General features: G+C 60.7%; 57 protein-coding genes, 3 tRNA genes and 1 pseudogene (2 of these 61 only partly in view). 34 read left to right on the forward strand and 27 right to left on the reverse strand.

All coding sequences use genetic code 11. The features are described 5' to 3' along the window. The 4 genes from VXM67_RS17695 to VXM67_RS17710 all read left to right on the forward strand — a co-directional run. Nucleotides 1-2,271: the 3' portion of a DUF6543 domain-containing protein gene (locus tag VXM67_RS17695; protein ID WP_367237249.1), read on the forward strand. It extends 1,470 nt beyond the left edge of the window; the window shows 2,271 of its 3,741 coding nt (coding positions 1,471-3,741); the start codon falls outside the window, past its left edge; its stop codon occupies nt 2,269-2,271. 9 nt (nt 2,272-2,280) lie between these two features. Continuing rightward, nucleotides 2,281-2,733 (forward strand): NEL-type E3 ubiquitin ligase domain-containing protein, encoded by a 453-nt coding sequence (locus tag VXM67_RS17700; protein WP_367237250.1) that lies wholly within the window; start codon nt 2,281-2,283, stop codon nt 2,731-2,733. Then, entirely contained in the window at nt 2,649-3,065 is a 417-nt protein-coding gene (locus VXM67_RS17705; RefSeq protein WP_367237715.1) for an NEL-type E3 ubiquitin ligase domain-containing protein, read from the forward strand. Before VXM67_RS17700 ends, VXM67_RS17705 begins: the two co-directional genes overlap by 85 nt. A gap of 908 nt (nt 3,066-3,973) precedes the next feature. Next, complete coding sequence (locus VXM67_RS17710; RefSeq protein ID WP_027908177.1) at nt 3,974-4,753, forward strand: IS5 family transposase; 780 nt, start codon at nt 3,974-3,976, stop codon at nt 4,751-4,753. 197 nt (nt 4,754-4,950) lie between these two features. Here VXM67_RS17710 and ahpF read toward each other — a convergent pair whose 3' ends face one another. From ahpF to VXM67_RS17750, 8 genes are all read right to left on the reverse strand, one after another. Continuing rightward, nucleotides 4,951-6,513 (reverse strand): alkyl hydroperoxide reductase subunit F, encoded by a 1,563-nt coding sequence (gene ahpF, locus VXM67_RS17715; protein ID WP_202675458.1) that lies wholly within the window; start codon nt 6,511-6,513, stop codon nt 4,951-4,953. A 199-nt stretch (nt 6,514-6,712) separates the two neighbouring features. Then, on the reverse strand, nt 6,713-7,276 hold the full coding sequence (gene ahpC, locus VXM67_RS17720; RefSeq protein WP_023381267.1) for an alkyl hydroperoxide reductase subunit C: 564 nt from the start codon (nt 7,274-7,276) through the stop codon (nt 6,713-6,715). Between the two features lie 257 nt (nt 7,277-7,533). Then, the gene (gorA, locus tag VXM67_RS17725) at nt 7,534-8,889 is read right to left on the reverse strand and encodes a glutathione-disulfide reductase (RefSeq protein ID WP_027908178.1); all 1,356 of its coding nucleotides are present in this window, start codon (nt 8,887-8,889) and stop codon (nt 7,534-7,536) included. Between the two features lie 97 nt (nt 8,890-8,986). Further along, nucleotides 8,987-9,826, reverse strand: coding sequence for a UTP--glucose-1-phosphate uridylyltransferase GalU (galU, locus tag VXM67_RS17730; RefSeq protein ID WP_023381269.1), 840 nt, complete (start codon nt 9,824-9,826; stop codon nt 8,987-8,989). A gap of 49 nt (nt 9,827-9,875) precedes the next feature. After that, nucleotides 9,876-11,237, reverse strand: a complete 1,362-nt coding sequence (locus VXM67_RS17735; RefSeq protein WP_023381270.1) for a UDP-glucose/GDP-mannose dehydrogenase family protein — start codon at nt 11,235-11,237, stop codon at nt 9,876-9,878. Between the two features lie 89 nt (nt 11,238-11,326). After that, the gene (locus VXM67_RS17740; protein WP_023381271.1) at nt 11,327-12,241 is read right to left on the reverse strand and encodes a c-type cytochrome; all 915 of its coding nucleotides are present in this window, start codon (nt 12,239-12,241) and stop codon (nt 11,327-11,329) included. Then, nucleotides 12,238-12,888 (reverse strand): c-type cytochrome, encoded by a 651-nt coding sequence (locus tag VXM67_RS17745; RefSeq protein WP_023381272.1) that lies wholly within the window; start codon nt 12,886-12,888, stop codon nt 12,238-12,240. The genes VXM67_RS17740 and VXM67_RS17745 overlap by 4 nt, the downstream gene beginning before the upstream one ends. Nucleotides 12,889-13,033: 145 nt before the next feature. Beyond that, nucleotides 13,034-13,393 carry a hypothetical protein gene (locus VXM67_RS17750; protein WP_023381273.1) on the reverse strand — a complete coding sequence of 120 codons (360 nt, stop codon included), beginning with the start codon at nt 13,391-13,393 and terminating at the stop codon, nt 13,034-13,036. 161 nt (nt 13,394-13,554) lie between these two features. Between VXM67_RS17750 and VXM67_RS17755 the strand changes: the two genes are divergently transcribed. The 8 genes from VXM67_RS17755 (at nt 13,555) to csrA (ending at nt 19,301) form a co-directional block, all read left to right on the forward strand. Next, nucleotides 13,555-13,857 carry a DUF1883 domain-containing protein gene (locus VXM67_RS17755; RefSeq protein ID WP_023381274.1) on the forward strand — a complete coding sequence of 101 codons (303 nt, stop codon included), beginning with the start codon at nt 13,555-13,557 and terminating at the stop codon, nt 13,855-13,857. A 7-nt stretch (nt 13,858-13,864) separates the two neighbouring features. Next, complete coding sequence (locus VXM67_RS17760; RefSeq protein WP_023381275.1) at nt 13,865-14,035, forward strand: hypothetical protein; 171 nt, start codon at nt 13,865-13,867, stop codon at nt 14,033-14,035. 43 nt (nt 14,036-14,078) lie between these two features. Continuing rightward, a complete protein-coding gene (locus tag VXM67_RS17765; protein WP_023381276.1) occupies nt 14,079-15,152 on the forward strand; it encodes a nitronate monooxygenase family protein in 1,074 nt (357 codons plus the stop codon). Nucleotides 15,153-15,238: 86 nt separating this feature from the next. After that, the gene (gene modA / locus VXM67_RS17770; RefSeq protein WP_023381277.1) at nt 15,239-15,997 is read left to right on the forward strand and encodes a molybdate ABC transporter substrate-binding protein; all 759 of its coding nucleotides are present in this window, start codon (nt 15,239-15,241) and stop codon (nt 15,995-15,997) included. Beyond that, on the forward strand, nt 15,997-16,677 hold the full coding sequence (modB, locus tag VXM67_RS17775; protein WP_023381278.1) for a molybdate ABC transporter permease subunit: 681 nt from the start codon (nt 15,997-15,999) through the stop codon (nt 16,675-16,677). The genes modA and modB overlap by 1 nt, the downstream gene beginning before the upstream one ends. 1 nt (nt 16,678) lies before the next feature. Then, nucleotides 16,679-17,770 carry a molybdenum ABC transporter ATP-binding protein gene (gene modC, locus VXM67_RS17780; RefSeq protein WP_202675460.1) on the forward strand — a complete coding sequence of 364 codons (1,092 nt, stop codon included), beginning with the start codon at nt 16,679-16,681 and terminating at the stop codon, nt 17,768-17,770. A 57-nt stretch (nt 17,771-17,827) separates the two neighbouring features. Then, nucleotides 17,828-18,850: a DNA topoisomerase IB gene (locus tag VXM67_RS17785; RefSeq protein ID WP_104883476.1), complete on the forward strand. Its 1,023-nt coding sequence runs from the start codon at nt 17,828-17,830 to the stop codon at nt 18,848-18,850. 253 nt (nt 18,851-19,103) lie between these two features. Continuing rightward, the gene (gene csrA, locus VXM67_RS17790) at nt 19,104-19,301 is read left to right on the forward strand and encodes a carbon storage regulator CsrA (protein WP_023381281.1); all 198 of its coding nucleotides are present in this window, start codon (nt 19,104-19,106) and stop codon (nt 19,299-19,301) included. Between the two features lie 54 nt (nt 19,302-19,355). On the opposite strand, the gene VXM67_RS17795 is transcribed toward csrA, so the two are convergent. From VXM67_RS17795 to VXM67_RS17810, 4 genes are all read right to left on the reverse strand, one after another. Beyond that, a complete protein-coding gene (locus tag VXM67_RS17795; RefSeq protein ID WP_023381282.1) occupies nt 19,356-19,709 on the reverse strand; it encodes a response regulator in 354 nt (117 codons plus the stop codon). Nucleotides 19,710-19,712: 3 nt separating this feature from the next. Continuing rightward, nucleotides 19,713-21,158 (reverse strand): ATPase domain-containing protein, encoded by a 1,446-nt coding sequence (locus VXM67_RS17800; RefSeq protein ID WP_367237251.1) that lies wholly within the window; start codon nt 21,156-21,158, stop codon nt 19,713-19,715. Between the two features lie 5 nt (nt 21,159-21,163). Beyond that, entirely contained in the window at nt 21,164-22,324 is a 1,161-nt protein-coding gene (locus VXM67_RS17805; protein ID WP_023381284.1) for a nitrogen regulation protein NR(II), read from the reverse strand. A gap of 80 nt (nt 22,325-22,404) precedes the next feature. Further along, nucleotides 22,405-22,695 carry a hypothetical protein gene (locus tag VXM67_RS17810; protein ID WP_023381285.1) on the reverse strand — a complete coding sequence of 97 codons (291 nt, stop codon included), beginning with the start codon at nt 22,693-22,695 and terminating at the stop codon, nt 22,405-22,407. 201 nt (nt 22,696-22,896) lie between these two features. Here VXM67_RS17810 and VXM67_RS17815 point away from each other — a divergent pair. Next, a tRNA-Leu gene (locus VXM67_RS17815) sits at nt 22,897-22,981 on the forward strand. Nucleotides 22,982-23,083: 102 nt separating this feature from the next. Then, nucleotides 23,084-23,497, forward strand: a complete 414-nt coding sequence (locus tag VXM67_RS17820; protein ID WP_023381286.1) for a DoxX family protein — start codon at nt 23,084-23,086, stop codon at nt 23,495-23,497. A gap of 1 nt (nt 23,498) precedes the next feature. Here the strand turns inward: VXM67_RS17820 and VXM67_RS17825 are convergent, their stop codons facing one another. The 3 genes from VXM67_RS17825 to sohB form a co-directional block, all read right to left on the reverse strand. Further along, entirely contained in the window at nt 23,499-23,693 is a 195-nt protein-coding gene (locus VXM67_RS17825; RefSeq protein WP_023381287.1) for a hypothetical protein, read from the reverse strand. Nucleotides 23,694-23,972: 279 nt separating this feature from the next. Further along, nucleotides 23,973-24,046, reverse strand: a tRNA-Cys gene (locus VXM67_RS17830). A 154-nt stretch (nt 24,047-24,200) separates the two neighbouring features. After that, entirely contained in the window at nt 24,201-25,220 is a 1,020-nt protein-coding gene (sohB, locus tag VXM67_RS17835; protein ID WP_367237252.1) for a protease SohB, read from the reverse strand. Nucleotides 25,221-25,418: 198 nt separating this feature from the next. Here sohB and VXM67_RS17840 point away from each other — a divergent pair, with 198 nt between their 5' ends. The 4 genes from VXM67_RS17840 (at nt 25,419) to VXM67_RS17855 (ending at nt 28,568) form a co-directional block, all read left to right on the forward strand. After that, entirely contained in the window at nt 25,419-26,129 is a 711-nt protein-coding gene (locus tag VXM67_RS17840) for a histidine phosphatase family protein (protein ID WP_023381289.1), read from the forward strand. A 52-nt stretch (nt 26,130-26,181) separates the two neighbouring features. Continuing rightward, complete coding sequence (locus tag VXM67_RS17845) at nt 26,182-26,499, forward strand: SCP2 sterol-binding domain-containing protein (protein ID WP_023381290.1); 318 nt, start codon at nt 26,182-26,184, stop codon at nt 26,497-26,499. A 210-nt stretch (nt 26,500-26,709) separates the two neighbouring features. After that, nucleotides 26,710-27,777 carry a phosphotransferase family protein gene (locus tag VXM67_RS17850; protein WP_027908181.1) on the forward strand — a complete coding sequence of 356 codons (1,068 nt, stop codon included), beginning with the start codon at nt 26,710-26,712 and terminating at the stop codon, nt 27,775-27,777. A 23-nt stretch (nt 27,778-27,800) separates the two neighbouring features. Then, the gene (locus VXM67_RS17855; protein ID WP_023381292.1) at nt 27,801-28,568 is read left to right on the forward strand and encodes an SDR family oxidoreductase; all 768 of its coding nucleotides are present in this window, start codon (nt 27,801-27,803) and stop codon (nt 28,566-28,568) included. Here the strand turns inward: VXM67_RS17855 and VXM67_RS17860 are convergent, their stop codons facing one another. The 3 genes from VXM67_RS17860 to VXM67_RS17870 all read right to left on the reverse strand — a co-directional run bounded on the left by VXM67_RS17860 (nt 28,569) and on the right by VXM67_RS17870 (nt 31,005). Continuing rightward, nucleotides 28,569-29,390, reverse strand: coding sequence for a bifunctional 2-polyprenyl-6-hydroxyphenol methylase/3-demethylubiquinol 3-O-methyltransferase UbiG (locus VXM67_RS17860; protein ID WP_023381293.1), 822 nt, complete (start codon nt 29,388-29,390; stop codon nt 28,569-28,571). A gap of 35 nt (nt 29,391-29,425) precedes the next feature. After that, nucleotides 29,426-29,776, reverse strand: a complete 351-nt coding sequence (locus VXM67_RS17865) for a hypothetical protein (protein WP_027908182.1) — start codon at nt 29,774-29,776, stop codon at nt 29,426-29,428. Between the two features lie 68 nt (nt 29,777-29,844). Further along, nucleotides 29,845-31,005: a GGDEF domain-containing protein gene (locus VXM67_RS17870; RefSeq protein ID WP_023381295.1), complete on the reverse strand. Its 1,161-nt coding sequence runs from the start codon at nt 31,003-31,005 to the stop codon at nt 29,845-29,847. Nucleotides 31,006-31,231: 226 nt separating this feature from the next. Here VXM67_RS17870 and VXM67_RS17875 point away from each other — a divergent pair, with 226 nt between their 5' ends. The 4 genes from VXM67_RS17875 to VXM67_RS17890 all read left to right on the forward strand — a co-directional run bounded on the left by VXM67_RS17875 (nt 31,232) and on the right by VXM67_RS17890 (nt 35,399). Beyond that, complete coding sequence (locus tag VXM67_RS17875; protein ID WP_023381296.1) at nt 31,232-31,411, forward strand: hypothetical protein; 180 nt, start codon at nt 31,232-31,234, stop codon at nt 31,409-31,411. Nucleotides 31,412-31,483: 72 nt separating this feature from the next. Further along, complete coding sequence (locus VXM67_RS17880; protein ID WP_023381297.1) at nt 31,484-31,867, forward strand: glycine zipper domain-containing protein; 384 nt, start codon at nt 31,484-31,486, stop codon at nt 31,865-31,867. A gap of 138 nt (nt 31,868-32,005) precedes the next feature. Beyond that, nucleotides 32,006-33,835, forward strand: a complete 1,830-nt coding sequence (locus tag VXM67_RS17885) for an SLC13 family permease (RefSeq protein ID WP_104883475.1) — start codon at nt 32,006-32,008, stop codon at nt 33,833-33,835. A 139-nt stretch (nt 33,836-33,974) separates the two neighbouring features. Beyond that, nucleotides 33,975-35,399 carry a GGDEF domain-containing protein gene (locus tag VXM67_RS17890; protein ID WP_023381299.1) on the forward strand — a complete coding sequence of 475 codons (1,425 nt, stop codon included), beginning with the start codon at nt 33,975-33,977 and terminating at the stop codon, nt 35,397-35,399. A gap of 1 nt (nt 35,400) precedes the next feature. Here the strand turns inward: VXM67_RS17890 and VXM67_RS17895 are convergent. Continuing rightward, a pseudogene (locus tag VXM67_RS17895) lies at nt 35,401-36,160 on the reverse strand (sulfite exporter TauE/SafE family protein). 99 nt (nt 36,161-36,259) lie between these two features. Between VXM67_RS17895 and VXM67_RS17900 the strand changes: the two are divergent. Both VXM67_RS17900 and VXM67_RS17905 read left to right on the forward strand, forming a co-directional pair. After that, a complete protein-coding gene (locus tag VXM67_RS17900) occupies nt 36,260-37,180 on the forward strand; it encodes a LysR substrate-binding domain-containing protein (protein WP_023381301.1) in 921 nt (306 codons plus the stop codon). Between the two features lie 723 nt (nt 37,181-37,903). Next, entirely contained in the window at nt 37,904-38,089 is a 186-nt protein-coding gene (locus VXM67_RS17905; RefSeq protein ID WP_023381302.1) for a hypothetical protein, read from the forward strand. A gap of 90 nt (nt 38,090-38,179) precedes the next feature. Here the strand turns inward: VXM67_RS17905 and VXM67_RS17910 are convergent, their stop codons facing one another. After that, a complete protein-coding gene (locus VXM67_RS17910; RefSeq protein ID WP_027908187.1) occupies nt 38,180-40,342 on the reverse strand; it encodes a methyl-accepting chemotaxis protein in 2,163 nt (720 codons plus the stop codon). Here VXM67_RS17910 and VXM67_RS17915 point away from each other — a divergent pair. Then, nucleotides 40,320-40,514 carry a hypothetical protein gene (locus tag VXM67_RS17915; RefSeq protein WP_148299920.1) on the forward strand — a complete coding sequence of 65 codons (195 nt, stop codon included), beginning with the start codon at nt 40,320-40,322 and terminating at the stop codon, nt 40,512-40,514. The genes VXM67_RS17910 and VXM67_RS17915 overlap by 23 nt on opposite strands. A gap of 151 nt (nt 40,515-40,665) precedes the next feature. Beyond that, nucleotides 40,666-41,976: a chromate efflux transporter gene (gene chrA, locus VXM67_RS17920; protein WP_244880986.1), complete on the forward strand. Its 1,311-nt coding sequence runs from the start codon at nt 40,666-40,668 to the stop codon at nt 41,974-41,976. A gap of 419 nt (nt 41,977-42,395) precedes the next feature. Here chrA and VXM67_RS17925 read toward each other — a convergent pair whose 3' ends face one another. Together VXM67_RS17925 and VXM67_RS17930 are read right to left on the reverse strand one after the other, a co-directional pair. Then, nucleotides 42,396-43,850, reverse strand: coding sequence for a TrkH family potassium uptake protein (locus VXM67_RS17925; protein ID WP_023381306.1), 1,455 nt, complete (start codon nt 43,848-43,850; stop codon nt 42,396-42,398). 183 nt (nt 43,851-44,033) lie between these two features. Then, entirely contained in the window at nt 44,034-44,450 is a 417-nt protein-coding gene (locus VXM67_RS17930) for a RidA family protein (RefSeq protein ID WP_023381307.1), read from the reverse strand. Nucleotides 44,451-44,600: 150 nt separating this feature from the next. On the opposite strand from VXM67_RS17930, the gene VXM67_RS17935 reads away from it, so the two are divergent. Next, on the forward strand, nt 44,601-45,146 hold the full coding sequence (locus tag VXM67_RS17935; RefSeq protein WP_023381308.1) for a hypothetical protein: 546 nt from the start codon (nt 44,601-44,603) through the stop codon (nt 45,144-45,146). 42 nt (nt 45,147-45,188) lie between these two features. Here the strand turns inward: VXM67_RS17935 and VXM67_RS17940 are convergent, their stop codons facing one another. Further along, a complete protein-coding gene (locus VXM67_RS17940; RefSeq protein ID WP_023381309.1) occupies nt 45,189-45,824 on the reverse strand; it encodes a hypothetical protein in 636 nt (211 codons plus the stop codon). Between the two features lie 296 nt (nt 45,825-46,120). Between VXM67_RS17940 and VXM67_RS17945 the strand changes: the two genes are divergently transcribed. Together VXM67_RS17945 and VXM67_RS17950 are read left to right on the forward strand one after the other, a co-directional pair. Beyond that, entirely contained in the window at nt 46,121-46,660 is a 540-nt protein-coding gene (locus VXM67_RS17945) for a TetR/AcrR family transcriptional regulator (protein WP_023381310.1), read from the forward strand. A gap of 47 nt (nt 46,661-46,707) precedes the next feature. Continuing rightward, on the forward strand, nt 46,708-47,691 hold the full coding sequence (locus tag VXM67_RS17950) for an MDR family oxidoreductase (RefSeq protein WP_027908191.1): 984 nt from the start codon (nt 46,708-46,710) through the stop codon (nt 47,689-47,691). Nucleotides 47,692-47,977: 286 nt separating this feature from the next. Here VXM67_RS17950 and VXM67_RS17955 read toward each other — a convergent pair. After that, nucleotides 47,978-48,065: transfer RNA gene (locus tag VXM67_RS17955), tRNA-Ser, on the reverse strand. Between the two features lie 134 nt (nt 48,066-48,199). Between VXM67_RS17955 and VXM67_RS17960 the strand changes: the two genes are divergently transcribed. The 4 genes from VXM67_RS17960 to VXM67_RS17975 all read left to right on the forward strand — a co-directional run bounded on the left by VXM67_RS17960 (nt 48,200) and on the right by VXM67_RS17975 (nt 52,619). Further along, nucleotides 48,200-48,871 carry a Bax inhibitor-1/YccA family protein gene (locus tag VXM67_RS17960; RefSeq protein WP_023381312.1) on the forward strand — a complete coding sequence of 224 codons (672 nt, stop codon included), beginning with the start codon at nt 48,200-48,202 and terminating at the stop codon, nt 48,869-48,871. Between the two features lie 115 nt (nt 48,872-48,986). Continuing rightward, on the forward strand, nt 48,987-50,366 hold the full coding sequence (locus VXM67_RS17965) for a nucleobase:cation symporter-2 family protein (protein ID WP_023381313.1): 1,380 nt from the start codon (nt 48,987-48,989) through the stop codon (nt 50,364-50,366). Nucleotides 50,367-50,571: 205 nt separating this feature from the next. After that, entirely contained in the window at nt 50,572-51,807 is a 1,236-nt protein-coding gene (locus VXM67_RS17970; RefSeq protein ID WP_023381314.1) for an MFS transporter, read from the forward strand. A gap of 38 nt (nt 51,808-51,845) precedes the next feature. Further along, nucleotides 51,846-52,619: a helix-turn-helix transcriptional regulator gene (locus tag VXM67_RS17975; RefSeq protein WP_027908192.1), complete on the forward strand. Its 774-nt coding sequence runs from the start codon at nt 51,846-51,848 to the stop codon at nt 52,617-52,619. Here the strand turns inward: VXM67_RS17975 and VXM67_RS17980 are convergent. The 3 genes from VXM67_RS17980 to VXM67_RS17990 form a co-directional block, all read right to left on the reverse strand. Next, entirely contained in the window at nt 52,604-53,575 is a 972-nt protein-coding gene (locus VXM67_RS17980; protein WP_023381316.1) for an aliphatic sulfonate ABC transporter substrate-binding protein, read from the reverse strand. The two genes, VXM67_RS17975 and VXM67_RS17980, sit on opposite strands and share 16 nt — an antisense overlap. Before the next feature lie 15 nt (nt 53,576-53,590). Next, nucleotides 53,591-54,556: an ABC transporter substrate-binding protein gene (locus VXM67_RS17985; RefSeq protein ID WP_367237253.1), complete on the reverse strand. Its 966-nt coding sequence runs from the start codon at nt 54,554-54,556 to the stop codon at nt 53,591-53,593. A 127-nt stretch (nt 54,557-54,683) separates the two neighbouring features. Continuing rightward, nucleotides 54,684-55,334: a TetR/AcrR family transcriptional regulator gene (locus VXM67_RS17990; RefSeq protein ID WP_023381318.1), complete on the reverse strand. Its 651-nt coding sequence runs from the start codon at nt 55,332-55,334 to the stop codon at nt 54,684-54,686. 94 nt (nt 55,335-55,428) lie between these two features. Between VXM67_RS17990 and VXM67_RS17995 the strand changes: the two genes are divergently transcribed. Next, nucleotides 55,429-55,564: the 5' portion of an efflux RND transporter periplasmic adaptor subunit gene (locus VXM67_RS17995; protein ID WP_023381319.1), read on the forward strand. Its footprint extends 887 nt past the window's final position; only the first 136 of its 1,023 coding nucleotides appear in the window; its start codon is at nt 55,429-55,431; its stop codon lies off the right edge, out of view.

Consider the following 55,564-nt stretch of genomic DNA (forward strand, 5'->3'; position numbering starts at 1 on the left):
GATGGTACCGTTAAACTCTGGAACCAGGACTTGGTGCCGCTGCGTAGCGACAGTGTTCTTAACGGTGCAGAACGGGACGCACAAGGTATCTACCGACTAGGAGGTCAATGCTGGGTTGAGATGGATGGCCATTACTATCCGGTAGTGCAACATATCACTGACGGTGAGTGGCGGATACAGCCGAAAGAAGGGCACGGCCCGATGCTGAGCCACAACGGTGCTGGTGCCTGGCGACTATGGTGCGAGCAACCTGATGAGTGGGATAATGTTCATGGGATGTTTCGGCGGTTTGGCGGTGAATGTCGAGCGCTTGACGATGAACAAATTGATCACGTACTCAATGCTCACACATTGAACGCTGATAATCTTCGGGCCATGCACATGCATGGTTTAGCTCCCGATGCGGCACTGTTGGACAGCGTTATGCGTCTACGGCTGGACCAGCGTATTCGTGACGTAGTTCGTTGTTTACGCTCGGGCGAAGATGTAATCGACTTGCCTCTGTTGAAGTTTGCTCAACGCTTACCCGGTGCAGGCGGTTTGAATGGCAGCGCATTGGCGGATGCTGCCTGGACACAACGTCGGCAATGGTTCCAGGCCGCATATACCAGCTTCCAGGACACCGCGCAAAGTGGAGCGGAAGCGCTGCGTCGACTGTTTACGAGCCTGCACGGTCCTGCTGCAAATGAACTGATACGCGCGGCGACCATCGCCGATCGCCAGCAATTGCAGTCAACGGGTAAGGCTTCTCTGTCCCTTGCTGAAGCAGCGAGGGCCAGTGTGGTCCGAATTCGAACTGCTCGGGCTTATGAAGCACTGGTTGCCGACACTCCTCAGAATGCGGACGTGGCAAGGGTTGTTCTTTCCATGCTTAAACACTTGCCTGGTGCTGCTACTGGCGTGCGTTGGCGCCTAATCGAGGGCGCTGTCGATGGCCCAGAATTACTGCAGACTGAAGTAGGTATGCAGGCTTTTGGACTCATTCATCAGCAGGGGATGTTTCAACTGGTTGATACCCATGGGACATTGTTAGGTGAGCCAGGAGAACTTTTCGATGTCATGACTGCGGCTTACAGTGAGCGTCAGCGTGCAGCGATGGGCCTTTCGGATCCGATCACTCAGAACCTGAGGGTATCTGTCGGGAGGCAGATGATTCGCCGTCGCCAAGAGGTCGAAGTGCTGTTCGGAAAACAACAGCGCATTGGCTGGTTCAAGTTACCCCAGCGGCTGACGGATGGGCGTATGGGCTATTTGTTGAGTGGTCGAGGCCTGGCAGGTAGAGCGCGTGGTCGCAGGCCACGTTCGTTGTTCGTGATGGTCCGTGACCTGTATCCAACCTTTAGCGATGAGCAGGTGAATACCTGGATCAACAACACGCGCGGTGCTGGGCTACAGGTAGAGGCTGAGTTGGCCAGGCTGAGGCATGAACTTGGCATCCTGAATAGCCATCTGCATCATTGGCAGAACCGTGCTAGTACAACCACGTCACAAACGAGCCGACGTTACATTCGAGAGTCACTGCTTAACTGTTGGCGCCGCCGGGTAAACACCGGAGTCAATATCAGTGAGCAAGCCGTCAACTATCGCTATGGCCTGCATGGCTTGGGGCTGGAAGCACTACCGGATCTTCCAGCGGGAGTGAGCTTTGCTCATGTATCAGAGCTGGCATTGTTAGGTATGGCATTGACATCGCTGCCTGACAGCTTCTTGAGTGCCTTCAGGAACCTCAGGACTCTGGAGCTTTCTGGTAATCGATTGACGCGCTTGCCACAGGCCTTGATCCAGATGACGCATCTTAGAGAGTTGGAACTGGTTAACAATCAGATCGTGCTGGATCCAGGGCAGTCCACGATTCTAGCAAGCTGCGAATCACTCGAGTATCTCAACTTATCATACAACCCACTTGGGCGCTCGTTCTCCGTGAGTGGGATGCGTCGGTTGCGTATCCTGTATTTAACCCACACTGGCATCACCGATATACCGAATGCACTTGTGACTCGGCCAGATCTCACTCTTGCGGATTTACGAGGGAACCAGATTACTCAATTGCCGGCGCCGTTCTATGCTGCTCCAGGCTGGGTCCGGCGGGTCATACTGCTGGCGAACAACCCTCTTTCTGCTTCAGAAGCCGTACGCTTGCGAGCCTCACAGATAGGGTTGCGTGCAGTTTCCGAAGAGGAAGCTGTTATTCAGACTCCAAGGTCGGTTCGACAGAGTTGGCTCGATGTAGCGCAATCTCCCATGCGAGGCGACATGTCTGTGTACTGGTAATATTTGCAGATGGAGCCAGGGTCAGGTGACTTTTTCGGCTTGCTAGAGCGCCTACGTGAGACAGCGGATTTCCGACAGAATGGTCACGCACTGGCGAACCGGGTCTTCACCATGATCAGACTTATGTACGGCTATACCAGTCTGCGTGAAGATCTGCTGACTCATGCCACTGAAACATTGACCTGTCAGGATAGTGTGGCCCTATGTTTCAGCAATTTGGAGTTGCGGATGCTGGTGTGGCAGGCACAGTACGCCGTTGAGGGCCAGCAGCGTGCACTACTCTCACTTGGCCGGCAGCTTTGGCGGTTGGATGAGGTTGATAGGATTGCACTGGAGGATATTCGCGCACGAAAGGCGGCTGGGGGGAGCCGGATGAGATCGAAGTTGCTCTGGCATATCGCGTTGCCTTGCGTGATGAGCTTGATCTACCTGCACAACCTAACGATATGCTCTTCGGTTTAGATGCTGAACTGGAAATGGATCGAATTTTCGAAGTACGTAATCAAGTGATGGAAAGAGAGACGGATAGTGCTGTAGCTAGTTCCATGGTTGCACGGGATTTTTGGCAGGAGTATTTGTTGCGTACTCAAAGTGCTAGATTCGATGCGGTTGATGCACCGTTTCACGCCAGGCTGGCTGCTGTGATGGATGATACGGCGATTCAAGACGGTGGGCGTGTGATGCAAATGAACAACATTAGGGATGAGCGGCTGGCAGCACAGCGCACGTTGATGCACGAAATTACATTAGCTGCGCTGCAAGAAAATCGCAGATCGACAAGCGTCGACACTTGATGAGTGATGGGGCAGGGTAAAACCTGCCCTTCATTCAATGAATGCGATCAAGCCACTGCGATTCTCTTTTTAGAATTCCATTGCAATCGATCCGGGGGTGGTGGCGAATACCGCTTGACATTACCTTGCGAACGAAGTTCCGCAAGGCTCGTGAGTGTGCATGAGTGTCATATCGCTTTGGTTTGCCGCTAGGTGCAGGCGCTCACTCAGCCACATCACTTGCGCGGCCTTTTGGTACAACTCTGGAGTCGACACGCTGACATGTGGCCGCAGAAGCGCCAGGCTGCTTTGGCGCATACCATCGCGCAAGGGCTGGACCCAACCGTGGCGCAAGCCAAGTACCTGTGCGACTTTCCACCAGCGTGGGCTTTTCAAGAAAGCATCTTTCGTCCAAAGTACGGGAGCATGCGACCATTGGCGATCATGAGGTCTGAAGTCCAGTGCTGCCTGGACCAGCCTCAGACCACCCGGTAGTAGGTTACCCACGTAGACCTCGTGGCTTGCGCAGCTGTAGCTGAAGCTATAGAAGTGAAATCCCAGTTCATCGGCGAGCGCAGGGATCTCCTCAAGCAAGGCGGATGGCTCTCGCAAACGCTCCCAGTCTAGTGCGGTTCTGTTGAGCATCGAGCCTCCATGTACGAATGTTAATTGCCTCGAGTGCAGGAAGCACCAGGCCGAAAACTGCCGAAAACCCACCCGGCCGGTCAACTATAGTGGTGTTGTCATCTCAGTTGATATAAACAAAGTGTTTAAATGGGTGCGGAGGTGATGAATGATTGTTCATTTTTTAGAGCACGTAGGGTTTCGATGCATTGCTTGACCTTTCTGCAGCTATGCCCTAAGGAAATTCTGAAAAGACTTCCTGATTTGGCAAAATCTCCGGATACCCGTTGCCGAGCTATTCGATGATGAAACAGGTGTCCTTCGCCGACGCCGAGTACGCCGGCAAGCGCAAGCAGACCCGCAAGGCATCGTTCCTGATCGAGATGGATCAGGTGGTGCCCTGGAAGGGTTTGATTGCGCTGATCGAGCCCCATTATCCAAAGGGTGAAGGTGGTCGTCCGGCCTACCCATCGATGGCGATGCTGCGCGTACATCTGATGCAGAACTGGTTCGGCTACAGCGATCCGGCGATGGAAGAGGCGTTGTATGAAACCACCATTCTGCGCCAGTTTTCTGGTCTGAGTCTTAAGCGAATCCCGGACGAAACCACCATTCTCAATTTCCGACGCTTGCTGGAAAAGCACGACCTGGCGGCCGGGATTCTCGGTGTAATCAATGGCTATCTGGGCGACCGGGGCCTGTCGTTGCGCCAGGGCACCATCGTCGATGCCACCCTGATTCATGCCCCCAGTACGACCAAGAACAAGGACGGCAAGCGCGATCCCGCGATGCACCAGACGAAGAATCAGTATTACTTCGGTGCCAAAGCCCATATCGGTGTCGATGACGAGTCGGGGCTGGTGCACAGCGTGGTTGTCACGGCAGCCAATGTTGCGGACGTCACGCAAGTCGGCAAACTGCTGCACGGTGAGGAAACCGTGGTCTGCGCTGATGCGGGTTACACTGGGGCCGAGAAGCGCGAAGAGCACGCGGGACGCGAGGTCATTTGGCAAATTGCAGCGCTGTCGAACCTGTGGATGGCACGCCGACATTTGTTGGCGAACGCAGGAGAGGTGCGCGTGTAATACAGGAATGGCGGCTGCACAGTGGCTTGCTGAGGCCGGTGGGCCTGAAAAATCAAAGAGGACTGATCAAATCCTGACGTGCGTCGCTTTTTGACGTGCTGACCGCTCGATAGCCGGAAAATATCCGGCTATTTCAGACCCTTCATAGGGCTTACGCAAACCTGTAGTCGGCTTGCCGGCGATGGGTCGTTACAGGCTTACGCCGGCGCAGACGTACGGATCAAGTGATCGAAAGCCGCCAGTGAGGCCTTGGCGCCCTCACCTACTGCGATGACGATCTGCTTGTACGGCACTGTGGTCACGTCACCGGCAGCGAAGACGCCGGGGATGTTGGTCGCGCCCTTGGCATCGACGATGATCTCGCCACGCGGCGACAGCTCGACGGTACCCTTGAGCCAGTCAGTGTTCGGCAGCAGGCCGATCTGCACGAAGATGCCTTCCAGCGCCAGCTCGTGCGACTCATCGGTTGTGCGGTCCTTGTAACGCAGGCCGGTGACCTTCTCGCCATTGCCCAGCACCTCGGTGGTCAGGGCACTGGTGATGACCTTGACGTTCGGCAGGCTGTGCAGCTTGCGCTGCAGCACGGCGTCGGCACGCAGCTGGCTGTCGAATTCGATCAGCGTTACCTGGGCAACGATCCCCGCAAGGTCGATGGCCGCTTCAACACCCGAGTTGCCGCCACCGATCACCGCCACACGCTTACCCTTGAACAGCGGGCCGTCGCAGTGCGGGCAGTAGGCCACGCCACGGGCGCGGTACTCCTGCTCGCCCGGCACATTCATTTCGCGCCAGCGGGCGCCGGTGGCCAGGATCACGGTCTTGGCCTTGAGCGAGGCACCGCCTGCCAGGCGTACTTCGTGCAAACCGCCGTCGGTGGCCGGAATCAACGCTTCACCGCGCTGCAGGTTCATGATGTCGACGTCGTACTGCTTGACGTGCTCTTCCAGCGCCGTGGCCAGTTTCGGCCCCTCGGTTTCCTGTACCGAGATGAAGTTCTCGATGGCCAGGGTATCGAGCACCTGACCGCCGAAACGCTCGGCGGCGACACCGGTACGGATGCCTTTGCGGGCGGCATAAATCGCTGCCGAGGCGCCAGCGGGGCCACCGCCGACCACCAGCACGTCGAACGCGTCCTTGGCGTTGATCTTCTCGGCCTGGCGGGCGCCAGCATTGGTGTCGATTTTGCCGAGAATCTCTTCCAGGCCCATACGGCCCTGGCCAAACACTTCGCCGTTCAGGTAAATGCTAGGCACCGCCATGATCTTGCGGGCTTCGACTTCATCCTGGAACAGCGCACCGTCGATGGCCACGTGGCGCACGTTCGGGTTGAGTACCGCCATCAAGTTCAGCGCCTGGACCACGTCCGGGCAGTTCTGGCACGACAGCGAGAAGTAGGTTTCGAAAGTGAACTCGCCTTCAAGCGCCTGGATCTGCTCGATCACTTCGGCGCTGGCCTTGGATGGGTGGCCACCGACTTGCAGCAGCGCCAACACCAGCGAGGTGAATTCATGGCCCATTGGGATGCCGGCGAAGCGCAGGCTGATATCGGCACCCGGGCGGTTGAGCGAGAACGAGGGACGACGGGCGTCATCACCATCCGCGCGCAGGGTAATGAGGTTCGACAGGCCGGCAATTTCCACCAGCAGGTCGTGCAATTCGCGGGACTTCGCGCCATCGTCGAGGGAAGCAACGATCTCGATCGGCTGGGTGACCCGCTCCAGGTAGGTTTTCAGTTGCGATTTAAGCGTGGCGTCCAACATACGGGCGATTCCTTTTTCAAACTTCGGATACAAAAACGCCCAGGCGATGGCGCCCGGGCGTTTGACGGGGCAGTGAGAACTTCAGCTATGGCGGCTGCTCACCGCCCGCGACGGGTGCATGAACCTTTATCCGTTCGAGAAGTGCCAAGCCTGTTTTCGACGCAGCATGGTCGTCGCGCTGGCACTCATCGGGCGAACATTAGATCTTGCCGACCAGGTCCAGGGATGGCGCCAGGGTCGCTTCGCCTTCTTTCCACTTGGCCGGGCAGACTTCGCCTGGGTGGGCAGCCACGTATTGAGCAGCCTTGACCTTGCGCAGCAGTTCGCTGGCGTCGCGACCTACACCACCGTCGTTGATTTCGACGATCTTGATCTGGCCTTCCGGGTTGATCACGAAGGTACCGCGATCAGCCAGGCCAGCTTCTTCGATCAGCACATCGAAGTTGCGGGAGATGACGTGGGTCGGGTCACCGATCAGCGGGTACTTGATCTTGCCGATGGTTTCCGAAGTGTCGTGCCAGGCTTTGTGGGTGAAGTGGGTGTCGGTGGACACGCCGTAGATTTCCACGCCGAGTTTCTTGAACTCTTCGTAGTTGTCAGCAAGGTCACCCAGTTCGGTCGGGCAAACGAAGGTGAAGTCGGCCGGGTAGAAGAACACGACAGACCACTTGCCTTTCAGGTCGGCTTCGCTGACCTGAACGAATTCGCCGTTGTGGAAAGCGGTGGCATTGAACGGTTTGACCTGGCTGTTGATGATAGGCATGAGAGACGCTCCTTCATGGGTTGAAATCAGTTGACGGAGAGAATCCTAACCGCTCATCCCCATAAAGGCTCATTGGCAAAGCTCATGCTTGCGATTGGTTTTGGCTATAACCGAGGTTTATTAATAGAAGGGATTGCGCTGAGCAAAGGATTGCGCGATACGCCGCGTGGGCCGTGGGAGCAGGTTCACCGCGAGCACCGGCAAAGCCGGTGCCCAACACTGCGTCGAAGGCTGCGTGGGGAACCCGCTCTAACACGTCAGCGCGTGGCGGTACGCAAGGTCACGAACTCTTCGGCCGCCGTCGGGTGCACGCCGATAGTCTCGTCGAATTGCTGCTTGGTAGCCCCGGCCTTGAGCGCAATACCCAGGCCCTGGATGATCTCGCCTGCATCCGGCCCGACCATGTGGCACCCCAGCACTTTGTCGGTCTCGGCGTCCACCACCAGCTTCATCAGGGTTTTTTCCTGGATGTCGGTCAGGGTCAGCTTCATCGCCCGGAAGCGGCTCTCGAAGATTTGCACCTTGTGCCCGGCCGCCAGGGCCTGTTCCTCGGTAAGGCCCACCGTACCAATCGGCGGCTGGCTGAACACTGCGGTAGGAATGTTCTGGTAATCCACTGGGCGATACTGCTCAGGCTTGAACAACCGCCGGGCCACGGCCATGCCTTCGGCCAATGCTACCGGGGTCAGCTGGACGCGGCCGATCACATCGCCAATCGCCAACACCGAGGGTTCGGTGGTCTGGTACTGCTCGTCAACCCGGATGTAGCCACGTGGATCCAGCTCCACACCGGTATTCTCCAAGCCCAGGTTGTCCAGCATCGGGCGACGTCCGGTGGCATAGAACACGCAGTCGGTGAGCAGCTCGCGACCATCCTTGAGCGTGGCCTTGAGGCTGCCATCCTCCAGCTTGTCGATGCGCTGGATGTCGGCATTGAACTGCAGGTTCAAGCCGCGCTTTTCCAGCTCCTCCTTGAGGTGGGTCCGCACCGATCCATCGAAGCCCCGCAGGAACAGATCGCCCCGGTACAGCAGCGTGGTATCGGCGCCAAGGCCCTGGAAGATCCCGGCAAATTCGACCGCGATGTAGCCGCCGCCAACCACCAGAACGCGGCGCGGCAGGTCCTTGAGGTAGAAGGCCTCGTTGGAAGTGATGGCCAGCTCCTTGCCCGGAATGTCCGGCACCTGCGGCCAGCCGCCCGTGGCAATGAGGATGTGCTCGGCGCTGTAGCGCTGGCCTTCCACTTCCACCTCGTGGGCACCGGTCATGCGCGCATGCCCTTGCAACAGGTTCACGCCACTGTTGACCAGCAGATTGCGGTAGATGCCGTTGAGCCGCTCGATTTCACGGTTCTTGTTGGCGATCAGCGTGCCCCAGTCGAAATGGCCTTCTTCCAGCGTCCAGCCGAAGCCGGCAGCCTGTTCCAACTCATCGGCCACGTGGGCGCCATACACCAGCAGTTTTTTCGGCACACAGCCGACGTTGACACACGTACCGCCCAGATAGCGGCTCTCGGCCACCGCCACTTTCGCGCCGAAGCCCGCAGCGAAACGCGCGGCACGCACACCGCCGGAACCGGCGCCAATCACGAACAGATCAAAATCGTAGGCCATGTATTCAGTCTCCTTGGCTGGCGTCCAGCATACCCCCGTTGGCCGCCGCAAACAAAAAAGCCACCCCGGAGGGTGGCTTCTGGACCTGCCAGGCTTATCAGTAAGCCTTGCCAGTCTTGTAGTAGTTCTCGAAGCAGAAGTTGGTCGCGTCGATGTAGCCTTCGGCGCCACCGCAGTCGAAACGCTTGCCCTTGAACTTGTACGCAATCACGCAGCCATTCTGCGCCTGCTGCATCAGGGCGTCGGTGATCTGAATCTCGCCACCTTTGCCAGGCTCGGTGTTGGCGATGATGTCGAAGATGTCCGGCGTCAGGATGTAGCGACCGATGATTGCCAGGTTCGACGGCGCGTCTTCGGGCTTGGGCTTCTCGACCATGTTGGTGACACGGAAGATGTCGTCGCGAATCATGTCACCAGCGATGACACCGTACTTGTTGGTTTCCTGCGGATCGACTTCCTGGATGGCGACGATCGAGCAACGGAACTGGTTGTACAGCTTGACCATCTGGGTCAGAACGCCGTCACCTTCCGGGTTGACGCACAGGTCGTCGGCCAGCACCACGGCGAACGGCTCGTCGCCGATCAGCGGACGGCCGGTGAGAATCGCATGGCCCAGGCCCTTCATCTCGGTCTGACGGGTGTAGGAGAACGAGCACTCATCCAGCAGGCGACGGATACCGACCAGGTACTTTTCCTTGTCGGTGCCCTTGATCTGGTTTTCCAGCTCGTAGCTGATGTCGAAGTGGTCTTCCAGGGCGCGCTTGCCACGGCCAGTGACGATGGAGATCTCGGTCAGGCCGGCGTCCAGGGCCTCCTCGACGCCATACTGGATCAGTGGCTTGTTGACCACCGGCAGCATTTCCTTGGGCATGGCTTTTGTAGCAGGCAGGAAGCGGGTGCCGTAGCCGGCGGCCGGGAACAAGCATTTTTTGATCATATACGTCCTTAAACAAAGGCAAGGCCTGTTGGAATTCGGCGCAGTCTAATCAGGCGGCAGTCACCTTACAATGCCCCGCCTGTGGCCGACCGATGCCATGATAGAGATAACCCAGTGTAGATAGTTCCAGCGGATCGTAAATATTACGCCCATCGAACACTACCGGCATGCGCATCAAGCCCCGTACGCGGGGGAAGTCCGGCTGTCGGAACTGCTTCCATTCGGTCACCAGAACCAGCGCATCCGCCCCTTCGACACAGGCGTACGGGTCATCGTGCAGACGTAACTGGCCGCTGGCTACGGCCCACGGGTAGCGCTCGGCAACCGCCGACAGCGCTACCGGATCGCAGGCCTGGACCCGCGTGCCCGAGGCCAGCAGGGCATCCAGCAACACCAGGCTTGGGGCTTCGCGCAAATCGTCGGTGCCTGGTTTGAATGCCATCCCCCAAAGCGCTACCACCCGCCCTCGCAGGAAGCCACCGAAGTGCTGGTGCAACGCACTGTACAGCAGGGTTTTCTGCTGTTCGTTGCGGGCCTGCACCGCCTGAAGGATTGCGCACGGGTAACCTTGCTGCTCGGCGGTATGAATCAGCGCACGCACATCCTTGGGGAAGCATGAGCCGCCGTAGCCGCAACCCGCGTAAATGAAATGGCTGCCGATGCGCCGGTCGCTGCCGATGCCACGGCGTACCTGTTCGATGTCCACGCCCAGGCAGGCGCACAGGCCGGCCAGTTCGTTAACGAACGAGATCTTGGTCGCCAGGAACGCATTGGCTGCGTACTTGGTGAGCTCGGCGGCGCGCGGCGTCATTATCAATATGCGCTCATGGTTGCGCACGAACGGCGCGTACAGGCGCTGCAACAACTGGCGGGCGGCCTCACTGTCACTGCCGATGACGATACGGTCCGGGCGCATGAAGTCGTCCAGGGCGCTGCCCTCCTTGAGAAACTCCGGATTGCTGGCCACCTCGACGGCAAAGCCCGCACGACGCTCACGCAAACCCAGCGCAATCTGCGCGGCCACACGCTCGGCAGTGCCCACTGGCACCGTCGACTTGTTCACCACCAGGCAAGGGCATCGCAGGTGCCGACCCAGGCTGTCCGCCACTGCCATGACATGCTGCAGGTCAGCCGAGCCGTCCTCCTGGCTAGGCGTGCCGACCGCGATGAACACCACGTCGGCCCGGGCCAAGGCCTGCTGCCAGTCGTCGCTGAAACTCAACTGGCCGCGGCTCAGGCCGCTCTTGAGCAGCACCTCCAGACCGGGCTCGTGAATGGGGCAATGTCCCTGGCGCAACTGCGCCAAGCGCTGCTGGTCGCGTTCCAGGCACACCACCCGGTTACCCATCTCGGCAAAACAGGCCGCCGTCACCAGGCCCACATACCCCGCTCCGATCACACAAAGCTCCATGGCCGCGCTCCTTCGACATGCACGCAGCCATTGCTACCTGTCGGTGGTTACAGTGCCGTGATACAGGTGTGACAGGACGGGGATGCGCCTCAGCTACCGGTGCCTTGCCCAATCAGCACACCGTCCACTTTCTGCCCATACAGGTTGACCCCGTCATTGGCGTGGAACTTGACCCGCGTCTTCTCCACCGAGCCCTCGATCAAACGTGGATCCTGTGGCCGTTCGTGCCGGTTGACCCAGGCCGCTACGTCCCAGGCCTGCTGATCGCTCAGGCTGCCGGGCTTGCCCAAGGGCATGTTGTATTTGATGAAGGAGGCCGCCGTGTTGATCCGATGCATGCCGGCACCCCAGTTGTAGGAATCCTTGCCCCAGAGCGGCGGCATGACATACTCGCCCGCCACTTTCTGGCCCTCTCCGTTATTGCCGTGGCAGATCGCGCACTGTTCGCGGTAGACCTGCTGGCCTCGGGTGAAGTCATAGCCGCCCTTGGGTTGCGGCACCTCGGGGTAACCACGCCCGGCGATCTCGACGCCGGTTGGCGCCTTGCTCGACAGCCAGTAGGAATACACCGAAAGCGCCGTCATCTGTGGGCTGTCGACCGCTGGCGGTGTACCGTTCATGCTGAACTGGAAACACCCTTGGATGCGTTCGGCATAGGTGTTGACCTTGTCGTTTTTCTTGCGATATGCCGGATACATCGGGTAAGCGCCCCACATTGGCGCAGAGTGGGCCAGGCGACCCTGATCGAGGTGGCAGTTGCTGCAGTTCATGCCATTGCCCACGGCTTCGGGCATCAGCCTGCGGGTATCGACGAACAGTGCATGCCCCTCGCGCACCATCTTGCCGAAGGCGTTGTCCGGCAGCGTGCTTTCCAGAGGCGGGACGAACTGTGGCGAGGACTGGGCGTCGGGCACCTTCAGCTGCGACTGGTCTTCCATGGCAACGGGGGCGGCGTGGGCGTTGCACATGACCAACAGCAACGCGATTGGCATCAATGGTCTCATGGCTTGACCTCCTGGCGAGCTGGACGGGCGAAGAACTCAGCGATAGCCGTGACCTCGTCATCGGTCATGGCCTTGGCCACACCGACCATCAGCTGGTTGGGGTCATTGCTGCGACTGCCGTCGCGCCAGGCGTTGAGTTGCGCGGCCAGATAACCGGCCGGCTGCCCAGCCAGGGGCGGGAAATGTTGGCCAACCCCACTGCCCCCAGGGCCATGGCACTGCACGCAACCGGGGATCTGCCGACTCCAGTCACCGTAAAGCGCCAGCCGGGTAACGCTGTCGTTGGCGATCCGCTGGCGGCGCAGATCGGGGGCGGGGTCGCCGGACCGCTTGGCCAGGTAAGTGCTGACCGCCTCGATCTCGGCCTCGGTCAACGCTTTGGCCAGGGGCTCCATGACCGACTGTTTGCGGCTGCCAGCGCGCCAGTCATGCAGTTGCTTGCTCAGATAACCGGCGGGCAACCCAGCCAGACGCGGGAACCCTGCGGCGGCAATGCCCTTGCCGTCTGCGCCATGACAGCCTAGGCAGGCCATGGCGGCGGGGTTGGCCCCACCCTGGGTGAAGACTTTCTGGCCATCGGCGGCATGCGCCGCGGGCCAGGCCAGGATCAGCAGGCCGCCGATCACGACTCGACTCAACGGGGTCATCACGAATCTCCATTTCTTTTGTTATAAGCTTAGGCATAAAAAACATAAGCAAATGGATACTAGCCCCGCAGGGAAAGTCGCAACAACGCCCAGGCCGACCAGAGGATGGCAATTAGCCTTCTAACCGCGCTTTACTTGAGCCAGGTCAACTGCCCGAGATGCATTGCGTCGCCGCCGTGCGCACATCACCCAGGCGCAATGGGAAGTTGTTAAGGCGCTCGTGCAGTTTGATGCTGCTGCCGCTACCACGCTTGTCGATATCGACCAACGCCGCCGGGCCGACACCGGCCGACAGCTTCTGCGGCACGATCAGGCGCAGGCCGTCGCTGCGCGACTCCTCCACCAAGGGGTCTCGGCTATCTGCAAGCTTGTGCTTGACGCAATCGGCGTACTCACGCGGCGTCTTGCCAGAAATGACATCCAACGTTTCGTGAGACTGCTCCAGTTCCGTCACACTGACACAACCACCGAGGGTCAAGGTCAACGCCGCCACCAACCACTTCATTTACTGCACCTCTGCCGTCAGGAACCGCGTTGGACAACAGCCAGGCGGTTTTGCTCCCTGCTCTGGCAGATTTATCTGCAGCCCGACCATCGAGCACGGCAGCGCCGCCCGCCATCGTGGTATTGTTCGCGTTTGCAGAATTACACCTTGCGGGGCCCCCCATGAAATTCATTCACCAGCGCGAGCACCTCAACGAAGACGACATCGTGGTCATCGAGTGTTCCCAGCGCTGCAATATTCGCCTGATGAACGACGCCAATTTCCGCAGTTTCAAGAACGGCGGCCGCCACACCTACCATGGTGGCCACTTCGAGCGTTTCCCGGCCAAGATCACCGTACCCAGCACCGGTTTCTGGAATATCACCCTCGATACCGTGACCTCACGCCCGATCTCGGTGACGCGCAAGCCGACCTTCACTCACAAGATCAAGATCATTCGCCGCTCGTCGTCGAAACTCGGATAAGGCTGCCATGACCCAGACCATCAAATACGTCATCAAGTACAAGCTCGACGGCCAGCGCCGCTGGGACTTCGCCCTGATGCCCGACAACTCCCAGGAGCAAGCCCTGGAAGCCCTGCGCAAGATCCATGGTGACGACGCAGACAAGATCAGCGACATTCAAGTCAGCAAGGCACTCTGAGGCCTGAACCTAGCCCCCATCGCACACTCGCAAGGAGAGCCCCATGAGCCACTGGCCCGACCGTCGTATCCTCGATCTGCTGGGCATCCGGTTGCCCATCCTCCAGGCACCGATGGCCGGGGCTTCAGGCTCGGCGATGGCGATCGCGGTGGGCAAGGCCGGTGGTTTGGGTGCCCTGCCCTGTGCCATGCTCACCGAGGAGCAGCTACGGCGTGAGATCGAGACGTTTCGCGCAGCCTGCCAGGGCCCGTTGAACCTCAATTTCTTCTGCCACCAACCACCGGTGCCAGATGCGCAGCAGGCCGCTCGCTGGAAGCAGGCGCTCAAGCCCTATTACGACGAACTGGGCGTCGACTTCGAGGCACCGACCCCCGTGTCAAACCGTGCCCCGTTCGATGAACAGAGCTGCAAGCTGATCGAGCAGTTGCACCCCGAGGTGGTCAGCTTCCACTTCGGCTTGCCAGCGCCCGAGCTGCTGCAACGGGTCAAGGCCAGCGGTGCCAAGGTACTGTCCAGCGCCACCACTGTCGAAGAAGCGGTATGGCTGCAGGCCCATGGTTGCGATGCGATCATTGCCATGGGCTATGAAGCAGGCGGCCATCGCGGCATGTTCCTGACCGACGACATCAACAGTCAGATCGGCACCTTCGCCCTGGTACCGCAGATCGCCGATGCGGTGCAGGTACCCGTGATCGCCGCCGGCGGCATCGGTGATCACCGTGGCCTGGTCGCTGCACTGGCCCTGGGTGCGTCCGCCGTACAGATCGGCACCGCCTACCTGTTCAGCCCTGAAGCCAAGGTTTCCCCGGCCCATCGTCATGCCCTGGACAACGCGCCGGCCAGCGACACCGCGCTGACCAACCTGTTCACCGGGCGCCCTGCCCGAGGCATCAACAACCGCATCATGCGCGAGCTGGGCGCCATGAGCGAACTGGCCCCACGCTTCCCCCTGGCAGGCGGTGCGCTGATGCCGTTGCGGGCAGTCAGCGACCCACGAGGCGCCAGCGACTTCAGCAACCTGTGGTCAGGGCAGGCCTTGCGGCTGGGCAGGCCGATGCCGGCCGAGCAGTTGACCCGCGAGATCGCCGAGAAGGCACTGGCGCTGATTACCCGCTGAATCCCCCAACACGCCGGCCTCTTCCACGCGAACAGTTTATCGCTATATAGTTCAGGCTATAACGATAACCCTCTGGAGCCGTCTTCATGCGTATCCGCCTGTCCCACCTGGCTGTCACCGCCCTGGCCAGCCTGGTCTCACTCAACAGTGCCTGGGCCGATGAGGTCCAGGTGGCGGTGGCAGCCAACTTCACCGCGCCTATCCAGGCCATCGCCAAAGACTTCGAGAAGGACACCGGGCACAAGCTGGTCGCCGCCTACGGGGCGACTGGCCAGTTCTACGCCCAGATCAAGAACGGCGCACCTTTCGACGTGTTTCTGTCGGCCGACGACAGCACACCGGCCAAACTCGAACACGAACAGGAAATCGTCCCAGGCTCGCGTTTCACCTACGCCGTGGGCACTCTGGCACTGTGGTCGGCCAAGGAAGGCTACGTGGACGCCGAGGGTGAAGTGCTGAAGAAGAACGACTTCAAGCACCTGTCCATCGCCAACCCCAAGACCGCGCCTTATGGCCTGGCCGCCACACAGGTGCTGGACAGGCTGGGGCTCAAAGAAGCCACCCAGAGCAAGATCGTCGAGGGCCAGAACATCACCCAGGCCTTCCAGTTCGTCTCCACCGGCAACGCCGAACTGGGTTTCGTCGCGCTGTCGCAAATCTACAAGGACGGCAAGGTGAGCAACGGTTCGGCGTGGATCGTACCGTCCAACCTGCACGCCCCGATCCGTCAGGACGCGGTGATTCTCAAAAAAGGCAAGGACAACGCAGCCGCCAAGGCGCTGGTCGCGTACCTGAAGGGCCCGAAGGCAGCAGCAGTGATCAAGTCCTACGGATATGAAATCTGATGCCACTGGACGCCAGTGACCTGGGTGCCCTCTGGCTGACCGTCAAACTGGCCAGCCTGACCACCTTGATTCTGCTGATCCTAGGCACCCCCATCGCCTGGTGGCTGGCGCGCACGAGCTCGTGGCTGCGCGGGCCGGTAGGCGCCGTGGTGGCACTGCCCCTGGTATTGCCACCCACGGTCATTGGCTTCTACCTGCTGATTGCCCTCGGTCCGCACGGCTGGGTCGGCCAGGCTACTCAGGCGCTTGGCCTGGGCAGCGTGGTGTTCAGCTTCAGCGGGCTGGTCATCGGCTCGGTGGTGTACTCTATGCCGTTCGTGGTGCAGCCGTTGCAGAACGCCTTCAGCGCCATAGGCCAGCGCCCGCTGGAAGTGGCCGCCACTCTGCGTGCCAGCCCTTGGGACACCTTCGTGCACGTTGTGCTGCCGCTGGCACGCCCTGGCTTCGTCACCGCCACTATCCTCGGCTTCGCCCATACCGTCGGCGAGTTTGGCGTGGTGCTGATGATCGGCGGCAATATTCCGGACAAGACCCGCGTGGTCTCCGTTCAGATCTTCGATCACGTCGAAGCCATGGCCTATTCGCAAGCGCACTGGCTGGCCGGGACCATGCTGGTGTTCTCTTTCCTCGTGCTGCTCTTGCTGTACGCCGGGCGCCGCAGCAAAGCGGGCTGGAGCTGACATGAGCACGACGATCGTGGCGCGCCTCGAGCTGGCCCGCGAGGACTTCACCCTGGATGTCGACCTGCACCTGCCGGGGCGCGGGATCAGTGCACTGTTTGGCCACTCCGGGTCTGGCAAGACGTCGTGTCTACGCTGCCTGGCGGGCCTGGAGCGCGCCGCCAGCGCCTACATCGAGGTCAATGGCGAGATCTGGGAAGACAGCGCTCGCGGCTTTTTCCAGCCTCCCCACCTGCGCCCGGTGGGCTACGTGTTCCAAGAAGCGAGCCTGTTCCCGCACTTGTCGGTGCGCGGCAACCTGGAATTCGGCTGGCGCCGGGTGCCCGCGGGCGAACGCAAGGTCGGCCTGGAGCAAGCGTGCCAGTTGCTGGGCATCGGCCCTTTGCTTGCGCGCAAGCCAGCCACCTTGTCGGGTGGCGAGGCGCAACGAGTCGGCATTGCACGCGCCTTGCTCAGCAGCCCGCGCCTGTTACTGATGGACGAGCCGCTGGCGGCCTTGGACGGGCCTCGCAAGCGTGAGATCCTGCCGTATCTTGAGCGCCTGCACGATGAACTGGACATTCCCCTTGTGTATGTCAGCCATGCTCAGGACGAAGTGGCACGGCTGGCGGACCACCTGGTACTCCTGGAGCAAGGCAAGGCAGTCGCCAGTGGCCCGATTGGCGAAACCCTCGCCCGCTTGGACTTACCGTTGGCGCAGGGCGAAGAGGCCGGGGTGGTCTTCGAAGGCCGGGTGGTCGGTCACGACGCGCATTACGATCTGCTCGACCTGCGCCTGCCCGGCAGCGATGGCCCTGTGCTGCGCATCGCGCATCCGCCCCACGCACTGGGCAGCACGCTGCGGGTCAAAGTTCAGGCCCGTGATGTGAGCCTCGCGCTTGGCGCAGACAGCACGTCCAGCATCCTTAACCGGCTGGCGGTGCGCGTGCGCGAATGTCGCCCTGCAGACAACCCTGCGCACGTGCTGGTGAGCCTCGATGCTGGCGACAACGCCTTGCTGGCGCGCATCACCCGGTTTTCTGCCGACCAACTCGACCTGCATCCAGGTCAGGCGTTGATTGCCCAGATCAAATCGGTAGCACTGTTGAGCTGAGCATCCGTCGCACGCCTGCTGTCCATTGGTCATAGCACTGATCGAGGCCTGCCAGCGATGCTCGACCACCCCCTGCCCGCGACCTTGCACTACGTCGACGACACCCAACCAGGACTGACCAGGCGCAAATGGCGTGGTCGGTTCATCTACCTGGACCCAGAGGGCCAGCGGGTGCGCGATGGCGAGACGCTCGCGCGGATCGCCGCCCTGGCCATCCCCCCCGCCTATACCGATGTGTGGATATGCCTGGACCCACAGGGCCATCTGCAGGCCACTGGCCGCGACGCCCGTGGCCGCAAGCAGTACCGCTACCACACTCAATGGCGCGAGCTGCGCGACCAGCACAAGTTCGGGCGCATGCTGGCCTTCGCCAGGGCCCTGCCCAAGCTGCGCAAGCATATCGACAGCCACTTGGCGCGCCCGGGGCTGGATCGAGAGAAAATCATCGCCTTGGTGGTGAGCCTGCTCGACAGCACCCTGATTCGCATCGGCAACCCACAGTACCTGCGCGATAACAAGTCGTATGGCCTGACCACCCTGCGCAATCGCCACGTCACCGTCGAAGGGAGCACCATACGCTTCCAGTTCCGCGGCAAGCGCGGCGTCGAGCATGATGTGACCCTGCGCGACCGACGCCTGGCGAACCTGCTCAAGCGCTGTATCGAGCTGCCTGGGCAGACACTGTTCCAGTACCTGGATGAGCAAGGCCAGCGCCGCAGCATCGGCTCAAGCGATATCAACCAGTTCCTCCAGCAATTGACCGGCGCCGACTTCACCGCCAAGGACTATCGCACCTGGGCCGGTAGCAGCCTTGCCCTGAGCCTGCTCAGGCCTCTGGCCTGGGAGCCGGAAAGCGAAGCCAAACGCCAGGTGGCAGCCATCGTCAGGCAGGTTGCCAGCCGGCTGGGTAACACTCCCGCGGTGTGCCGGCGCTGCTACATCCACCCGGCGGTACTGGAGCATTTCCATCTTGGGCAACTGGCTGCATTGCCCCGCAGCCGCAACCGGCAGGGACTGGAGCCTGAGGAGGTAGCCTTGCTGCTGTTCCTGCAGGCGCTGGAAAATTCGCAGGCCCATTGAGCCTTGCTATCTGGCCCATCATGCAAGGAAATTTCCCATCTGCCTCGAAGCCCCCTATTCTTGCCAGCGAGCACCTTCGCCGACGCTGCCAAAGCAGATTTCGTCGGCACCTGCGACTAAAGACACGCTACAGAATTTGTATTCCGGGGAATTACTATCCGCCGAAAGCGTCTTTAATGAGAAGGAAGAGGGACCAGCTCCCACCGCCTCGCCAAATGGCCACGCGGATATCGACACCACCAAGGAGAACTACATGCTGATACTCACCCGTAAGGTTGGCGAAAGCATCGTCATCAACGATGACATCAAAGTCACCATTCTGGGCGTTAAAGGGATGCAGGTGAGGATTGGCATCGATGCACCGAAGGATGTACAGGTTCATCGTGAAGAAATCTTCAAACGCATCCAGGCTGGCAACCCAGCACCGGAAAAACACGACGACTCGCACTGAGTCGCGTTGCCTCAAGTCGCACGGACGCGCTTGATCTGACGGCACGCGCTCGCCTCAGGTGCCCAGGAGTTCGCGCACCTTGGCGATCATTTTGTCCATGTCGAACGGTTTGTCGAACACCGCGGCGAACAGTTCCGGGCGTCCTTGGCTGGCCTGAGCGCCGCTCATGAGGATCACTGGCAGGTCGTGCAGCTGCAGTTCGTCGCGAATCGCCCGCACCAACTCCTCGCCATTGAGCACCGGCATCATGTAGTCGGTGATCACCAATTCCACGCGTTTGTCCTGAAGCGCCTCCAGGGCTTTACGGCCATTGCTTGCCTTTTCCACCAGGAAACCCTCGTCCTCCAGGGCGAAACCGAGGATATCGGCAATCAGGTACTCGTCATCGACGATCAGGATGGTGTTCATGGCCTACCCACTCGCCGGCGGCACCGGCGTGCCCGAGAGCACCCCGCACGCGCCCTCGAAGGCCTTGCGCAGAGAGACCCCCTGCGGCCCCATGCGCATCTCGTGCAGCGCGGGGTCATGATGGCTGTCGCGCACCTTGAGAATCGACAGCATACGCCGCAATTGCGAATCCAGTTCGACGAAGCGCATGAGCATGAGGTTGTCGACGATGCTCGATAGGTCCGGAGCCGGGGCGGTGATTTCCGAGCCGAATATATCGCGCATTTCCCAGGTCAGCAGGACGCTGATGTCGCGAGCACGCAGCTCTCCGGTCAAGGCCCGGAAAAAGGCGTTGAGCCGGGCCGGGTCGATGGCCAGGCGACTGAATGCCCCCAGGCTGTCGATCAGCACCCGCTTGGCCCCCAGCGCCTCCACCTGCGCGAGCAGGCGTGCGCCCACCTGGTCCAGCAACCCTTCGGTGGTGGGCTGCCAGCACAACTGCAGGGCACCGTCGCGCTCCAGCGCTGCAAAATCGTAGCCCAGCGATGCCGCCTTCAGGCGCAGCCGCTCTGGCGTCTCGTAGAAGCCGAAGTGCAGGCCCGGCGCCTGCGCACTGCTGGCGGCGAGAAACGCCAGGCCCAACGATGTCTTGCCGATCCCCGAGGGCCCCATCACCAGGCTGACCGAGCCTGAGGCCAGGCCACCATCGAGCATTTCATCCAGCGTTGGCACCCCGCTGGTCACGCGACTGAGGCTGGCAGCGCCGGTATGGCTGGGACGACTGAACAGTGACTCCAGGCGCGGATAGACATGCATCCCGGCCTCGTCGATCAGGCACTCGTGGCGCCCCGACAAGGCGCCGCTCCCTCGGGTCTTGCGCAGTTGTATATGCCGCACCGCACGGCTGCCTATCAGTTGCTCACCCAACTCGATGACACCATCGACCATGGTGTGCTCGGGGCTACCCTCATCGAGTCGGGCACTGGTCAGCAGCAGCACCGTGCAACCAGCGAACGCTGCATGCCCCTGCAATTCAGACACGAACTTCTTGGTTTCAAGCGCCGAGTCCGCCCGCGCCCGGGCATTGAGCACGCCATCGACGATCAGCAAACTGGCCTGATGCCGGCCGATCTCCTGGCGCAGCAGCCTGACCACGGCTTCGAGCCCTTCCTGCTCCAGGGTATCGAAGGCACTGACGAACTGGATCTGATCACCCACCAGAACCGGGTCGAAGAACTCGAGGGTTCCCATGTACTGGAACAGCCGTTCGTGGGACTCGCTGAGCAATGTCACTACCAGCACACGACCGCCGTTGAGTACATGCCCGCAAGCCAGCTGATTTGCCAGGATGGTCTTGCCGGCACCAGGCGGCCCCTGAATGATGTAGGAGGCCCCGGTGACCAGGCCGCCCTTGAGCAGGGCATCGAGCCCCGCGATACCCGTCACCAACCTGCTCAGAGACTGGACCATGGCGCTTACCTGTCAGTTGTAGGTTCCGCTTCGTGTTGATACACCGGCAAGTAAAGGCTCATGCATGTGCCCTGACCGGTCGCGCTTTCCACGCAGATTGCGCCGTTGCTTTGCTTGGCAAAGCCATACACCTGGCTAAGGCCAAGCCCGGTGCCCTTGCCAAACGCCTTGGTGGTGAAAAAAGGCTCGAAGATGCGCGGCAACGTCTGTGGGTCAATGCCCGCGCCAGTATCCCGGACTTCGAATCGCACGTAGCGCCCGCGCAGCCCCTCCACTTCACCGGCAAGCTCCACGGCATCCACCTCGATATTGATCTGACCCGGTCCTTCGATGGCATCGCGCGCGTTGAACAGCAAGTTGAGCAGCACCATCTGCAATTGCCCGGCGTCGACCTCGATCAACGGCAAGTCAGGTTGCAGGCGCTCGTTGAGCTCGATGTCGCTGGGCAAGGCATGCTCCAGAAGACCTCGGGTGGAGGCGATCAGTTCAGCAGGGGCAATTCGCGTGACATCCAGCTGACGGTGACGAGCGAAACTGAGCAGTTGCTGAGTCAGCTCCGTGCCGCGCTTGCCCGCGTCGAGAATATGCTCCAGCATCCGCTGGACCCGTTTCGGGTCCTGACTGACCAGCGCCATCCGGGCCGAGTTGAGAATGATGGTCAGCAGGTTGTTGAAATCATGGGCCAGGCCACCCGTCAACTGGCCCAGGGCTTCGAGCTTCTGCGCCTGGAACAGCTGGGCGCGCATGGCATCGAGCTGCAAGGCCGAGTCGCGCCGGTCGGTGATGTCCCGCGTGACCTTGGCCAGGCCGACCACTTGCCCTTGGGAGTCGCGGATCACGTCCAGCGCGGCCAGCGCCCAGAACTGGGTACCGTCCTTACGCACACGCCAGCCTTCATCCTGCGCAACGCCCTGCTCCAGCGCCTGGCGAAGCAACACATCGGGACGCCCTTGCGCACAATCCTGCTCAGTGAAGAACAACGAGAAATGCTGGCCGATCACCTCTTCGGCACGGTAACCCTTGATCCGCTCGGCACCGGCATTCCAGGACACCACGTGCCCGGTGGGGTCAAGCATATAGATGGCATAGTCGACCACCGACTGCACCAACTGCTCGTAGCGGTTGGCCGGCATGACGGGATGGTTGAAGGGGGCAGCTGAAACCATGCGGACTCCCAGGCAGCCACAGCGGGATGTTTATAGTGAATCTAGCCAAGCATGCCTGTTTCCCCTGCTGCTGTAACTACCTATTGACGATCACGCTCGACCAGTACGGGAACCAGCCGCCGAGGCATTGCGACTTTCAGCAGCCACAGGCTTACCAGCAGAATCAGGCCACCACCTGCCAGCGCCATCAGACGCTGCGCTTGGGAGTGCTGGTCGTCAAATCCCACCATCAACAGGAAACCGCCAAGGCACAACAGGCTCACATACAAAAAGCCTCCCATGAGCAGCACCTGGATGAACACTAGACGCCAGACCAGCCGAGGGCGGACGAGGCGAGCCTCATCAACAGCGGTGGGTGCGGCCCGAACCATGGCATTTCCCTCTTTGGATCCAATAATCAGGCGACAGTGGCCTAATGACATCCCTGTGTCAACGACCTGTGCGACCGACCTGTATCTTTTTGAGAGTAGGCTCTGCAGTTGACTCAACTATAACAATGGGTTATAAAGCGCGCTTGATTGTCAGGCCCTTCTGCCTAGAAGCGCGCCGGTCGCCACGACCCTTTCAAGCGTGCGAGTGTGGTGGAATTGGTATACACAGCAGACTTAAAATCTGTCGGCGTGAGCCTTGCGGGTTCGAGTCCCGCCACTCGCACCAAATTCCAGAAAAGGCGCCCTTGCGGCGCCTTTTTGCTGCCCGCCGGAAAACCCCAGCGCAACTGCTAGAGTGGAGTGTGTCACCGTCCACTGGAATGCCACCATGCGCTACACCCTGTTCGATGGTCAACGCGACCTCATCATCCTGATTGCCCGCGTGTTGCTGATGATCCTGTTCGTGCTCTCTGGCTGGAGCAAACTGACCGGCTTCGAGGGTACCGTCGGTTACATGACATCACTGGGCGCCCCTGCCCCGATGCTGGCAGCGGCCATAGCGGTCATCATGGAGTTCTTTGTCGGGATCGTGCTGATCCTGGGATTCTACACCCGCCCGCTGGCCTTCCTGTTCGCCCTGTTCGTACTGGGCACGGCGCTTCTGGGGCACCCGTTCTGGAACATGGTCGACCCCGAGCGTAGTGCCAACATGACTCAGTTTCTGAAAAACCTCAGCATTGTCGGTGGAATGTTGCTGCTGGCCGTGAGCGGCCCGGGGCGCTTCTCGCTGGACGGTCGCTGATTCAATCGTCTTCGCAGTCGTCGTGCCAGGCTGGATGATCGCGCTCTTCATCGTCGAGATCATCCAGCATGTCTTGCTCGGTCTCGTCCTCGGCGCCTTGGGCATCGGCCTCAAACGCGTCGCCTTCGTCATAGAGGAATTCGTGGTCGAGCAAATGGTCGTGCTCGGGTTCGTGCAGATCGTCTTCGTCGCGCATGGGAGTTCTCGGTGCAATGGAGAGAGGACTTAACGCTGGGTTAACCGGCAGGCACCATCCTACAGGCTCTCCCTTCAATACGTTGATTGCCCGCCGCCTGGCGGGCTTTTTTTTTGATCGATGACCTTGCAACCTGCGCTTCACGAAATTCTGACAACGCGCGGGACAGACTGCAGGCTCTCCGTACGTTCTTTCAGCCCGCCTATTCGGCGGGTTTTCTTTTTTGGACGCACACAAGAAAAAACCCCGCAGATTTTCATCTGCGGGGCTTTCGAATAGTGGAGGCCGAGGTCGGAATCGAACCGGCGTAGACGGATTTGCAATCCGGAGCATAACCACTTTGCTACTCGGCCTCAAAGTTCGGATCTAGCTGCTTTCGCTTTGCTATCTCCTTGAAACACTGAACCTTTTTCAAAGTTCGCTGCGTTTCGATGGGCGCCATTATGTCTGCATTCTTTGCGCCTTGCAACCCCCTGAACAGAAAAAATATTCAAGGGGTTCAACGTGTTAGCGCAGACGGCCAAGTTTGCTCCACAACCCGACCACGGCATTCTCAACCGTGCCGCTGGCCGCCATGCCGATGCGCTCCTGCAAGCTCTTGCGCTCGGCGTAATGCACATGGAACAGGTTGGCCTCGCGAGCACACTCACTGAGGTATTCGTCGCTGGTCTGCAGCGTATCCACCAACTTGCGGTTCAACGCCGCTACGCCCAGCCACACTTCGCCGGTCGCCACTTCATCGATGTGCAACTGCGGGCGATAACGAGAGACGAAGTCCTTGAACAGCTGGTGGGTGATATCCAGGTCTTCCTCGAATTTCTCCCGGCCCTTTTCGGTGTTCTCGCCGAAGACGGTCAGGGTGCGCTTGTACTCGCCGGCGGTCAGCACCTCGAAGTCGATGTCGTGCTTCTTCAGCAGGCGATTGACGTTAGGCAGTTGCGCCACCACGCCGATCGATCCAAGTACGGCGAACGGTGCACTGACGATCTTCTCGCCAATGCAGGCCATCATGTAACCACCACTGGCCGCCACCTTGTCGATACACACGGTCAGCGGTATGCCGGCCTGACGGATACGCGCCAGTTGCGATGCCGCCAGCCCATAGCTGTGCACCAGGCCGCCGCCGCTTTCCAGACGAAGCACCACTTCATCTCGTGGCGTGGCGAGGGTCAGCAGCGCGGTGATCTCATTGCGCAAACTTTCGGTGGCCGAAGCTTTGATATCGCCATCGAAGTCGAGCACGAATACCCGACGCTTCTCTTCGGCCTTGCCCTTCTTCTGCTGTTTTTCCGCCTTGGCCTGCTGCTTGCGCAACGCCTTGAGCTGGGCCTTGTCGAGCAGACCAGCCTCCAGGCGCTCGCGCAACTCTTTGTAGAACTCGTTGAGGCGAGTGACCTGCAACTGCCCACCCGACTTGCGCCGCCCTTTGCCGCGCATGCCGGCAATGGCGGACAACACCACCAGGATGGCAATCACCAGGGTGGCGGTTTTAGCGAGAAAGCTTGCGTATTCGGCAAGAAACTCCACGTTGACTCCTTGATAGAACAGCGCCTGAACGACGCGACACTGATGCAAGCATACCGACGAGCCTAAGGCGCTGCCAGCCGGGGTAAAGGCTGGCAACATCTTTCAAACAACCTTTTCAAACGCTTGTATGTTTTTTCGTTGACAGCCTGTGTGCCGCATCCTAACCTCCCAGCAACCTCCAACCGGCCGGATACCTCTGTGGGCAACCTCTATCTGATCCGACATGGCCAAGCCTCCTTCGGTGCCGACGACTACGACGTCCTCTCGCCCGTCGGTGTGCGCCAGAGCCAGGCATTGGGCGAGCATCTGGCTCAGCTCGGTGTGCGGCTGGACCGCTGCATAGCCGGTAGCCTGCGGCGCCAGCAAGATACCGCGCGCCTGGCGCTCGAAGCCTTGCAGGGTCATGGCAGCCAGGTCCCGGCGGTAGAAACCGATGATGCGTTCAATGAATTCAACGCCGATGGCGTCATCCGCGCCCTGCTCCCTAGCCTGATGGCGGTGGAACCAGAAGCGCTGCATGTGCTGCGCAACCCTACGCAGAATCGCAGCGAGTTCCAGCGTTTGTTCGCGCTCATGGTGCAGCGCTGGCACGATGGCGATCATGAATACGACGGCCTGGAAACCTGGCAAGCCTTCACCGCTCGCGTCAACGGTGGGCTGCAGCGCGTACTGGAGGGCGCTGGCAGCGGCGACAACATTGCCGTGTTCACTTCCGGCGGTACCATTGCCGCCCTGCTCCACCTGGTCACCCGGATAACCCCCAGCCAAGCCTTCGCGCTGAACTGGCAGATCATCAACACATCGCTCAGCCTGCTGAAGTTTCGCGGCAACGATGTGTCACTGGCTTCCTTCAACAGCCAAGCCCATGTGCAGCTGTTGAGGGCGCCGGAGCTTGTCACCTATCGATGAGCCCGGTTTGTTGTCCCTTGGGACGCGAATATTACTTAACAAGGAATACACCATGAGCGATGTAGCTAAAGCCGTCGAAGCGATGAAAGCAAAGTTCAATCCGGCAGCCGCCGCCGGTCTTGACCTGGTGTTCGGCTTCAACATCACCGACGAAGACAAGCACTACGCACTGCTCGTCAAGGACGGCACCTGCGAAATCCAGGAAGGCGAGAACGCAGACGCCAACTGCACCCTGGTGCTGGACAGCGAAACCCTCAAGGGTATCGTCAGCGGTGACACCGATGGCATGCAGGCCTTCATGAGCGGCAAGCTGCGCGTCGAAGGCGACATGATGCTGTCGATGAAGCTCAGCGAGCTGTTCCCGGCCTGAGTGGCGGGTACATCAATCGCGACGAAAACCGAAGCCTGCCCGGCTTCGGTTTTTTTTTGCCTGTGTCTCACAGGGAAGCATCAGATGCCTATCAGGGGGATTGATCGGCCGGCAACACCCGTACCTATATGACACTTGGCACGCTTGTTCCACGGCCGACAGGCCATTAGATTAGCCAATAGTCCTCGCGACCGAAAATAAGGAAAACGCATGACGCTCACTGACCAGTCCACTCAGGTACGCCCCGGCGAAGAACTCGACGCGGCCGTCATCGACCCTTACCTCAAGGCCAACATCGGTGGGCTGGATGGCGTACCGACGATCAGCCAGTTCCCCGGAGGCGCCTCCAACCTCACCTACCTGGTCACCTACCCTGGCCGCGAATTCGTGTTGCGCCGTCCACCGTTCGGCCAGAAGGCCAAGTCGGCCCACGACATGGGTCGTGAATTCCGCATTCTCAACCAGCTCAACAGTGGCTTCCCCTACTGCCCGAAAGCGTACGCGCATTGCACCGATACCTCGCTGATCGGCGGTGAGTTCTATGTGATGGAGCGGGTGAACGGCATCATCCTGCGCTCGGACATTCCCGCCGAATTGAACCTCGATGCGGCGCGTACCGAAGCCCTGTGCAAGAGTTTCATCGATCGCCTGGTGGAACTGCACCAAGTCGATTATCACGCCTGTGGCCTGACCGACCTGGGCAAACCGGAAGGTTACGTGCAACGCCAGATCGAAGGCTGGACCAACCGCTACGAAAAGGCCCTGACCCCCGATGCACCGCGCTGGGAACAGGTCATCGCCTGGCTTCGGGAAAAGATGCCGGCCGATCACCCACGCCCTGGCATCGTGCATAACGACTACCGCTTCGACAACGTCATTCTCGATGCCGAAAACCCCATGCGCATCATCGGCGTGCTGGATTGGGAAATGGCCACCATCGGCGACCCGTTGATGGACCTGGGCAACAGCCTGGCCTACTGGATCGAGGCCAGCGATCCGGCGCCGGTTCAACTGATGCGGCGCCAGCCAAGCAACGCCCCCGGCATGCTCACCCGTCGCCAGTTCGTCGATTACTACGCCGAGCGCGCTGGCATCAGCCTGGACAACTTCGACTTCTACTATTGCTACGGCCTGTTCCGCCTGGCCGGCATCGTCCAGCAGATCTACTACCGCTTCTTCCATGGCCAGACCCAGGACAAGCGCTTCGCCCAGTTCATTCACATGAACCGGCTGCTGGAGCAGATGAGCCTGCAGGTCATCGCCAAGTCCACGCTCTGACGACAGACAACAAGGAAAACAGCATGTCCAAGACCCACCTGTTCGACCTCGACGGCAAGATCGCCTTCGTTTCCGGCGCCAGCCGCGGCATCGGCGAGGCCATCGCGCATCTGCTGGCCCAGCAAGGTGCCCATGTGATCGTCTCCAGTCGAAAGCTGGACGGCTGCCAGCACGTGGCCGATGCCATCATCGCGCAGGGCGGCAAGGCCACTGCGGTGGCCTGCCACATTGGCGAGATGGAGCAGATCCAGCAGGTATTCGCCGGCATCCGCGAGCAGTTCGGTCGCCTGGACATCCTGGTCAACAACGCCGCCACCAACCCGCAGTTCTGCAACGTGCTGGACACCGACCTCAGCGCATTCCAGAAGACCGTGGACGTGAACATTCGTGGCTACTTCTTCATGTCGGTGGAGGCCGGCAAGCTGATGCGCGAGCATGGCGGTGGCAGCATCATCAATGTGGCATCGATCAATGGCGTATCACCCGGCCACTTCCAAGGCATCTACTCGGTGACCAAGGCTGCCGTGATCAACATGACCAAGGTCTTCGCCAAGGAGTGTGCGCAGTTCGGTATCCGCTGCAATGCCCTGCTGCCCGGCCTGACCGACACCAAGTTCGCTTCGGCACTGGTCAAGAACGACACTATCCTCAATGCCGCCCTGCAGCAGATCCCGCTCAAGCGCGTAGCCGACCCCAAGGAGATGGCTGGCGCCGTCCTGTACCTGGCCAGCGATGCGTCCAGCTATACCACCGGCACCGCGCTCAATGTGGACGGTGGCTACCTGTCCTGATCAGGCCTTGATCGCCTGCAAGGTGTAGCTCAGGGGTAGCCGTTCGGGAGACTGACGCAAGCGCCACTCTCCATCGGCCCCCTTGTCCATCTGCCCTGGCAGGGCCTCCCAGGGAATGCTCTGGTGCTCTACCAGCGAGGAAAGTTGCAACCCATTGGCCAGCAAAGCGCTGATCACCTCGCCGAGGCCATGGTTCCATTCATGGGTCTCGGTTTGAAGCAGACGCTGGTCGCTCTCGACATAGGTCTGGTCGGTATGCCATACCGTCGGAGACTCCTGCTCAAAGTAGGTGTACTCCAACTGCAGGCGGTCCCGATGGTCTTCATTCACCGCCATCAGCATTGGATGCCCATCACGCAGAAACAGCCGCCCGCCGGGTTTGAGCAAGGCCGCTACGGTGCGCGCCCAAGGCTCGATACGAGGAAGCCAGCACAATGCGCCGATGCCCGTATAGACCAGGTCGAAGGTGCTGACAGGCAGTACCCGCTCCGCCTGATAGACATCGGCCTCGAAATACTCGATGGCCGCGCCGCAACGCTCGGCCAGGCGCCGCGCCTCAAGCAGGGAAGCCGCCGAGTAATCCAGCCCACAAACCTGCGCGCCAAGCCGTGCCAAAGACACGGTGTCGGTGCCGATATGGCATTGCAGGTGCACCGTGCGCAGGCCACGCACATCACCCAGCCGTGGCACGTCGAAGCGCACGGTTTCGCTCAGGTGCTCGGGCTGACTGACCAGCACCTCGACTTCATAGTCCCTGGATGCGGCATGCAACGGTGCACGCTCATCCCAGCTCGCGCGATTGAGCAGTAGCGATCGATCCATAACGTGCTTCCTTGCCACGACGTGAGGGATACAGCTTAGAGGCAGGTCGCCGCGGCTGCACGGCGTTGCAGGGCCAGGCTGTCATTCTTTTGCGCATAGTAATCGACGCGCGTGCCTCCGGCCTGTGGGTAGACGTCCACGAACGACTCGGCCTCACGGGTGTAGACGGTGAAGCCGCCTTGCTTGCGCGGCTCAAGATATCCGCTGGCATCGACCCCGAACACCGACTCTTCCTGCCAACTGAACTGGATGCACTGGGACACCAACTCAGGTGCCTTGTGCGAGTCAAGTTGCGCGGTGGGCTTGGCGCTGCGCGCCGCATCCATGGTTGCTGACGCACAGCCGGCCAGCATCAGCACAACGGCCATCGGCACAATTGCTCGCATGTTCCATCCTCAGGGCAAAAAAGAACGCGACTCTAGCACTGGCGAGCGGCAGGCGTGAATGGCCTGCTTCAACCCGTATCCACCAGCACCGCCATATGCACGGCATTGCGTCCACCGGCCTTGGCCTGGTACAGCGCCGCGTCGGCCTGGGCCAGCAGACTGGCGGTATTGTCATGCGGTCCGGGAATGCCGCACCACAAGCCCACGCTGAAGCGCAGCGCAATTTCGTCACCGGCAAAACACGCCGGGCTGCGGGCGATGGTTTCACGCAGGCTTTGCAAGGTGGCCATCGCGCCTTCGCGGTCGGTACACGGCAACAGCAACAGAAACTCCTCACCGCCATAACGCCCAAGGCTGTCACTCAGCCGCAAGCGCATTTGCAGTTCACGCACGCAATGGCACAACACTTCATCGCCGGCCAGGTGCCCATGCAGGTCATTGATGCGCTTGAAGTGGTCGATGTCGATCATGGCGACCGCCAGGCTGCTGCGCTCGTTTCGGGCACGGTCCAGCTCAACGGCGAAGCGTTCGAGGATCGCCCTGCGGTTGAAGGTGCCCGTCAACACATCACGCAGGGCCAAGTGCTGCAAGCGCGACTCACTGCGCTCCTTGGCCATCAGCACCAGGCCGATGGAATACATCATCACCGTGACCGTGCCGATGGCCACGGAAATGCTCTGCTTGAGGTTGCTGACGTCATAGCGCATTTCGACAGCATGACCGTTGACGACCGCCAGCGCCCGCATGCCCAGGCCGATCAGGCTGATCATGGCGCCGATCTGCAGCAGCAAATGCGCCCTGCCGGGCCGCTCGACGTAGCGTCTGGACCAATAAAGGATCATCGAACACTGCACCACCAACACCAGGGTCGCCAGCAACATGCGTGGCTCAAGGGTGTCGAGCAGCAGCATCAACCCGGTCAGCATGATGACTGGAATGATGAACAAAAGCCGCCAGGGTACGACCTGCTCGCGAATGCGGAACAGGCTGGCCGAATAGAACGCCAGCGCCAGGGACAACAAGCTGTTGCCCAGCCCGTAGGAAAGCCACAGCGGCGCATGGCCGTAAACGGTGTAGCAAACGTACGCCAAGGCGTGGGCGAGCAGCCCACAGCCGGTCAGCAACAAGTTGTCGCGCCGATTGGACTGGCCAACCAACAGCAAACAGAACGCCAGGATGATCGCGACCAGGGCAACGGCGGCGAACAGCGTGGGAGTGTGGGCGATCATCGTGATTCACCATGTTGGCAACTGGCCGTCTTCGCTGCGGCCTGTGTTGAAGTCTAAGGGTCGGCCGGCCGACAAGCCATGACCGAGCGGGACATAACAGCAACCGCAAAGCACGCCGCTCATCGACTGCACCACAAAAATATTGCGCGGCAAGGAAACCAAATGAACCGACTCCAGTCTCAGGGAGTGCACCGTAAACCTTTGCGGATCAAGGACCTATACCGTGATGACTCGCCTTGCAAGCCTCTCGCTGATCGCCGCCGTCCTGCTCGTCGCCGGCTGCCATAGCCACCATTACCGTGACGACGATGGCTGGCGCGACGACGACCGTGGCCACCGTCACCACCATCGCCATGATCGGGACGACGACGATGATCGTCGCTACCGTGACCGCTACTACCGCTGAAACGTCTTCCAACCCTGACCCGCCACCCGTTGCGTGGCACCTAACCCCGATGATTCCTTTGAGGTTCAAATCATGCGTCTAACTCTGCCTTCCCTTGCCCTTGGCCTGCTGCTGTGCCAGGGCGCTTTCGCCGGTGACGGTACTGCCGCCATTGGCGGTGGTCTGGGTGGTGCCTTGGGCAACGTTGTCGGCCAGTCGATCGGCGGCAGGACCGGCGCAGCCATTGGTGCTGGCCTGGGTGGCGCAGCGGGTAGCGCCGTAGGCGCACGCAAAGGCAACCGTACCGAAGCCGCTATCGGTGGTGGCCTGGGCTCGGCGGGCGGTTCGCTGCTGGGCGGTGCGGTCGGCGGCAGGACCGGTTCGACCGTCGGTGCCGGCCTGGGCGGCGCGGCCGGTGGTGCCATCGGCAACCACCTGGGTGACAACAACCGCAAGCACCACCGTCACCGTCACTGATCCGGTTCGTCTGGGGGCCTACCCGGCCCCCTGTCCGCGCAAAACCCTGCAGCACATCAACACCCCTTCCTCTGCGGCTGGCACACTGACTGCTACTGTCTTACGTGCCCCCTTTGTGTGAAGGAACGCCCTCTCCCCATGAACCAAGAGCTGCTCTGGGTCCTCGGCCTGCTGGCCCTCGTCATCATTCTTTTCGTCGTCAACCGCCCACGCATGGACGTGGTGGCCCTGATGGTGATTCTTGCCTTGCCGCTTTCGGGCATCCTCACGGTGGAACAGGCCTTGGCCGGTTTCAGTGACCCCAACGTGGTGCTGATCGCCGCCCTGTTCGTCATTGGCGAGGGCTTGGTACGCACTGGCATCGCCCTGCGCATCGGTGAATGGATGAGCGAACGGGCCGGAAACAGCGAAACCCGCCTGCTGGTGCTACTGATGGTGGCAGTGGCCGGTTTGGGTTCGGTGATGAGCTCGACCGGGGTGGTGGCGATCTTCATCCCGGTGGTGCTGAGCATCGCCGCGCGCCAGAAGCTGTCGCCCAGCCGCCTGATGATGCCTCTGAGCTTCGCCGGCCTGATCAGCGGCATGCTCAGCCTGGTCGCCACACCGCCCAACGTGGTGGTACACAGCGAACTGGTGCGCGCTGGCGAGCAGGGGTTCAGCTTCTTCAGTTTCACCCCATTCGGCTTGGTCGTGCTGGTGCTCGGCATCGGCTACATGCTGCTTACACGTCACTGGCTCAACGGCGAAGTTCGCAAGGATGGCCGGGTGGAAAGCCGTCGTACCCTGCTTGACCTCGTGCTGGACTACAAACTCAACGGTCGCGAACGGCGCCTGCGCATCCGCCCCCACTCCCCGCTGATTGGCCACACCCTGGGCGAGCTGGAACTGCGGACCCGGCACGGCGCCAACGTGATCGGCATCGAACGCCAGCACAAGTTCACCACCCGGGTGTTCTCTGCCGATTCCGGCACCGTCCTGCACCAAGGCGATGTGCTGCTGCTCGATCTGTTCGCCAACCGCGACGACTTGCGCAGCCTGTGCCAGACCATGCAACTGGAACCCTTGCATTTCAAGGCGGCCTATTTCATCGACCAGTCCCAGGAAATCGGCATGGCCGAAGTTTCCTTGCCACCGGGTTCGCAACTGATCGGCCAGAGCATCCTGGAACTGGCCTTCCGTTCGCGCTATGACCTGAACGTGGTGGGTCTGCGGCGTGAGCAAGCGGCCATCGAAGAACAGTTGGTGGAGGAAAAACTGCGCCTTGGCGACACCTTGCTGGTGGTTGGGCCCTGGAAGGCCGTGCGCCAGTTGCAAAGCCAGCCACGCGACTTCCTGGTGCTCAGCCTGCCCGCGGAAATCGACCAAGTGGCCCCAGCCCGCTCCCGTGCGCCTTATGCCCTGATCAGCTTGGCCGTGATGGTCGGGTTGATGGTCAGCGGCGTCGTGCCCAACGTCATTGCCGCCCTGATCGGTTGCCTTTTGATGGGCGCGGGCCGCTGCATCGACATGAACAGCGCCTACCGGGCCATCCATTGGCAAAGCCTGGTGCTGATCGTCGGCATGCTGCCATTCGCCCAGGCCCTGCAGAAAACCGGTGGCATAGACCTGGCCGTTGGGGGGTTGGTCAACGTGCTGGGAGGCGCCGGTCCCATGGCCATTCTCGCCTGCCTGTTCGCCGTCACCGCGCTGATCGGCCTATTCATTTCCAACACCGCTACGGCAGTCCTGATGGCGCCAGTGGCCATCAGCACCGCCAGCCAACTGGGCATGTCACCCTACCCGTTCGCCATGACCGTGGCCTTGGCCGCATCGGCGGCGTTCATGACGCCAGTGTCGTCCCCGGTCAATACCCTGGTACTGGGCCCGGGTCAGTACCGGTTCAGCGACTTCGTGAAAGTAGGTGTGCCATTCACCGTGCTGGTGATGCTGGTAACCGTGGTGATGGTGCCGTGGTTCTTCGGACTGTGACGCGATCAGGAGGAGAATGAAGTCAATCTGGCATCATTCCCCAGGATCGCGGCAGATTGACATCAACGACCCTCCCGAAACACACTGATACGTTATTGCCCCAGGTGCTTGCAGCCGTTGTCCTGGATTCCGTTCCTGCTTGCCGGTCGAGCTCATGGTTTATCCAGCCCATTCGCGCTTGTTGCCCTATGCCGCTCTGTTCTGCCTGACCTTTGCCCTTACGTTGGGTGGAATCCTGGCCCGGCCCATCGAATCGCTGTCGCTGTTCTGGCCGGTCAATGCGGTTCTGGCGGGCGTGCTGCTGCGTAACCCACGCCAGGCCAACCTGATCGGCTTTGCCCTGATCTGGGTGGCCATGGTCACGGCAGACATTGCCAGTGGCAGTGCCTGGACGCCGGCGCTATGGTTCAACTTGTGCAACCTTGGCGTGGTGGTGACAGTCTGGCGATTGCTTTCCCGCCTGCCTCGCGTGCACTGGCGCATGCGCACACCGCACGGCGTGCTGTGCCTGTTCGGCGCCTGCGCGGCCGGTGCCGTGGTGGCAGCCAGCATGGCATCGGCCATGGCCACGCCGTGGTTCGAGCAATCGTTGCGCTCGACGTGGCTGGCCTGGTTCAGCGAGCAGTTCTCTACCAGCATCCTGGTGCTGCCGGTGCTGCTTACCGCGCCTTCCGCGCGGGCGTTGCCCCGAAGCCGCACCCACGCCATTCGCCTGGCACCCTTGCTGGTGCTGCTCGCCTCCCTGGCCCTGAGCATTGGCTTCGGTGGGCCGGGGGCCATCGCGTTTCCAATCGCGGCGCTGCTGTGGTGTGCCTGGACCTACTCGCCCTTTTTGGTGTCCCTGCTAGCGCTCACCGCTGGCAGCACACTGATCGTCGCCGTGGCACAAAACCTCATGCATTTCAGCCTGCCGCAGAGCGAACTGGGGGTGACCACCCTGATGTCGGCGCGCCTGGGTATCGCCATGCTGGTACTCGGACCGCTAGTGGTGGCCTGCGTCAGCCAGGCCAATCGCAGCCTGCTCGCTCGCCTTGCGCATCAGGCTACCATCGACCACCTCACCGGCGTACTTACCCGCAGCGCCTTCACCCGCCGCGCCAACGCCTTGCTCGAAGGACGCCAACAACATGCCCAGGCGTTGCCACTGACGCTGATGATGCTCGACATCGACCATTTCAAGTCGATCAACGACAGGCATGGTCACGGGGTGGGAGACGAAGTGCTACGCCAGTTCGCTCGCACCCTGCAGGACCAACTGCACGAAGGCGAACTGCTGGCGCGCATGGGCGGTGAAGAGTTCGTGGTCATTGTCCCAGGCCTGGCCCCGGATCGCGCACGCTTCACCGCCGAGCGTCTGCGTCGCGCCGTGCAGGACCTGCATGTGGTGAAGGCCGATGTACGCTTGCAGATCACTGTCAGCATCGGCCTGGACGGCTGCGCCGCAGACGCACCCGCCCCTAGCCTCGACGAACTGCTGGCCCGCGCCGATCTGGCGCTGTACCGGGCCAAGGCCCATGGTCGCAACCGCGTCGAACAGGCCGAGCCGCTGCGCGATCAGGGCTGAATCAGGCCGCCAACAAGTCCCAGGACAACTTAGCGATCAGCACGCACAGCAAGATCAGGAATAGCCCGCGCACGAAGGACACCCCTTTGCGCACCGCCAGCCAGGTGCCGGTCAGCGCCCCCAGGATATTGCACGCCGCCATGGGCAGGGCAATGGCGTATAGCACATTGCCCGAGGGCACGAAGAACACCAGCGCAGCGAGGTTGGTGGCGATGTTAACCACCTTGGCCGACGCCGAGGCATGCAAAAAATCCAATGCGAAGAAACGGATGAACAGGAAGATCAGGAAGCTGCCTGTACCCGGCCCGAACAGCCCATCGTAGAAACCGATCGCTCCCCCGATCAGCACCGCCAGGCATTGCTCCTTGCGACCGATGCGTGCGGGCTTGTGCAGGGTGCCGAAGTCCTTCTTGAGGAACGTGTAGATCGCCATCAGCACGATCAGCACCAGCACCGCCGGACGCATGACGCTGGGCGGTACCAGCGACACCGTGGCGGCACCGGCGAACGACATGACGAAAGCACTCAACGCCGCCGGCACGATGAGCCCCCAGTCCAGGGTCACCTTGCGAATGAACGAGCGCGCGGCGAAGGCTGTGCCGCACACCGACGCCAGTTTGTTGCTGCCCAACAGCGCAGCCGGTTGTGCCGTGGGCAGCACATTGAACAAGGCCGGAATCTGGATCAGCCCACCCCCCCACTGCGGCATCGATCAGTCCGGCGGCAAAAGCGAACACAGAAAGCACAGCAATATCCATCATCACGCGGTTCCAGGCAGTGGGGTCACGCTGCAAGGCTAATCAAAGCGCGGCACTTGTGGTGAAATGCCATATTGCGAAAACTGCAATGAGGTCACTGCCATGGCACTGGACATGCTCAGGGAAATCCAGGCATTCGTCAGCGTTGCGCACAAGCGCAGCTTCGTCGCCGCCGCACGCGCCCTGGGCCGCTCGCCGAGCGCGGTAACGCGGGCGGTACAGACGCTGGAGGACAACGCAGGGAGCAAACTGCTGAACCGCAATGCCAATGTCGTGACCCTCACCGAGGCCGGTGAGCGACTGTTGCCCCATGCCGAGCGCTTGCTGGATGTGCAACGTGATGCCGCCGACGAGTTGGCGGCGCTTAGCGGTACCGCCCAGGGATGGATACGCCTCGCCGTGCCAAAACTACTGGCCGAACACGTGCTGCCAGACGTACTGGCGACGTTCTCGGCCAAGCACCCACAAGTCACCCTGGACGTGCAATACAGCGATGAAGCGCTAGACCCGGTGGTGGGCAAGTTCGATTTCGTGGTGCGCGGTGCGTTTCCCCAATCCAGCGAACTGATCGGTTATCCCTTATGGTCCTACCGCCGCCACCTCTACGCCAGCCCGGCGTATTTGGCGCGCGCCGGCACGCCACAGAGCCTCGAAGACCTGTCCAGCCACTCGCTCGTCCTGCACACCGCCCCGCGCATCCTCAAAGCCTGGCACTTCTGTCGCGACGGCCAGATCACCAGCCTACGGACGCATCCACGCCTGCGCCTGGACTCAGGTGATGCAGTGCTTCACAGCACCCTGGCGGGTGCCGGCATAGCCCGGCTGGCGGACTGGGTCGGGGAACCTCAGGTCAAGACCGGGCGGCTGGTGCGGGTGTGCCCGCATTATCGGCTGACTTCCAGCACCGGGCAGGACCCGCAAATGCACGCCCTGTACGCTGCAGGCGAATTACCCGCTCGGGTTCGTGACCTGCTGAAGGCCTTGCGCCATGCAGGTAAATCGGTTGCGGGGGCGCCCCGGTAAGGGCTGTTCAAAATCTGCTCAATTTAACAGAGGCCGCCGCCAGCTTGGCTTACAGCACTTTATCCACAGACCTACCCACGTTTTTTGTGGACAGATTTCCCCGTGCTGGGAAGGTGGCGATACCACCGCAAGCCAGGGTGGCCCATCTGCGCAAGGCGATGGGCCGTGGGTGAAAGCAGGTCAGCTTGGCGGAATGGTCCCCAAGATGCCTACCAGAATGGTCAGAAGCAGAAAACCACCCAGAAACAGCGCAAGCTTACCCATCGGAACCTCTACAGTGTGTTGTCGGGACGAAGAGCATTGTCGGACTTTGACTGATACGGTTACAGATTCAGGTTCGTCGAAAAAAACCAGATCAGATGGCGCGCCGCCGTTGATTTGACCGCGCCGTACACCTGCTCCCAGCCACTGCACCCGCTTCACCTCGGGACGAATTGCTACATAACATTTCGTCTTTCGCGGGCAAGGCTCCTTCTCCCCGCCAAAAGCGCCGCCCGGCCCAAACGCCCGAAAATCCAGCAGAGACCGGCGCCGGTCGGCCTTCTTGCGCACATAAATAGAAAAAGACTCGCGCCAGGTTTGTAGGATGCATTACCGGTGAGCAGTAGGAATTTTCTAGCTCTCGTCGCAAGCCTGTATGAAACCTCAGTTTCATCCGAAAGATTGAGCTGTTACGGTCCAGTTTTCCTACAACGGCACGGATGCCTTCAGCACGAGAGAAACATGGAACCGTTCAACTCATCTGCCCTGGCACTGCAAAAGAACCTACTGAATCTGCGCCGGGAGCGTGATCGCCTGCGGGCGCAGGGCGACGACCAGAAAGCAGCGGAGTTGGCGGAGCAAATAGCCAGGATCGAAGCAGTGATCGGCAATCTACCCAAGGCCATGAAGCCGCCGACCTTGCAGTGAGGGCTGGTCCATCCCTGAAAGCGAGTCGGCGGGGACGCTACTTCTCCCGCCAGCTCGAAAGCCTAACTTGAACAAGCACCTGGCTGCGCTTCAAGCAGCCGCCCGCCCGTGCTTACCGGTCACCTCGAACTGCCCCACCAGCTTCTGCAGCTTGTTGGCATTGACCTTCACGGTTTCCGCACTGCTCTGCAGCACCACCACCGTCTGACGCATTTCTGCCGAGCACTGGTCGACTTTCTCGATGGTCTTGCCACACGCCAGGCTGCGTGCATTGAGCTGCTGGATAATGGTGAACATGCCTTCCACCGCCTGGTGCAACTGGACGTTCTCCGACGAGGCATCTTCAGCCAGACGCAAGCTGTCATCCACGTCCTTGACGCCCTCCTCCATCAAACTGACCGCCTTTTGAGTCTCAGACTGCAAGCCTTCGATCTGCTGGCGAATATCCTCCGCTGCTCGCGAGGTGCGCGCCGCCAGGCCACGCACTTCATCGGCCACCACGGCGAAACCGCGCCCATGCTCACCGGCACGCGCCGCCTCAATGGCTGCATTGAGCGCCAGCAGGTTGGTCTGGCTGGTGATTTCGCTGATCAACCCGGTGATGTTGCCGATCTGAGTCATGCGATTGTCGAGCAACTGCACGCTCGACGACGAGCGCTGCACCACGTCGCGAATCGACTGGGTGCCCTGCTGTACGGAGGCGAACTGCTCACGGGCGCGGCTGACCACTTCATCCATGGCCTGTTTCATCTGCTCGGCACTGGCAGAGGCTTGCTGGATTTCGCCTAATTGGTCTTCGACGATGAGCATCATCTGGTGCACGGCTTCGGCCACCTCGCCGGAAGTCAGCCCGGCTTGCTGGCTACGCCCAAGCATCATCTGGTTGGTCGAACCGACATTGCGACTGGCCTTCACCACCTGGCCCACCACCGAGTCGAGCCGGTCGATGAAACTGTTGATCCAGCGCCCCATGTCACCGGTTTCATCATTGGCCATGGCGGTAATATCCAGCCGCTGGCGCAAGTTGCCTTCACCCTCGGCGATGGCTCTCAACACCTCGGTCATGCCGCTCAACCGTGCGGCCAGACGCTTTGGCCCCAGGGTGCGGAAAAGCGCAGCGGCGCACAAAAGGCTGGCCAGCATGACCACGTCCTGCATGCCCTGCGACAGCCCGGCGTAGTGCTGGACCAACACATTGCAGCCAAACAACCCGGCCATGGTGGCGATGTAGGGTTTCATCAACCCATGGGTGAGAGAGCGTCGGCGGTAGACCTCCTCCAGGTCGGCTTCGCACATCATGCCCCAACGATCCGGTGAGCCTGGCAACTGGAACGTAATGCCTTTGCCCACCACCGGAATATGGCGGTAATCCGAGTACCCTGGGTACGTCACGAAGAGGTTGGAGCCGCAGCGGATGGTTTCGCGCACACCGGGGTGCAGTTGCTGGGTCGCAGGGTCGGTAAAGCGCAGTTCCAGCTCGGTGTGGCGCTCGATGCGCACCGTGGACCAGGGCGTGTGCACGCCGCTCTTGAGGTTCTCGCCATGGGTGAAGGTGCCGTCCTCGAAACGCGAACGGGACAGCGCCGTACCTGGCTCTATGCTCGGGTCGAAACACGACTGCGCCATGAACAGGTAGTTGTCGCCCGACTCGGTGAAAATGTGCCCGGCTTCACGCTGGATAAGATCACCCAGCACATCGTTGGGCACACGACCGCAGAGGCAGCCAAGGGTTTTGCCGGCCACTATCAGCGGCTGGTAGAACATCAATGTCACGGCATCATGGAAGCGGGACGACGAGGGGCCGATCTGCAACGTCAGCGGATCGCTGTAGGGCCCATGCAGGAAAGCGCCCTTCAAACCCTGCGCCAGGGCGTCCGTGCGCTCCAGCTGCGAGCTACCGCGCTGCGCCCAGGTCGATGCGATGACGGAACCGTGGCGATCGACAACGAACAGTTCGGAAAAGTCTTCGGCCTGACCGAGCTTGTCGACCAACGCTGCCCGGTCGAGCTGGGCAAGATCGCCGTCCACCCGCTCGGCCAGTTCCGCCAGGTGATCCCACTGCTCGCGCGCCCAACTCTGCAACAAACGCACACGGGTTTGGGCGATGGCTTCGAAGGTCTGCTCGATCACTGGGTAGCTCGTCCTGTTGAGCCGGCAGGCCCAACCCATGGAGAGCTTTCCGGTCTTGCCGAACCAGGGTAACCAGCGTTTTTCGCTAGCGGACAACGCCATGGAATTGCTTGCAAGCGACATTTATATCCCCATCCGCGACATGATAGTGGCGAAGCGACAGCAATTAGCGCGCCAACTCGTGAGCTTGCTAACTGATTTGCTCCAACGAACCACCGAGGGGCCATTGCAGCGACAACGCCACGGGCTGAAGGGTTTGCTGCGCACACCGGCGCGCATCGAATCGGTGCAGTGACGTTCGCGCGCACCAAGGCGGAGCGCATGGCGTGGCCTGCTGAGATCATCGTCCTTCAGGTAAGATCGCGGGCGGCCGTCCAAACTCGACAAGGGGAATCCTCGACGTGACGCAATCCGATGCGCATAACGCTCAACACCCCGCCCGGCAAGTGAGCCTCTGGCAAGCCCTGGCCTTCTGGCTGAAGTTGGGCTTAATCAGTTTTGGTGGCCCAGCGGGACAGATTTCGATCATGCACCAGGAACTGGTGGAGCGCCGTCGCTGGATTTCCGAACGCCGTTTCCTGCACGCCCTGAACTACTGCATGCTGCTGCCCGGCCCGGAGGCGCAACAATTGGCCACCTACCTGGGTTGGCTGATGCACCGTAGTTGGGGCGGCGTAATTGCCGGGGTGCTGTTCGTCCTTCCCTCGCTGTTCATCCTGATTGGACTGTCCTGGGTCTATCTCGCCTTCGGTGAAGTGCCCATCGTGGCCGGGGTGTTCTACGGGATAAAACCCGCCGTCACCGCCATCGTCGTCCAGGCCGCTCACCGCATTGGCTCGCGCACGTTGAAAAACAGCTGGCTTTGGGCGATCGCGGCGGCCTCGTTCGTCGCCATTTTCGCCTTCAACCTCCCCTTCCCGCTGATCGTGCTCGGTGCGGCAATCGTCGGTTACTTCGGCGGGCGACTGGCACCACAGCGATTCAGCCACGCTGGCGGCCACGGCAAAGCCAGCGCATCAGCCGGCCCCGCGCTGATCGACGACGACACCCCGCCCCCTGAGCATGCTCGGTTTCGCTGGTCACGCCTGGCCATGCTGATCGCCCTCGGCGCAGCCCTGTGGGGGCTACCCATGGCTGTGCTCAGCGCGCTGTTCGGGTGGCAAGGTTCCCTGACGCAGATGGGCTGGTTCTTCACCAAGGCTGCCCTGCTGACTTTTGGTGGGGCCTATGCGGTTTTACCCTATGTGTACCAAGGTGCGGTGAGCCACTACGGTTGGCTGACCCCAACGCAGATGATCGATGGCCTTGCCCTGGGTGAGACCACGCCAGGACCACTGATCATGGTGGTCGCCTTCGTCGGCTTCGTGGGAGGCTACGTGCAGCCGATGTTTGGCGCCGATCAGGCCTTTCTGGCCGGTGCGGTGGCGGCTTGCCTGGTGACCTGGTTCACTTTCCTGCCGTCGTTCCTGTTCATACTTGCCGGCGGCCCGTTGGTGGAATCGACCCATAACGAACTGAAATTCACGGCACCGCTGACGGCAATCACCGCGGCCGTCGTCGGCGTGATCCTCAATCTGGCGCTGTTCTTCGGCTACCACGTGCTCTGGCCGCAAGGGTTGGCAGGGGCCTTGGACTGGCCATCGGCTTTGATTGCCGTGGCCGCGGCGGTGGCCCTGTTCCGCTTCAAGCGGGGCGTGATTCAGGTGCTGATGGCCTGTGCGCTTGCCGGGTTGGCGGTGCACTTGGTGCGAGGTTGAAAGGACTGTGCAGATTCTGCGCGCCACTTGCCCTGTTGCATCCTGACAGGGCAAATGGCAATTGCGGTACTGACTGGCCTTAGCGAGGACCGCCGCCAGGCCCGCCACCCATGCCGAATCCGCCAGGGCCACCATGCCCACCGCCATGCCCACCGCCGCCGCCCGGGGGCATGAACATCCAGCAGCCCGAAAGCGTGGAAACGAGGGCGGCTACGAGAGCTGCGCGGACAATTTGATTGAACTTCATCAAAACGCTCCAAAAGGCAAAGACGCTGCCACCAGGGGTACAGGGGGCAGCGCCGCGATTCTAGAGGGCGCAAAGATGGGCCGGTAGCTGGCCACTACGACCTTTTCAATACCTTTACAGTGCCGTCACGCCAGACGTGGTGTGAACCGCCATGCCACGCTCGGCACGCAGCTCAATATCTCCAGAAAACTGGAGCTACAAGTACCAATACAGTCAGGATTTCCAACCTGCCCAGAAGCATTCCAACGGTCAGTAACCATTTGGCGGCATCCGGTAGCGACGAGAAGTTGCCTGCCGGTCCAATGATGGTGCCCAGTCCTGGCCCGACGTTACATACCGCCGTAGCGGCACCGCTCAACGCCGTTGTCCAATCAAGGCCAATGAGCGACAAGCCCAGCGCGATGACGGCAATCGTGATGGTGAAGAAAAACGAAAAGGTCAAAAGTGAGCGCACGATCTCTTCGTCGATAGGATGGCCATTGTACTTTTTCTGAATCACGGCTCGAGGATGAATCAACTGCTTCAAGTTGCTGAGCAGCAGAGCCGCTGCAACCTGAAACCGGAAGATCTTGAGACCGCCTGCCGTTGAACCGGAGCAGCCACCGACGAACGTCAAATAAAAGAACAGCAAGACTGCGAAGCTTCCCCATAAGGTGTAGTCGCCAACCGCAACGCCGGTGGTCGTCACGACCGAGGTCACATTCACTGCCACGATACGAAATGCATCCCACCATCTGTAGTCGCTGTGAAAATACAGCCAGGTACCCACAGCCAGCGACGTAACCAACAAGAAACCAAGGAATCCGCGCACCTGGTGATCCTTGAGCAGCGCGCGCCGATTGCCCCGCAATGTCGTGACGTACAAAGTGAATGGCAGGCTGCCCAGAATCATGATGACGACCGCCACCCAATGGATCGCTGGTTGCACCCAGTGGCCAAGGGAGGCGTCCGAAGTTGAAAATCCTCCAGTGGAGATTAGCGACATCGCATGGTTGACCGCCTCAAATGGCGTCATTCCAGCGAGCCAGAGCGCCAACGCGCCGATGCTCGTCAGCCCGAGATAGAGCAACAGAATATATTTGGCGGCCACATGGGAGCGTGGCGTCACTTTATCCGACCAGTCCGAGGACTCTGTCTGGAACAGACGCATGCCACCCACTCGCAACATGGGAAGGACCGCCACCGCCATGCCGATGAATCCGATGCCACCCAACCAATGCAGCATGGAGCGCCAGATCAGCAAGCCGGGCGACGAACTATCCAGGCCCGTGAGGACCGTCGAACCAGTGGTCGTGATGCCGGACATCGTCTCAAAGAATGCGTCGGTGTAGCTAATATCGCTGATGAACACCATTGGTAGCGCTGCGAAAGTACATACCACTACCCAGCTTCCGGTAGTCAGCAGGTACATGTCCCTGGGGCGAAGATGAGCAGTGTCTGGGCGCCCCCGTATGATCAAAAGAAGACCACAAATGAGGGTAACCAAACTCGACCTGAGGAAAGCCGAGAGATCGTCGCTACGCTCATAGACCACCAGTGTGATCATCGGAATGGCCATGCTTACGGCCAGTGTGACCAGAAAAATACCCAAGATGAAGCCGATAAGCCGAATTGCTGCCAGGGACATCACAGGAGAGCTCCGAATTAGCACTGCGCAGTATCGGATGCGCCCATTCAAATTCGAGTAAATTCTGCGTAAAACTTTTATGGGCAATTCGTCAGGCGGCGTAACGGGTTAAGATCATACGGGCCAAGCGACTCGCCGCTCATAAAGCGAACAGTCATCGCCTTCGCTGACTGGATGGGCCCTTTAGCTACACGCAGCCACCGCATCGATCTCCACAAGCATTCCATCCAATGCCAGCCGAGGCACCGGAATCAGAGTGCAGACCGGATGCCCTTCCCGCCAGACCCGGTTCGCTTCCGTCACCCAATCGTGTAGGCGATGCTCATCATGATCGACAATCAACAAGGTCAACTTGAACACCTGTTTCAAGCTCGATCCTTGTGATCGAAGCGCAGTGTCCAGGTTAGCCAGCGCCTGCCTGGCCTGGTCGGAAAACGCCGCAGGCAGACGCCCTTCGACGTCCTCACCACCTTGCCCGGCGATGAACAACAGCCTGGCGCCAGGGGCCACTGATGCGACGTGGGAATAGCCGTTGTTGCTCGGATCATACAGGCCAGGCGGATTGGACAGCTCGAACGCGGGGCGCGATTTTACGGACATGAGACGACTCCAGGTGAGAGAGAACGGGAGTCTGCAACCTCAAGTGAACTCGAGGTCAAGGGTGCTCTGGCGATTTATAAGCCGGCCACTTGATGGCATATGGCCACCTGTCGATAATCCTGCTTTCCACATCTCACGCAAGGACCCGCCGTGAAGAAGTTTTACCTGACCCTCCCGCTGTGCGCTGTGTTTTTGCAGGGCTGCGGTGTGACCATGGCCCGTTATGAGCCAAATTATCAAAACGTCCAACAGCTCAAGCAAAATGCCCCACTGCAGCCTGTGCAACAGGCCCAGGTGAAAGCCGACGCCGGACAAGGGTCGTTGATGGTACGCCTGAACCCGATATCCTCCCCCGAAGGGAGCGTCCCCCTGCATGTCCAAGCCGCGATCAATGACGAACTCCGCCATGCCGGACTGCTTGATCCTCGCGCGGATCGGCAACTGCAGATTCAATTGATCAAGAGTCAACTCAACTCCGGTGTAGCCAACGGCCATGGTGAGCTCGCTGCTCGATTCACCGTGCGCAAAGGTAATGACGTACTGTACGAAACCACCAAACAGGTGGAGCATGACTGGAATAGCAGCTTCTTCGGACCGATCGCCATCCCCGCCGCGGCGAACAATTACAATCCTATGCTCAAAGACTTGCTCAAGCACCTGTATAGCGACCCGCAGTTCATCCAGGCATTGAAGTGATCAACGAAAGAGAGCCGCCATCGCGGCTCTTTTTCCATGGGCTCAGCTGCGCGGGGTATATGCCTGGACAGCGGAGTATTTAGTGCGGTTGCTGTCGAGCCAATTCTTCAGCAGTCCATTGACCTGCCGGTTGAAGGTGTCGGTGACCGCGGCTTTCGGCGTGTTACCCACCAGCGGAAGGAACCAGATTCCCATCCAGGTATTGACCGCATCATGGTTGGTACTCTTGCCCAGAGACTGGCCTCGGTCATCCAGGGTTTCCAGGCTCATGGTGTACTGATCCGTTGCCAGTGCCGGGATGAGGGTGAACGTGAAACCACTGATGAAAGCGAGCACCATCTGCCCACCGCCGGGCGCGTGGTTATAGACCTTCAGTCGAAGGTTGTAGTCGCCAGGCTGCTTCTCGAATTCATCGAAGGTCACCCGGCCAAAGAGGCCTGACTCGTTGAAAACACGCTTGAGCTCGGGTTTGAGCATATCGCGAGCTTGTGGCACCTCATTGGCGTTGGCGGTGTCCGGGTCTCCCTGGAAAAAGTCGAAGTCCACGTAGACGTTCGGCTTGTTCGAGTAGCTCGCCATCGAAGGCAAATCCACCGGAGCCACTTCGTCCTTGGTGAAGCTGGCGCATCCCCCCAGGGCTACTGCCAAGGCGAGGCCAAGGGATTTCACAAATCGCATATCAACTTCCTTGCGTGATCATTACGTGTGCTTCACATGAAGGCGATGCGGATTCTAGAGAAATCCGGGCGATTTCAAAAGGCCATCACTTGTTTGCTCTCCTCCATGCTCCAGCACAAGCGGCTGAACATCCCAACGTGATGGTCCCGGGGATCGGGTTGCTCGGTGGTTGACATTAGAGACAATCAGTCTAAATTAAAACGCATGAACAGCGCCCAACCTATCCCTCGAAGGGGCCGCCCCCCAAAGTCGCACGTGAGCATGGCGAAACGCTGGAGCTTCTGCTGCGTTGTGGCATGGAAATCCTCACCGAACAGGGTTTTGCGGCTACCGGCATCGACACCGTGCTCAAACGCGTGCAGGTGCCCAAAGGCTCGTTCTATCACTACTTCGACAGCAAAGAAGCATTCGGCCAGGCGGTGCTGCAGCGCTATGCCGACTACTTCGCTCGAAAACTCGATCGCTGTTTCAGCGACCTGAGCGTGTCACCGCTGCGAAGACTTTCCAACTTCGTCGAAGAAGCGAAGGTCGGGATGGCCAAGTACCAGTTCAGAAGGGGCTGCCTGGTAGGTAACCTTGGCCAGGAGGTATTGGTGCTGCCCGACAGCTTCCGTGAACAACTGGAACGGACCCTGCAGGACTGGGAGCAACGCTTGTCTGCCTGCCTGGAGGAAGCGGTCAAGCTGGGCGAAGTGTCTTGCGAGCATGACTGCAAAGCCCTCGCGGCCTATTTCTGGGTTGGCTGGGAGGGTGCCGTGCTTCGGGCACGACTGACGCAGCATGTCCGCCCCCTGGAGATTTTTTTCCAAGGTTTTCTGACGGGAATCACTCGGTGATTTCGATCGAACCATTTAAAGACAACCGGTCTAAACGAGGATAAGCAATGTTCAAAGCCATTGTCATCGAGAAGCGGGAAGACACGTATTCGGCCCGACTCGCCGAGCTGCAGGATGATCAGCTACCCACCGGGAACGTGACGGTGAACGTGGCCTACAGCACCTTGAACTACAAGGACGCACTCGCAATCACCGGCAAGGGGCCAGTCGTTCGGCAGTTTCCGATGGTGCCGGGCATCGACCTCGCGGGCACTGTCGAAGCGAGTGACGATCCGCGGTACCAGCCGGGCGATCGCGTATTGCTCAATGGTTGGGGGGTGGGTGAAAGCCATTGGGGCGGACTTGCACAAAAGGCGAGAGTGAACGGTGACTGGCTGATTCCTCTCCCTGATCGCCTGAACGAACGCCAAGCGATGGCCGTCGGTACCGCTGGATACACCGCCATGCTGTGCCTGATGGCCCTTGAGCGCCATGGGTTGACACCCGCACATGGGCCGGTGCTGGTCACAGGCGCCACAGGCGGCGTCGGTAGCTTCGCCATCAGCCTTCTGGCGGGTGCCGGGTATAACGTCACTGCCGCAACCGGCAAAGCTAGCGAGGACGCCTATCTGAAAAGCCTGGGGGCAACCACCATCATTGACCGGACCGAGCTTTCAGCTCCGGGGCGTCCATTGGCAAAAGAAAAATGGGCAGCCGTGATCGATTCGGTCGGCAGCCATACGCTGGCCAATGCGTGCGCAAGCACGATGTCTGAAGGATTGGTGGCTGCATGCGGATTGGCTCAGGGGATGGATTTCCCGGCAACCGTCGCACCGTTCATTCTCCGAGGGGTAAGCCTGCTTGGTATCAACAGCGTCACTCAGCCATTTGAGCGACGCGTGGAGGCTTGGGAAAAGCTCTCCGATCAGTTGAACCTCGACGCACTGTCATTGATGATCAAAGAAATCAGCCTGGAGAGCGCGATTGCCGCCGCCTCGGACCTGATGGACGGGAAGATTCGTGGCCGGTTGGTTGTGGACGTGAACGCCTAGGAGGGTCGCCTGATGCTTGGGCGAACGCCGCAACAATCGACCAAGGGCAACGAGTGAGACTGAGGCCTTGGCGAACGCTAGCAAGCTACGCGGCCACACCGAGAAGCGGATCACGCCGGCTGTTTACTGGCGCGCCTGAGAGATCGTGATAACCACCCGATGAAATCCTTTTCACTGCAGTGGTGCGGTACACCATCGAAACGCTGCGGGGAAATTGGCCGTTCCAGCGTCAGGTTTTCCGCCCTCCAAAAACGCAAAAAGCCCTGAATAATCAGGGCTTTGAATATGGCGGAAGCGTAGAGATTCGAACTCTAGGATAGTTGCCCATCGACGGTTTTCAAGACCGTTGCCTTAAACCACTCGGCCACGCTTCCAGCTCGTTTTGCGGCGGCCATAATACCGTAATGAAACACGCTGTCAAACTCTCTGTGTCGCGGGTTGCAGGAGCTCTGTTAGACTCGTTGCATCTGAATGTCTCATCACCACAGGTTCACCAAGGAGTGTCGCCATGCGCGAACAGGATTACGCCGTACACCACGGCCAGCAGGTCGAGCAGCAGGAGATCAGCAAGGTCCTGCGCAACACGTACAGCCTGCTGGCACTCACCCTCGCCTTCAGTGGCATCATGGCCTTCGTTGCCCAGCAGATGCGTGTCGGCTACCCGAACGTGTTCGTCGTGCTGATCGGCTTCTACGGCCTGTTCTTCCTCACCGCCAAGCTGCGTGACTCCGTCTGGGGCCTGGTTTCCACGTTCGCCCTCACCGGCTTCATGGGCTTCATCCTCGGCCCTATCCTCAACCGCTACCTGGGCATGAGCGGCGGCGCCGAAGTGGTCAGCTCGGCCTTCGCGATGACCGCACTGGTATTCGGCGGCCTGTCGGCCTACGTGCTGATCACCCGCAAGGACATGAGCTTCCTCAGCGGCTTCATCACCGCTGGTTTCTTCGTCCTGCTGGGTGCCGTTGTGGCCAGCTTCTTCTTCCAGATCAGCGGCCTGCAACTGGCGATCAGCGCCGGCTTCGTCCTGTTCTCGTCGGTCTGCATCCTGTTCCAGACCAGCGCCATCATCCATGGCGGCGAGCGCAACTACATCATGGCGACCATCAGCCTGTACGTGTCGATCTACAACCTGTTCGTCAGCCTGCTTCAGCTGTTCGGCATCATGGGCCGCGACGACTGATCAGTCACGCCCGCACTTGAAAAGCCCGCTTCGGCGGGCTTTTTCATGCCTGTTCGCCCCAGACGGGCGATCACTGTAGAATGCGCTCCTTTTTTCTTCCGGGACAGCTTTAGCAATGAGCTCACACGAACACAGCCCAGGCGCACCGGCGCCTGCCAATGAACTGGTGCTTGGTCTTGAGGACAAGCCACGGCTGTTGATCGGCCTGCTGGCAGCACTGCAGCACTTGCTGGCGATCATCGTTCCCATCGTCACCCCCGGCCTGCTGATCTGTCAGGCCCTGGGCGTCTCGCCACGGGACACCAACTTGATCGTGTCCATGTCGCTGGTGATTTCCGGCATCGCCACCTTCGTCCAGTGCAAGCGCTTCGGGCCGTTCGGCGCGGGCTTGCTGATCGTGCAGGGCACCAGCTTCAACTTCGTCGGCCCGCTGATTGCCGGGGGTGCACTGATGGTCAAGCAAGGCACGCCGGTCGAAAGCGTGATGGCGGCAATCTTCGGCGTGGTGATCGCGGGCTCATTCGTCGAGATGGGCGTGTCGCGTATCCTGCCGTTCATCAAGCGCCTGATCACCCCGCTGGTGACCGGTATCGTGGTGCTGATGATCGGCCTCACCTTGATCAAGGTCGGCCTGATCAGCATGGGGGGTGGCTTCACCGCCATGGCCAACGGCACCTTTGCCAACGGCGAGAACCTGCTGCTGTCGGGCGTGGTGCTGGCGATCATTGTGATCCTCAACCGTATTCCACTGGTGTGGATGCGCAGCTGCGCCATCGTTATCGCCTTGGCCGTGGGCTATGCATTGGCCGGCTACCTTGGTCGCCTGGACTTCACCGGCATGCATGAAGCCGCGCTGTTCCAGGTGCCGACGCCACTGCACTTCGGCCTGAGCTTCTCCTGGGCGCTGTTCATCCCGATGCTGGTGATCTACCTGGTGACTTCACTGGAAGCCATCGGTGACGTCACCGCCACCAGCAAGGTCTCACGCCAGCCGGTCGAGGGCCCGCTGTGGATGCAACGGATCAAGGGCGGGGTGCTGGTCAACGGTGCCAACTCGCTGCTGGCGGGGCTGTTCAACACCTTCCCGAGCTCGATCTTCGCCCAGAACAACGGCGTGATTCAGCTGACCGGCATCGCCAGCCGCCACATCGGCATCTGGATCGCCCTGATGCTGGTCGTGCTGGGGTTGTTCCCAAGTGTCGCCGGGGTGATTCAAGCGGTACCGGAGCCAGTACTGGGCGGCGCCGCGATGGTCATGTTCGGTGCCGTGGCAGCCTCGGGTATCAATATCCTGGCCAGCACCCGACTGGATCGTCGCGCCCTGCTGATCATTGCCGTGTCGCTGGCGCTGGGCCTGGGCGTCGCCCAGGTGCCGGAATTCCTCGCGCACATGCCGGCAGCCTTGCGCAACGTGCTGGAGTCGGGCGTGGCCACTGGCGGCATCTGCGCACTGGTGCTGAACTGGTTCCTGCCCGAGAGCAAGGAACACGCCTGATCGCAACAAACACCGGCAGGCGCGTCGCGGCGACGATGCACCTGCTGGCGGGCGAGCTCGCTGCAAGCATGCCCGAATCGCGACAGTGAGTGTCTGTACGACGTGAGACAGGCAAAGGCCGCCCTGGATACCCTCCTTTGGCACTGCCTTGTTGCGGTCTGCCCCCAGGCCGCAGTGTCCTCACTCGACAAAAGAAACTTCGCCCATGACGACTTCTGCCGCCACCTTGGCCCGCCCCACGGCCCACGTCGATCAACCTCAGGGTTTCCTGGTTCGTATCGTCGGCGCCGCCGCCTTCGCCCACTTGCTCAACGACCTTATCCAGGCCGTCCTGCCCTCGATCTACCCGATGCTCAAACAAGACTTTTCCCTGAGCTTCGCCCAGATCGGCTGGATCGCGCTGGTGTTCCAGGTCACCGCCTCGCTGCTGCAACCCTGGGTTGGCCTGTACACCGACAAGCACCCGCAACCTTACCTGTTGCCAGGCGGCATGTTGATTACTCTGATCGGCATCGCCCTGTTGGCAACGGCAGGCAGCTATGAAATGTTGCTGGTGGCATCTGCCGTGGTCGGCGTAGGCTCCGCCACTTTCCACCCCGAGGCCTCGCGAGTGGCGAGGATGGCCTCTGGCGGGCGCTTCGGCACGGCACAGTCCACCTTCCAGGTGGGCGGCAACACCGGTTCGGCCATCGGCCCGTTGCTCACCGCGCTGATCGTGATCCCTAACGGCCAATCGGCCATTGCCTGGTTCATGGTGGCTGCTGCACTTGCTGTATGGGTGCTGTGGCGGGTCACCGGCTGGACGATTCGCCACGGCCAGCATCGCCTCAAGAGCATTGCCGGGCAACAGGCACCCGCGCTCTCCAACGGTGCGATTTGTCGCGCAGTGGGGGTGATCGCGCTGTTGATGTTCGCCAAGTTCGTCTATATCGCTTCGTTCACCAACTACTTCACCTTCTATCTCATCCAACATTTCGGTTTGAGCGTGCAGCAAAGCCAGCTGTACCTGTTCGCTTTCCTCGCGGCCGTGGCATTAGGCACCTTCGCAGGGGGGCCGGTGGGCGATCGCATTGGCCGCAAGGCGGTGATCTGGGTTTCCTTCCTTGGTGTGGCGCCGTTCGCCATGGCCCTGCCCTACGCCAACCTGGCCTGGACCGCAGTCCTGGCTGTGGCCATCGGGCTGGTGATGTCTTCGGCGTTCGCCGCCCTGGTGGTTTACGCCCAGGAAGCGGTACCGGGCCGAGTCGGCATGGTGTCCGGGGTGATGTTCGGCCTGATGTTCGGCATCAGCGGCATCGGTGCGGCTGGCTTGGGCGAATTGGCTGACCGACATGGCATCGAGTGGGTGTATCAGGTGATCTCGTTCCTGCCCCTGTTGGGCCTGGCAACGGCCCTGCTGCCGGCGACCCGCGCCAAAGCCCACCCGGCCACCTGCTGCTAAGATGGCCACGCGGAACACCTAGGAGGCGCACGATGGCACTGATCAAGCCGATGGAGCAAATGCTGGTGGAGGTCGACGAATGGACCTGGGAGGTGGGCAGCCGTGCCACGGACTACCCACCGGACTGGTTCATCGCACCCCACTCCCATGCCAAGCATCAGCTGATCTATGCCATCAAGGGCCTGATGATCGTGCAGTCGCGGTCCGAGCGCTGGACCGTGCCGCCGAGTCGCGGCGTATGGATGCCCTGTGGCCAGGAACACGCGATCCGCTGCGTGGGCGATGTGAAGATGCGCAGCGTGTTCGTGCGCCCGGACGCAGCAGCGAACCTGCCATCACAGAGCAAGGCCATCAGTATCTCGCCGCTGCTGAGCGAACTGATCAAGGCCTCGGTGGACTTCACCGGCCCCTACGCCGAGGACTCACGCGAATCACGGATCGTGCACCTGATCCTCGACGAGATCAGCGTGCTGCCAACCCTGCCGTTGAAGCTGCAGCAGCCCGGCGACAAGCGTCTTCAGGTCATCTGCTCGGCACTGCACGAGCGCCCCGAGGACAACTCGACGGTGGCAGACTGGGGTCTTCACCTTGGGGTGGATGAAAAAACCATCCAGCGTCTGTTCCGCAAGGAAACCGGCATGACCTTCGGCCAATGGCGCCAACAAGCGCGGCTGATGCAAGCCCTGGAGCGGATCGCTCTCGGTGAGCGGATCATCGACGTCGCGGGGACGCTCGGCTATGACAGCCCAAGCGCCTTCGCCAGCATGTTCAAGCGCCAGTTCGGCACGACGCCGAGTCAATTCTTCAGATGAGCGGCCCCTGGCTCGAACACGGTTACCGCTCGCGCATCCACGGCCTTCGGCAGCAGGCCTTCGCGGTAGAATGCATCGGCTATTCGCTGTTGCTCGGCCAGGTTGTCCAGTTTCACCGGCTGCACGTCATAGCTGCGCCGAGCATTGGCCTGCTGCACCGTGACGCTGTCCAGATTACCCCACAGTGGCCCCAGCACCCGGGCTGCGGCGGCCGGGTTGGCCTTGGTCCAACCGCCAATTTCACGCAGCGCCTGGTACACCTGATCCAGCACCTGCGGGTGCGCCTTGGCGTATTCACTGCCAGCCAGGTAGTAACGCTGGTAACTAGCCAGTTCGGTGCCATCGGCGAGAATTCGCGCGTGCTGCTGACGCTGGGCACTGGCCACGTAGGGATCCCAGGTTACCCAAGCGTCGACCTTGCCGTTTTCGAAAGCTGCGCGTCCGTCGGCGGGAATCAGGTAGGCCGGGCTGATGTCCTTGAAGCTCAGTCCCGCCTTGGCCAGCGCCTGGATCAGCAGGTAGTGGCTGCCAGCGGCCTTGGTCACCGCCACGCGCTTGCCCTTGAGGTCGGCAAGGGTCTTGAGCGGCGAGTTGGCCGGCACCAGGATGGCCTGGGCCGCCGGCGACGGCGCCTCCCGGGCAAAGTACGTCAGTTGCGCACCAGCGGCCTGGGTGAACACGGGAACGGTGTCGGCCACATCTGCAGAAAGGTCGACGTTACCCAGGTTCAACGCTTCGAGCAGCGGCAAGCCGCTGGGGAACTCGTGCCAGCTGACTCGTATACCCTCAGCCTGCAGGCGTTGTTCGAGGGTGCCGCGTGCCTTGAGCAGGGTCAGCAGGGTCGAGGACTTCTGGTAACCGATACGCAGGGTCTGCTCGGCGCTGGCCAGGGACGGTAGCACGCCGCCGATCAACAGGCCCAGCGCAAGATGGCGCAGGCGTTTGGGATATGCCATGAAGATTCTCCGGAATCAGTGTTGGGCAGTCAGAGGGTCGGTGGCGGGTACGCTGAAACCCGAAGCGAAGGTCGGCGCTACCTCCAGGCGCTCGCTCATCAGGCCATGGGCTTGGTAGAAGTCCGCGGTTTCCTGTTGCTCAGCGATGGTCTCGCCGTCGATCGCCTGCCAGCGAAGTTGGCGACGTTCGAACTGCAGTCGCGCCGCTTCCACGGGGAAGCCGATGATGGCGGAAAGCGTCCTGGAATAGGTGTCCAGATGCTGGTTGGCCCAGACCTGGGCACCAGCCAGACGGGCAAGATAGTCCTGCAACGCCGTGCGGCGTGCAGGGTCTTCGAGAGCCTTGTCGGTGGCCGCGAGGAAACTGTTGCCGGTGGACAGCCCTCTGCCGTTGACCAGCACCCTGCCTTGCCCGTTAAGTTCGGACAGGGCCGTATAGGGCTCCCACGTCGACCAGGCGTCCACCGAACCATTGGCAAGGGCAATCTTGGCATCGACCGGTCCCAGGAAACGGAACTCCACGTCCTTCTCCGTCAGCCCGACCTGGTCCAGCGCCTTGAGTGCCAGGTGATGGCCGATGGAACCACGGCCGGTGGCGATGCGCTTGCCCTTGAGGTCCGCCGCGCTGTGCAGCGGCGCGTCAGGGCGCACCAGCAGCGCCCTGCCGTAAGGGTCGGACTTGTCCACGGCGATCGCTTTGACTGGCGCACCTGATGCCAGCACGAACAACAACGGCGCATCGCCGATGATGCCGGCATCGATAGCGCCAGCATTCAGTGCTTCAGCGAGCGGCGCAGCTGCGGGAAACTCGGCCCACTGAATGTCGTAAGGCACATCGCGCAAGGCGTCTGCCGCTTCCAACTGGGCACGCATGTTGCCTTTCTGGTCGCCGACACGCAGGGTCAGGCGCTCGGCGGCGATGGCCTGGGTGGCCAGCAATGAGGCTACAAGCAACAACGATAGACGGCGACGGCTGGACATCCTGTGCTCCTTCAAAGCAATCCTGGAAAGGCCAGGTGGCATGCCACCTGATGCCGGGACACTTTATCGAGCACCTAGAAATTAATGAAATTGATTTTAGTGCTAACCTAATATGCAAAAATCAGGACTACATCACCGCATCGAGCCCTGCCAGGGCGAACCGCACCAAGTGTTCTGCCAACGCCTCTTCCGACTGTTCGAACAATCCCGATAGCGGTGTCGTGATGTCGCGGCTGATCACCTGCAACATCATCACCGGTGCGATGACGCTGAACAGACAGCGCAGCAATGCCGGGTCCTCCACGGGCTTACCCGTGAGCTCACCCAGCAGGCTCAATACCAGTCGCGACTTGGGCATCGCCTCTTCTGCGATCAACTCGCTCACATACGGCGACGGGGTCAGTAACTCGCGGCTCCACAACCGGGCTTGCCACCGTTTGCCGTTGATGACGTTGAGGGTCAGTGCCCTGATCAGGTCGACCAAGCGTTCACGGGCTGGGCGGTCGCTGCAGGCCAGTTGCTGCAACTGCTCCAAGCTGATCAGGTGTTGGTGCATCTCCTTGAGTACTGCGCGGTAGAGGCCCTCGCGACTGCCGAAGTGGTAGTTCACCGCGGCCAGGTTGCACTGCGCCAGGGCGCAAATGGCCTTGCTGGTCGCCTCGGCATAGCCACGTTCGGCAATCAGCTGGCCGGCGGCATCGAGGATGCGCTGCCGGGTGATGTCGCCATCCGGGCGGCGCCCACGCGGCTTACTGGAAGGGGCTGGTTCGCGGCTCATGCCAGGCACTCGTGGTGTTGTCTCAAATCAAATTCTAATTTGAATTCTGTGACTATGCTTGCTCCATGTCAGTGATCGATCACAGGTCGTCATCATGCAGAAAAAGCTCGTCATCGCCCTGTTGGCGGCAACGCTGGTGGGCTTTGGGGCGTGGTACTACGTGCACACCCGGGGCGACCAGGGGGGCGACCTGGTGCTCTATGGCAACGTCGATATCCGCCAGGTCTCGC

The sequence above is a fragment of the Pseudomonas sp. Rh2 genome (genome assembly GCF_040762985.1).
Lineage (GTDB): Bacteria > Pseudomonadota > Gammaproteobacteria > Pseudomonadales > Pseudomonadaceae > Aquipseudomonas > Aquipseudomonas taiwanensis.

Excerpts from the sequence above, each read along its gene's own strand:
- VXM67_RS17700 (WP_367237250.1), top strand. The coding sequence starts at position 2,281 with ATGGAGCCAGGGTCAGGTGACTTTTTCGGCTTGCTAGAGCGCCTACGT.
- VXM67_RS17710 (WP_027908177.1), top strand. The coding sequence starts at position 3,974 with ATGAAACAGGTGTCCTTCGCCGACGCCGAGTACGCCGGCAAGCGCAAG.
- ahpF (WP_202675458.1), bottom strand. The coding sequence starts at position 6,513 with ATGTTGGACGCCACGCTTAAATCGCAACTGAAAACCTACCTGGAGCGG.
- ahpC (WP_023381267.1), bottom strand. The coding sequence starts at position 7,276 with ATGCCTATCATCAACAGCCAGGTCAAACCGTTCAATGCCACCGCTTTC.
- gorA (WP_027908178.1), bottom strand. The coding sequence starts at position 8,889 with ATGGCCTACGATTTTGATCTGTTCGTGATTGGCGCCGGTTCCGGCGGT.
- galU (WP_023381269.1), bottom strand. The coding sequence starts at position 9,826 with ATGATCAAAAAATGCTTGTTCCCGGCCGCCGGCTACGGCACCCGCTTC.
- VXM67_RS17735 (WP_023381270.1), bottom strand. The coding sequence starts at position 11,237 with ATGGAGCTTTGTGTGATCGGAGCGGGGTATGTGGGCCTGGTGACGGCG.
- VXM67_RS17740 (WP_023381271.1), bottom strand. The coding sequence starts at position 12,241 with ATGAGACCATTGATGCCAATCGCGTTGCTGTTGGTCATGTGCAACGCC.
- VXM67_RS17745 (WP_023381272.1), bottom strand. The coding sequence starts at position 12,888 with ATGACCCCGTTGAGTCGAGTCGTGATCGGCGGCCTGCTGATCCTGGCC.
- VXM67_RS17750 (WP_023381273.1), bottom strand. The coding sequence starts at position 13,393 with ATGAAGTGGTTGGTGGCGGCGTTGACCTTGACCCTCGGTGGTTGTGTC.
- VXM67_RS17755 (WP_023381274.1), top strand. The coding sequence starts at position 13,555 with ATGAAATTCATTCACCAGCGCGAGCACCTCAACGAAGACGACATCGTG.
- VXM67_RS17760 (WP_023381275.1), top strand. The coding sequence starts at position 13,865 with ATGACCCAGACCATCAAATACGTCATCAAGTACAAGCTCGACGGCCAG.
- VXM67_RS17765 (WP_023381276.1), top strand. The coding sequence starts at position 14,079 with ATGAGCCACTGGCCCGACCGTCGTATCCTCGATCTGCTGGGCATCCGG.
- modA (WP_023381277.1), top strand. The coding sequence starts at position 15,239 with ATGCGTATCCGCCTGTCCCACCTGGCTGTCACCGCCCTGGCCAGCCTG.
- modB (WP_023381278.1), top strand. The coding sequence starts at position 15,997 with ATGCCACTGGACGCCAGTGACCTGGGTGCCCTCTGGCTGACCGTCAAA.
- modC (WP_202675460.1), top strand. The coding sequence starts at position 16,679 with ATGAGCACGACGATCGTGGCGCGCCTCGAGCTGGCCCGCGAGGACTTC.
- VXM67_RS17785 (WP_104883476.1), top strand. The coding sequence starts at position 17,828 with ATGCTCGACCACCCCCTGCCCGCGACCTTGCACTACGTCGACGACACC.
- csrA (WP_023381281.1), top strand. The coding sequence starts at position 19,104 with ATGCTGATACTCACCCGTAAGGTTGGCGAAAGCATCGTCATCAACGAT.
- VXM67_RS17795 (WP_023381282.1), bottom strand. The coding sequence starts at position 19,709 with ATGAACACCATCCTGATCGTCGATGACGAGTACCTGATTGCCGATATC.
- VXM67_RS17800 (WP_367237251.1), bottom strand. The coding sequence starts at position 21,158 with ATGGTCCAGTCTCTGAGCAGGTTGGTGACGGGTATCGCGGGGCTCGAT.
- VXM67_RS17805 (WP_023381284.1), bottom strand. The coding sequence starts at position 22,324 with ATGGTTTCAGCTGCCCCCTTCAACCATCCCGTCATGCCGGCCAACCGC.
- VXM67_RS17810 (WP_023381285.1), bottom strand. The coding sequence starts at position 22,695 with ATGGTTCGGGCCGCACCCACCGCTGTTGATGAGGCTCGCCTCGTCCGC.
- VXM67_RS17820 (WP_023381286.1), top strand. The coding sequence starts at position 23,084 with ATGCGCTACACCCTGTTCGATGGTCAACGCGACCTCATCATCCTGATT.
- VXM67_RS17825 (WP_023381287.1), bottom strand. The coding sequence starts at position 23,693 with ATGCGCGACGAAGACGATCTGCACGAACCCGAGCACGACCATTTGCTC.
- VXM67_RS17845 (WP_023381290.1), top strand. The coding sequence starts at position 26,182 with ATGAGCGATGTAGCTAAAGCCGTCGAAGCGATGAAAGCAAAGTTCAAT.
- VXM67_RS17850 (WP_027908181.1), top strand. The coding sequence starts at position 26,710 with ATGACGCTCACTGACCAGTCCACTCAGGTACGCCCCGGCGAAGAACTC.
- VXM67_RS17855 (WP_023381292.1), top strand. The coding sequence starts at position 27,801 with ATGTCCAAGACCCACCTGTTCGACCTCGACGGCAAGATCGCCTTCGTT.
- VXM67_RS17860 (WP_023381293.1), bottom strand. The coding sequence starts at position 29,390 with ATGGATCGATCGCTACTGCTCAATCGCGCGAGCTGGGATGAGCGTGCA.
- VXM67_RS17865 (WP_027908182.1), bottom strand. The coding sequence starts at position 29,776 with ATGCGAGCAATTGTGCCGATGGCCGTTGTGCTGATGCTGGCCGGCTGT.
- VXM67_RS17870 (WP_023381295.1), bottom strand. The coding sequence starts at position 31,005 with ATGATCGCCCACACTCCCACGCTGTTCGCCGCCGTTGCCCTGGTCGCG.
- VXM67_RS17875 (WP_023381296.1), top strand. The coding sequence starts at position 31,232 with ATGACTCGCCTTGCAAGCCTCTCGCTGATCGCCGCCGTCCTGCTCGTC.
- VXM67_RS17880 (WP_023381297.1), top strand. The coding sequence starts at position 31,484 with ATGCGTCTAACTCTGCCTTCCCTTGCCCTTGGCCTGCTGCTGTGCCAG.
- VXM67_RS17885 (WP_104883475.1), top strand. The coding sequence starts at position 32,006 with ATGAACCAAGAGCTGCTCTGGGTCCTCGGCCTGCTGGCCCTCGTCATC.
- VXM67_RS17900 (WP_023381301.1), top strand. The coding sequence starts at position 36,260 with ATGGCACTGGACATGCTCAGGGAAATCCAGGCATTCGTCAGCGTTGCG.
- VXM67_RS17905 (WP_023381302.1), top strand. The coding sequence starts at position 37,904 with ATGGAACCGTTCAACTCATCTGCCCTGGCACTGCAAAAGAACCTACTG.
- VXM67_RS17915 (WP_148299920.1), top strand. The coding sequence starts at position 40,320 with ATGGAATTGCTTGCAAGCGACATTTATATCCCCATCCGCGACATGATA.
- VXM67_RS17910 (WP_027908187.1), bottom strand. The coding sequence starts at position 40,342 with ATGTCGCTTGCAAGCAATTCCATGGCGTTGTCCGCTAGCGAAAAACGC.
- VXM67_RS17925 (WP_023381306.1), bottom strand. The coding sequence starts at position 43,850 with ATGTCCCTGGCAGCAATTCGGCTTATCGGCTTCATCTTGGGTATTTTT.
- VXM67_RS17930 (WP_023381307.1), bottom strand. The coding sequence starts at position 44,450 with ATGTCCGTAAAATCGCGCCCCGCGTTCGAGCTGTCCAATCCGCCTGGC.
- VXM67_RS17940 (WP_023381309.1), bottom strand. The coding sequence starts at position 45,824 with ATGCGATTTGTGAAATCCCTTGGCCTCGCCTTGGCAGTAGCCCTGGGG.
- VXM67_RS17945 (WP_023381310.1), top strand. The coding sequence starts at position 46,121 with ATGGAAATCCTCACCGAACAGGGTTTTGCGGCTACCGGCATCGACACC.
- VXM67_RS17950 (WP_027908191.1), top strand. The coding sequence starts at position 46,708 with ATGTTCAAAGCCATTGTCATCGAGAAGCGGGAAGACACGTATTCGGCC.
- VXM67_RS17960 (WP_023381312.1), top strand. The coding sequence starts at position 48,200 with ATGCGCGAACAGGATTACGCCGTACACCACGGCCAGCAGGTCGAGCAG.
- VXM67_RS17965 (WP_023381313.1), top strand. The coding sequence starts at position 48,987 with ATGAGCTCACACGAACACAGCCCAGGCGCACCGGCGCCTGCCAATGAA.
- VXM67_RS17970 (WP_023381314.1), top strand. The coding sequence starts at position 50,572 with ATGACGACTTCTGCCGCCACCTTGGCCCGCCCCACGGCCCACGTCGAT.
- VXM67_RS17980 (WP_023381316.1), bottom strand. The coding sequence starts at position 53,575 with ATGGCATATCCCAAACGCCTGCGCCATCTTGCGCTGGGCCTGTTGATC.
- VXM67_RS17985 (WP_367237253.1), bottom strand. The coding sequence starts at position 54,556 with ATGTCCAGCCGTCGCCGTCTATCGTTGTTGCTTGTAGCCTCATTGCTG.
- VXM67_RS17990 (WP_023381318.1), bottom strand. The coding sequence starts at position 55,334 with ATGAGCCGCGAACCAGCCCCTTCCAGTAAGCCGCGTGGGCGCCGCCCG.